The sequence below is a fragment of the Diaphorobacter sp. genome (genome assembly GCF_050251835.1).
In the GTDB taxonomy this organism is placed as follows: domain Bacteria; phylum Pseudomonadota; class Gammaproteobacteria; order Burkholderiales; family Burkholderiaceae_C; genus JBFXIE01.
This window is the reverse complement of sequence record NZ_JBFWLZ010000002.1, coordinates 1-40825: the sequence shown is the minus strand read 5'-3', so window position 1 is coordinate 40825 and position 40825 is coordinate 1. Positions and strand designations below refer to the sequence as shown.

The following is a 40825-nucleotide window of genomic DNA, read 5'->3' as shown; positions in this document are numbered from 1 at the left end:
GCGCTGGATCTGTCGTATCGCCATGTCTGGGGCGCGCTCAAGCGCTGGGAAGAGCAGCTGGGCAGCGAGCTCATCATCTGGGGCAAGGGACAGTCCGCGCAGCTCAGTGAATTTGGCACCAAGCTGCTGTGGGCCGAGCGCCAGGCACAGGCGCGGCTGGCACCGCAGATCGAAGCCCTGCGCGCCGACCTGGAGCGCGCGTTTGCCGTGGCGTTCGACGAACACGCCCATGTGCTCACGCTGTACGCGAGCCACGACGATGCGCTGTCGGTGCTGCGCGCCTTCGCCACCGCGCCCGCGCATGCAGGCCAGGGCGGCGCGCTGCACCTGGACATCCGCTTCACGGGAAGCGTGGATGCGATCCGCGCGCTCAACGAAGGGCGCTGCACCATCGCCGGTTTTCACACGCTGGAAGAACCCGCCCGGGATTCGCTGGCCGCGCAGACCTACCGCCCGCTGCTGCAGCCGGGCCTGCACAAGGTGATTGGCTTTGCGCGGCGCACGCAGGGCCTGATCGTGGCGCGCGGCAATCCGCTGGGTCTCACATCGCTGGCCGACGTGGCGCGCACGGGCGCGCGCTTTGTCAACCGGCCGCTAGGCACGGGCACGCGCGTGCTGCTGACCGACCTGCTCGCACAGGCGGGGCTGGAGAGCGGCGACATCGACGGCTACGACCGTGACGAGCCCTCGCACGCCGCGCTGGCGCAGGCCATCGCGGCCGGCAGTGCCGACGTGGGCATGGGCATTGAGCTGGCGGCGCGCGCGCGCGGGCTGGACTTCGTGCCGCTGGTGCACGAGCGATACCACCTGGCCTGCCTCAAGTCCAGTCTGGAGCAGCCAGCCACGCGGGCGCTGCGCGAGCTGTTGCAGACCCCCGCGTGGCAACGGCGCATGGCCGCCATGCCGGGATATGCGCCCATGCACTGCGGCGAGGTGCTGGCCATGAGCCGTGTGCTGCCGTGGTGGAACTTTGCACGCCGCAGGGCTGCGGCCACGCCCGCGCGTTGAGGGTGGCCTGCAGGCGCGGTGCCGGGCTGCAGCGGCGTTTTGAATCAGACGTTGATCGCCATGGCCGAGCCCGCCTGGCGGCGCAGCTCGAACTTCTGGATCTTGCCGGTGCTGGTCTTGGGCAGTTCGCCAAACACCACGGCGCGCGGCACCTTGAAGCCGGCCAGGTGCTTCTTGCAATGCGCCACGATGTCCTCGGGCATGGTGGTGGCGCCAGCCTTCAGCTCGACAAAGGCGCAGGGCGTCTCGCCCCATTTCTCGTCGGGCTTGGCCACTACGGCGGCGGCAACCACGTCGGGGTGGCGATACAGCACGTCTTCGACCTCGATGGACGAGATGTTCTCGCCGCCCGAGATGATGATGTCCTTGCTGCGATCCTTGATCTTGATGTAGCCGTCGGGGTACTGCACCGCCAGATCGCCGCTGTGGAACCAGCCACCGCGGAAGGCCTCGTCGGTGGCCTTGGGGTTCTTCAGGTAGCCCTTCATGGCGATGTTGCCGCGGAACATGATCTCGCCCATGGTCTCGCCGTCGTGCGGCACGGGCTCCAGGGTGTCGGGGTTGAGCACCATGGCCGCGCGCTGCAGGTGGTAGCGCACACCCTGGCGGGCGTTGAGGCGGGCGCGCTCGCCGATGTCCAGCGCGTCCCAGGCCTCGTGCTTGGCACACACGGTGGCCGGGCCATAGACCTCGGTCAGGCCATAGACGTGGGTCAGGTCAAAGCCCAGCTTTTCCATGCCTTCAATCATCGACGCAGGCGGCGCAGCGCCCGCCACCATGGCCTTCACGCCCGCGGGCACGCCTTCTTTCAGGGCCGCGGGGGCATTGACCAGCAGGCCGTGCACGATGGGCGCGCTGCAGTAATGCGTGACGCCGTGGTTGCGAATGGCGTCAAAAATCGCCTGCGCTTCCACGCGGCGCAGGCACACGTTGACGCCGGCGCGCGCCGCCACCGTCCATGGAAAGCACCAGCCGTTGCAGTGGAACATGGGCAGCGTCCACAGATAGACGGCATGCTTGGGCATGTCCCACTCCAGCACGTTGCTGACGGCGTTGAGCGCAGCGCCGCGGTGGTGATAGACCACGCCCTTGGGGTTGCCTGTGGTGCCCGATGTGTAGTTGAGGGCGATGGCGTCCCACTCGTCGGCGGGCAGTTCCCAGGCAAACTGCGGGTCGCCGGTGGCCAGAAATTCTTCGTAGGTCTGCGCGCCCAGGCGCTGCGCGGCCGGGCCGTACAGGGGGTCTTCCACGTCGATGAGCAAGATGGGGGCCTGCGACTTGCGCAGCGCGAGCGCCTTGGCCATCGCCGGTGCGAACTCGGGGTCCACGATCACGGCCTTGGCCTCGCCGTGATCCAGCATGAAGGCAATGGTCTCTGGATCCAGCCGGGTGTTCAGGGTGTTGAGCACGGCGCCCGCCATGGGCACGCCAAAGTGCGCCTCCACCATCGGCGGGGTGTTGGGCAGCATGACGGCCACGGTGTCGTTCTTGGCTATGCCCGCGCGCTGCAAGGCGCTGGCCAGGCAGCGGCAGCGCTCGTAGGTCTGCCCCCAGGTCTGGCGCAGATCGCCGTGCACGATAGCCAGGCGATCGGGATACACCTGGGCCGTGCGCTCGATGAAGGACAGCGGCGACAGCGGCGCGTGGTTGGCTTCGTTACGGGGCAGATTCTGGTCATACATGCTGGTCACGACGGGCTCCTTGCAGGTGTTGGGTTCGATCGATGCAAAACCTGTTCATTACAACAAAGTCAGCTGACGGGTAGCTGATGGAAAATACCCCTCGTGTCCATCCCCCAGTCGTTCATCCAGGAGTTGCTCGCGCGCGTTGACGTAGTCGATGTGGTCGGCCGCTATGTGCAGCTCAAGAAAAGCGGCGCCAACTTCATGGGGCTGTGCCCCTTTCACGGGGAAAAATCGCCCTCGTTCAGCGTCAGCCCCTCCAAGCAATTCTTTCACTGCTTTGGCTGCGGCAAGAACGGCAACGCCATCGGTTTTCTGATGGACCATGCCGGCATGGGCTTTGTCGAGGCAGTCCAGGACCTGGCCCAGCAAGCCGGCCTGCAGGTGCCGCAGGACGATGTGTCACCGCAAGAGCGCGAGCGCGCCGCCGCACAGCGCCAAAAGCAGGCCACGCTGACCGAGGTGCTGGATAAAGCCGGCGAAGCCTGGCGCGGCCACCTGCGCCATTCGCCGCGTGCCATCCAGTACCTCAAGGGCCGGGGCGTGTCGGGGCAGGTGGCCAAGCGCTACGGCCTGGGCTATGCGCCTGAGGGGTGGCGGGGCCTGGCTAGCGTGTTCCCCGAGTACGACAGCCCGCTGCTGGAAGAAAGCGGCCTGGTGATCGTGAACCAAGAGGATGGCAAGCGTTACGACCGCTTCCGCGACCGCGTGATGTTCCCGATCCGCAACGTCAAGGGCGAGTGCATAGGCTACGGCGGGCGCGTGCTGGGCGATGACAAGCCCAAATACCTCAACTCGCCGGAAACACCGGTCTTTCACAAGGGCCGCGAGCTGTACGGATTGTTCGAGGCCCGCAATGCCATCCGAGAGCAGGGCTACGCCCTGGTCACCGAAGGCTACATGGACGTGGTGGCGCTCGCGCAGCTGGGCTTTCCGAATGCCGTGGCCACGCTGGGCACGGCGTGCACGCCCGAGCACGTGCACAAACTGTTTCGCTTCACCGACCAGGTGGTGTTCAGCTTTGACGGCGACGCCGCCGGCAGGCGCGCGGCGCGCAAGGCGCTCGAAGGCGCCCTGCCCTACGCCAGTGACACCCGCAGCGTGAAGTTTCTGTTTCTGCCCGCCGATCACGACCCCGACAGCTTCATCCGCGCCTACGGGCCTGATGCCTTCGCGCGCCATGTGGGCGACGCCATGCCGCTGTCGCGCTTTGTGCTGGAGGCCGCGCGCGAAGGCTGCGACCTGGGCACCGCCGAGGGCCGCGCCCACATGCTGAGCAACGCCCGCCCGCTGTGGGCCGCGCTGCCCGACGGCGCCCTCAAGCGCCAGTTGCTGGCCGAGCTGGGCGACCTGGGCCAGCTGCCGCCCAAGGAGCTGGCCGAGCTATGGGCCCAAGAGGGCGCACGCCACGGCGCCGTGGCCGGCACCACACCGGCGCACGACGGGTCACCATTTGGCAACGAACCTGCCTGGAGCCAGGAACCACCGGACATGTGGCATGGCGGCCCCGCCAGCGGCGATCCCATGCGCCGCCCCTGGCGCAAGACCGGCGAATGGAAGAACGGACGCTGGCGCCGCGACGATCGCCCCGCGCAACCGCCCCTGCCGCGCACGCCGCTGGCGGGGCGCGCCGACCACGCCGCGCGCCTGCTGCTGTCGCACATGCAGTTTCTGGAAGACCTCTCGCACGAGGACCACACCACCCTGTGCGACCAGCCCGCACCGCACGGCCCGTTGTTTTTGTGGCTGGAAGGCCAGCTGCACGAGCACGGCCCCCGATCCTGGGCCGTGCTGCGCGAGGCGCTGGCCGGCCACGGCTGCCAGGCCCTGGCCGAGCGCGTGATGACGGGCTCGCACGCCCAGACCGAGGGCGACGAGACCGAGCTGCGCGCCGAACTGCGCGGCCTGCTGGACCGCATGCTGATCGACGCCATCAAACAGCAGCAAAGCGCCCTGATCGCGGCAGCCGCCAACGACCCGGCTGCCCTGGAACGCTACCGCCTGTTACAAGAACGGCGCCGCGCCCTGGAAAAAGGGCTTTCCCACGGGGCTTGACAAAGGGTATTGACAAAGGCTCTTGAATTTTGCTGCGCCGGTATAATGTAGGGCTTGTCGGCAAGAGCGACAGCAGCACCTCCGGATCAGGCAACCGTGACAAACGCGCACAACCGCCCTCCCCCACCGCAAGGACTGCACACCAAATGTTCGCCCAGACATCTTGCCCCGGAGGGCCCGCCCCTCAAAGCGCGAAGGCCCGTCCTTCGCTGTGCCTGTCCGCGCCGAAGCCCTTGGCGCTTGTGTTTTCTTTGTGTGTCCGTTTTTGACCCTGAGGTTGTCCATGCCTGTTCAAAAGTCCGCGAAGTCGCCCAAGCCTGCCTCTGGCACCGCTGCGAAGGCCGCCTCCAAAGCCGCAACCCCTGTGAAAACCGCCGCCACGGCGCCGATGAAAGCTGCCCCCGCTGGCGCCGCTGCCACCGAGCCCCAGGCCGCGACGAAAGTCGAAACTGTGACTACGCCGAAAACTGCCGCCGAACTGAAAAAAGCCGCCGATGAACTTCTGAAGAAAAAGCCCGTGCGCGCGCCCAAGGCCGCCGCTGCGGTTGCCCCGGCCGCCGAAGGGGCCGAAGATGCGCCCAAGAAGAAGGCTGGCCGCCCCGCCAAGGCTGCGTCCGCCGCAGCACCCGCATCCGCCGGCGCCGCTGCCAAGGCTCCCGCCAAGCGCGGGCGCAAACCCAAGGCCAAGGAAGAAAGCCTGGAAGACGACGCCGACCTGTCGGACATCGAAGCCGACCTGGAGGGCGACACCGAAGCTGAGGTCGCCGAAACCGCCGAAGCCGCACCGGCTGAGAAAGCCAAACCCCTGCGCATGAAGATCAGCAAGGCCAAAGAACGCGCCTTGATGAAGGAATTCGGCCTGGACGAGACCGTCCTTTCCGAAGAAGACATGGCCAAGCGCCGCTCCCAGCTCAAGAAGCTGATCACGCTGGGCAAGACCCGCGGCTTTCTGACGCAGGTGGAAATCTCCGACCACCTGCCCGACAAGCTGGTGGACGCCGAAACTATGGAAGTCGTGGTCACCATGCTCAATGACATGGGCGTGGCGGTTTACGAGCAGACACCCGACGCGGAAACCCTGTTCCAGAACAACGTGACGCCCACGGCCACCACCGTGGAAGAAGCCGAAGAGGAAGCCGAAGCCGCCCTGTCCACCGTGGACTCGGAATTCGGCCGCACCACCGACCCCGTGCGCATGTACATGCGCGAAATGGGCACGGTGGAGCTGCTCACGCGCGAGGGCGAGATCGAGATCGCCAAGCGCATCGAAGGCGGCCTGATGGACATGATGGAGGCGATCAGCGCCTCGCCCGCCACCATCGCCGAGATCCTCAACATGGGCGAGGAAATCCGCGAAGGCAAGGTCGTCATATCCACCGTGGTGGATGGTTTTTCCAACCCCAACGAGGCCGACGACTATGTGGCCGAGGAAGACTTTGACGAGTTCGACGAAGCCGACGATGACGACGGCAAGGGCGGCTCCAAGGCACTGACCAAGAAACTCGAAGAGCTCAAGAACGAGGCCCTGCGCCGCTTTGACACGCTGCGCGCGCTCTTCGAAAAGATGCACAAGATCTACGACAAGGAAGGCTACGGCGGCCCTGCGTACGCCAAGGTGCAGCAAGAAATCTCTGCCGAGCTGATGACCATCCGCTTCACGGCCAAGACCATCGAAAAGCTGTGCGACACGGTGCGCGCCCAGGTGGACGACGTGCGCAAGAAAGAGCGCGAGCTGCGCCGCATCATCGTGGACAAGTGCGGCATGCCACAGGAGCTGTTCATCAAGGAGTTTCCGGCCAACCTGCTCAACCTGCAATGGGTCGAAAAGCAGGCCGCCGCCGGCAAGCCCTGGTCAGCCGTCATGGCGCGCAACATCCCGCCCGTCCAGGAACTGCAGCAAAAGCTGACCGACCTGCAATCGCGCGTGGTTGTGCCACTGTCCGAGCTTAAAGCGATCAACAAGCGCATGAACGCGGGCGAAGCCAGCTCGCGCGACGCCAAGAAGGAGATGATCGAGGCCAACCTGCGCCTGGTGATCTCGATTGCGAAAAAGTACACCAACCGCGGCCTGCAGTTCCTGGACCTGATCCAGGAAGGCAACATCGGCCTGATGAAGGCGGTGGACAAGTTCGAATACCGCCGCGGCTACAAGTTCTCGACCTACGCGACGTGGTGGATCCGCCAGGCCATCACCAGGAGCATTGCCGACCAGGCGCGCACCATCCGCATCCCGGTGCACATGATCGAGACCATCAACAAGATGAACCGCATCAGCCGCCAGCACCTGCAGGAGTTTGGCTTCGAGCCCGATGCGTCCATCCTGGCTGCCAAGATGGAGATCCCCGAGGACAAGATCCGAAAGATCATGAAGATCGCCAAGGAGCCGATCTCGATGGAAACCCCCATCGGCGACGACGACGACAGCCACCTGGGCGACTTCATCGAGGACAGCAACAACACCGCGCCCATCGACGCCGCCATGCAGGCGGGTCTGCGCGATGTGGTCAAGGACATCCTGGACGGCCTGACACCGCGCGAAGCCAAGGTGCTGCGCATGCGCTTCGGCATCGAAATGTCCACCGACCACACGCTGGAAGAAGTGGGCAAGCAGTTCGACGTGACGCGCGAGCGCATCCGCCAGATCGAGGCCAAGGCCCTTCGCAAGCTCAAGCACCCCAGCCGCAGCGACAAGCTGCGCAGCTTCATCGACTCGCTGTAAACCCGGGCACGCGGCCCACTGCGGTCAACCCGCCCCTGGCATGTTCAAGGGCGGGTTTTTTCATGCGTGTTCCTCAGCATTCCGCAGGGCACGCAGTTTCAGTTTCGGGCCGCGCCGTCGCAGTCGGTGTGCGCCGTGGCCGTCACCATGCCGCCCTGGCCGGGCGAGGCCGAAGCCGTGCCCGCCTCTGGCCCCTGGGTGCCCAGCGATGCGCGGTGATTTAAGCCGTTTTGGCCTCTAGCCCTTACGGCGTAAGCGCCTCCAGCTATTATTTTTAACCTATCCCGGCCGCGCGGTGCTTGCCGCGCAGACACCCAAAAAAGGGCCCTGCATGTCAGTCACCGATCCACCGCCAGTGCTTGCCTCCAACGCCACCCGCCCGCACTTTGCCGTGATGGGCGCGGGCGCGGTGGGTTGCTACTTTGGCGCGCTGCTGGCGCGTGCGGGGCATACGGTCACGCTCATCGGGCGCTCTGACCATGTGCAGGCCATCCGGGCCTACGGCCTGCGGCTGCAGACCGCCACGCACGACAGTCAGGTGCGGCTGCAGGCGAGCACCGAGGCACAAGCCGTAGCGGGCGCCGACGTGGTGCTGCTGTGCGTGAAGTCCACCGACACCGAGACCGCTGCCTTGCAGATACGGCCGCACCTGGCGCCAGGCGCGCTGGTGCTCACCCTGCAAAACGGCGTGGACAACGACGAGCGCACCCGCGCCGTGCTGGGTCCTGCGCATCCCGTTGCGGCAGCCGTGGTGTATGTGGCTACGGCCATGGCGGGGCCGGGCCATGTGCGGCACTTTGGGCGCGGCGAGCTGGTGATCGGCCCTTCGCCGGCCAGCGCGCGCGTGGCGCATGCGCTGTGCGCTGCGGGCATCACCACCGAGGTGTCAGACAACGTGCGCGGCGCGCTCTGGGCCAAGCTGGTCATCAACTGCGCCTACAACGCGCTATCGGCCATCGTGCAGCAGCCTTATGGCTGGCTGGTGCGGCACAGCGGCACCACTGAGGTGATTGACGACCTGGTGGCCGAATGCCTGGCGGTGGCGCATGCAGACGGCGTGCACATCCCCGGCGACATCCACGCTGCCGTGCGCGGCATTGCGCAAACCATGCCGGAGCAGCGCTCGTCCACCGCGCAAGACCTGGCGCGGGGCAAGCCCAGCGAGATTGGCCACCTGAATGGCTATGTGGTGCAGCGCGGCGCGGCCCTGGGCGTGGCCACGCCGGTCAACCGCGCGCTGCTGGTGCTGGTGCAGATGGCCGAGGCCAGCGGCCTGCATGGCCCACGCACTCCCTGAGAGGCTGAGAGTTTTTTGCCCATGCCCGCCTTGCACGCCAAAATGCCCCTGCTCATCGTTGTAAATGCTCGCCATGGCCCGGGCTATGGCTGTGCTTTACGCCTCGACCAGGAACGTTTTGACGCGCCTTTCGGGCACGGGCAAAAAACTCTCAGCCTCTGAGCGGTGCAGCATCCAGACAACCCCAAGGTGCAACATGGCAAACATGAACTGGCTTGAACTGAAAGTGCCTCCCCCCGTGGTGGCCGCGCTTGCCGGCGCGGCGATGTGGCTGGCGGCCCCGGCCGACGGCGCAGGCAGCCCGGCCGGCGACTGGCGCACCGCCATGGCCGTGGCGCTTGCCTTGCCGGGCATGGCGTTGGAGGTGGCGGGCCTTTACGCCTTTCGCCGCGCGCACACTACCGTCAACCCCCTGCGCCCCGCCGGCACCTCTGCACTGGTGACGGGCGGCGTGTACCGCATCACCCGCAACCCGATGTACCTGGGCCTTGCCGTCATGCTGCTGGCGTGGGCCATGTACCTGGGCGCGCCGCTGGCCCTGGCAGGTGTGGCGGCGTTCATGGGTTACATCACACGCTGGCAGATCCTTCCCGAGGAGCGGGCGCTGGCTCGCAAGTTCGGCACTGAATTTGCCGCCTACGCCGGCAAGGTGCGCCGCTGGCTGTAGGCATCCGCTCAATGCGCCCAGGCCGGCGGAACAGCGCCAGGGCGCCGGGGCACTGGCGCATCAGGTACGCCGATCGCCCCGGCCGTCGGCACCGAATTCAGGCCACGGCCTTTGAAGCATGCAGCGCGGCAGCCTGCTCGGCCGTGTAGCCCAGACCCGCAAGCAGTTCGTGCGTGTGCTGGCCCAGCCGCGGCGGGTTCAGGCGCACGCCCGGGCGCTGGCCGTCCAGGCGCAGCGGCAGCAATGTGGTGCGTGCCGTGGCGCCTGCGCGCTCGCCATCAGGCAAGGTGATGTCGGCCAGGCCGCCGGTGGCATTGAGGTGCGGATCGTCAAACAACTGCTCGGGCCGCATGATGGGTGCAAACGGCAGACCGTGGCGCTCGAAAACCGCTGCCAGCGCATCGGCCGTGTGCGCCGCCAGGCGCTGGCGCAGCTCTGGGACAAGCGTGGCGCGTGCGCGCACGCGGTCGTTGTTGGTCGCGTAGCGCGGGTCGGCCTTCAGATCGGCATAGCCCATGGCGTCGCAAAAAGTTTGCCACTGCGCGTCGCTCACCGCGGCCAGAAAAATCTGCCCACCGTCCTTGACGCTGAACACGTCATAGACCGCCCACGACGAGATGCGCTCGGGCATGGGCGCGGCGGCCTGACCGGTCACCGCGTACTGCATCATGTGCTGGCCAACCAGGAACACGTTGTTCTCAAAAAGGGCCGAATCCACCTCTTGCCCTCGCCCTGTCTGCTGGCGCTGCATTAGCGCGGCCATGGCGCCGATGGCGCCGAACATGCCGCCCATGATGTCGTTCACGCTGGCGCCAGCGCGCAGCGGGTCGCCCGGTCGGCCCGTCATGTAGGCCAGGCCGCCCATCATCTGCACCACCTCATCCAAAGCGGTGCGGTGCTCGTAGGGGCCGGGCAAAAAGCCGGTGTGGTTCACGTAGATCAGCCGCTCGTTCAGGCGCGACAGGGCTGCGTAGTCCAGGCCGTACTTCGCCATCACGCCAGGTTTGAAGTTCTGCGCCACCACGTCGGCAGATGAGGCCAGGCGGATCGCCACCTCCAGCCCCTCGGGGCTGCGCAGGTCAATCGCAATGCTTTTCTTGTTGCGGTTGAACATCGGAAAGAAGCCCGCACCCGCGCCCAGCAGGTGGCGCGTGCGGTCGCCCTGCACGGGCTCGACCTTGATCACCTCGGCCCCCAGATCGGCCAGCACCATGCCGCAGGTGGGGCCCATGACCATGTGGGTGAACTCCACCACGCGCAGGCCTTGCAACGGCAGACCGGGGGAAAGGGATGTGTTGGGATTCATGAGGTTTACAAATCAAGAGACTCGAAAAACTGAGGGCAGCAGGGCCGCCCATGTTGCCACGCCGCGCGCGACCAGAAAATATGCGCCGCCCTCGCTGAATGTCACCGCCGGGCACGGGCCGCGCGATGCGCACGATGCGGACCGTTTTTGCACGCCCGCGCATATCAGCCGGACGCCAAGAGCTACCAAACTTGTAGCAGGCGCATTTCCACGCTATATTGCTATCGTTTTTTGCATCCACTGTCGCTCCGCGTCTGCGGTGTGGCGCCCATTACCCTAATGCGCAAGGAGAAGCGTTCATGAGCTCCAAAGAAAACGCCGCCGTCAATCAGCTGTTCGAGAAACTCGAGTGCCGCTATGCGTTGCGCGTGCTGTGGGCCCTGCGCGACGGCCATCCGCAGACCTTCCGCCTGCTGCAAGACAGCGTAGGCGGCATCACGCCCAACACGCTCAACACCCGCATCAAAGAGTTGCGCGAAGCCGGCCTGCTCGATCACGGCAGCGAGGGCTACACCGTCACCCCCGTGGGCCAGGATCTGCTCAAGCGTCTGTCCGACGTGCAGGCTTTTGCCACACGCTGGGCCGCAGCGCGCGCCAAGGCGTAAGGGGTTGGGGCGCAAGTCGCGTCCGTCCAGCCCTATATGGGTTTTAGTCTTTTTAGGCTCTAGCGCTTGCGGAACAAGCGCTGGCAGCTATTGTTTTTGAAGCAAATCAAGGAACCACCATGGCATTCACCACCACCGCATCCGGCCTGCAGTACGAAGACACCGTCGTGGGAACGGGCGCGCAAGCCACCCGCGGCCAGTCTGTGCGCGTGCACTACACGGGCTGGCTCTACAGCGATGGTCAGCAAGGCGCCAAGTTCGATTCCAGCCGCGACCGTGGCGACCCGTTTGAGTTTCCCCTGGGTGCGGGCATGGTCATCAAGGGCTGGGACGAGGGCGTGCAGGGCATGCAGATCGGCGGCCAGCGCACGCTGATCATCCCCGCGGCACTGGGCTATGGCGCGCGCGGCGCAGGCGGCGTGATTCCGCCCAACGCCACGCTCAAGTTTGACGTGGAGTTGCTGGCCGTGGGCGTCTGAGCGCCTGGCAGGCAGGTGCGCCAGCGGCGCACCATGACTTGGCCGTCAAAACAAAAAGGAGCGTCACATGCACGCTCCTTTTTTTATGAATGCTGCCGTTTGCGGTCAAACGGGCATGCCCACCAGGTCATGCCCCTGCGTGCCCACGATGCGCGCTTTGATGAAGTCGCCCACCTTGTAGGTTTTGCTGATCTTCTCGGGTGGCAGCAGGTGAACCAGACCGTCGATCTCGGGCGCATCGGCCCAGCTGCGGCCCACGCCGCCCTTTTTGCCCATGGCCACGGCCTTGTCCACCAGCACCTGCAAGGTCTGGCCCACGCGGCGCTGCAGGCGGGCGGTGGACACCTCTTCGGCCACGGCCATGAAGCGCGCACGGCGCTCCTCGCGCAATTGCTGGGGCAGCATGCCCGGCAGGTCGTTGGCGGCGGCGCCATCGACGTTGCTGTAGGCAAAGCAGCCCGCACGGTCGATCTGCGCCTCGCGCACAAACTGCAGCAGGTGCTCGAACTCTTCCTCGGTCTCGCCCGGAAAGCCCGCGATGAAGGTGCTGCGGATCACGATCTCGGGGCACATCTCGCGCCAGCGCTGAATGCGCTCGAGATTTTTCTCCCCGCTGGCAGGGCGCTTCATGCGCTTCAATACATCGGGGTGGCTGTGCTGCAGCGGCACGTCCAGGTAGGGCAGTACCAGCCCCTGCGCCATCAGCGGAATGATGTCGTCCACGCTGGGGTACGGATAGACGTAATGCAGGCGCACCCAGGCACCGTGGGGTTTGGCCAGCTCGCCCAGGGCCTGCACCAGCTCCTGCAGGCGCGTGCGCACCGGCTTGCCGTCCCAGAAGCCCGTGCGGTACTTCACGTCCACGCCGTAGGCCGATGTGTCCTGGCTGACGACCAGCAGCTCTTTCACGCCGCCCTCGAACAAGGCCCTGGCTTCCTTGAGCACGTCGCCAATCGGACGCGAGACCAGATCCCCGCGCATCGAAGGAATGATGCAGAAGGTACAGCGGTGGTTGCAGCCCTCGCTGATCTTCAAATAGGCGTAGTGGCGCGGCGTGAGCTTGATGCCCGCCTCGCCAAACGCGCCGGGCACCAGGTCCAGAAACGGGTCGTGCGGCCTGGGCAGGTGCTGGTGCACATGCTCCAGCACCTCTTGCGCAGCATGCGGGCCGGTGACGGCCAGCACATTGGGGTGCACGCCCTTGATGAGGTTGCCGCCGCCATCGTCGGCGCGCGCACCCAGACAGCCGGTGACGATCACCTTGCCGTTGTCGGCCAGGGCTTCGCCGATGGTGTCCAGGCTCTCGCGCACGGCATCGTCGATGAAGCCGCAGGTGTTGACGATGACCAGGTCAGCGCCCTGGAAGGTCTTGGAAGTTTCGTAGCCCTCGGCAGACAGCTGCGTGAGGATGAGTTCGGAATCCGTCAGGTTCTTGGGACAACCCAGGCTGACAAAGCCGATTTTGGGATTTTTTGCAGGGGAAAGTGCTTCGCTCATCTGCACATTGTCCCAGTTTGACCGAAACCAGCTTGTGCGTCAGCGTTTCTTGATGCCAAACGCGCCCAGCATCTGCTCGGTCTGCTTTTGCATCTGCTCTTGCATTTGCACGAACATGTTCTGCGATTGCTCGACGTAATTGCCCATCAGGGCCTTCATCATCGGCGACTGCAAATTCATGAACTGCGACCACATCTCGGGGGTGAGGCCCTGGGACTGCTCGGCCAGCTTGGCCTGAATCTCGGTGAACATCTGCACGTTCTTTTCAAGGTAGGCGCCCATGAACCCTTGCATCGCGTGGCCATAGAAGCGAATGATGTTGGCCAGCGCCGCCTCGCTGAACATGGGCGCGCCGCCCGCCTCTTCTTCCAAAATGACCTGCAGCAAAATGCTGCGCGTCAGGTCGTCCCCGTTCTTGGCATCACGCACGGTGACAGTCTCTCCATCCATCACTAGCTGCTTGACTTCGGACAGCGTGACATAGGCAGAGGTGGAGGTGTCGTACAGGCGACGATTGGGGTATTTTTTTATCACCCGTTGCGTGGGCTTGATCTCGGGCTCGGGGGTCTTGTCTGGCACAAAGGCTCCTTGGATACACAGCGCGTCATGGCTGTACTGCAGTGCAACAGATTCTAGGCACAGCCTTTGTTGCATTCTGCAGCAGTAACCCTGAGAGCATCCCGAACCGCCTTGCCGCTCGCCCAAACCGCCCTGGCCGCACTGATTGAGCGCCGCCCGACGCGGGCATCAGTCCGGCCAACAACCACGCGGCATGGTGCAGGCCGCAGAAAAGTTGGAGCCGCCGCTGCGCGCGCCCTGGTCGGCACGCACCTGCACATCAGCATCACGGACACCGAACAGTGCCCGAAGACGTTGCAACAAAGAATGAAACAGCGAATAAGTCATGACGTTGCCCTCCGACAAAAACCATATATACAGTTTATATCGTTTTCATGACAACCGTGAAATACGGACATTCCCCCATTGCCCGGGCCACGCGGGCCGGTCGGCCGGAACCGGTCGCGGTCCAGCGTGCGTAGCGGCCGGCCGCGCCCCTGCGCTCCCGAAGGCGCCGGGCTAAACCCGCAACACGCCAGCTGCGCGCAACAGGCGCGCCGTTTCATACATCGGCAGCCCCATGATGCCGCTGTAGCTGCCCGCAATGTGCTCTACGTAGGCAGCCGCACGCCCCTGAATGGCATACGCGCCTGCCTTGCCCAGCGGTTCGCCAGTGGCCACATAGTCTTCAATCTGCGCAGCCGACATGGGCGCAAAGCGCACGCGCGACACCGATACCGCCGTGAGCCGTCGGGCGCCCACCTGCAGCGCCACAGCGGTCAGAACGCGATGGGTCTGGCCCGCCAGTTCAGCCAGCATGCGTGCGGCATCGGTTGCGTCCTGGGGCTTGCCGTAGATGGTGCGGCCCAGGGCCACAGTGGTGTCCGAGCACAGGATGGGTGCGGGTGTCAGCCCACGTCGCGCATGGCGCGCCACGGCCGCATCCAGCTTGAGCCCTGTCACGCGCTCGACGTAGGCGGCAGGCGCCTCGCCGGGCAGCACGGCCTCGATGGCCTCGGCGTCCTCGGGTTCGTCGCCCTCTGCATTGGGCAGCAATGGCTGAAGGGGCACGCCCAACTGCTCCAGCAGCTGACGGCGGCGCGGGCTTTGAGAGGCCAGGTAGATGAAGCTGGTTTCTTGAGTCACATCGGCCTCCAGCGCCTTCAAATCATGCGTGAGCAGCTATCAAAACAGGAGTCTTCGGGCATTATTCCCGATGGTAGGGATGGCCGGCGTTGACCGACCAGGCCCGGTAGAGCTGCTCGATGAGCAGCACCCGCACCATGGCGTGCGGCAGGGTCAGGTCGGACAGGCGGATGCGCTCGTGCGCGGCCTGACGAAACGCCGGGTCCAGCCCGTCGGGGCCGCCGATGACCAGGGCCACGTCGTCGCCGCCAAGCTGCCAGTCTTTCAGCCGCTGGGCCAGTGCCTTGGTGGTGAGGCTGGTGCCGCGCTCGTCCAATACCACCACGCGGGTGCCGCGCGGGATGGCGGCTTCAATGCGCTCACGCTCGGCAGCGTAGATTGTCTCCAGCGTTTTGGAGCCGCGCGGCTCGGTCTTGACGGCCTTGAGCTCGACCTTCAGCTCTGGCGGAAAACGCTTGGCGTAATCGTCATACGCAGTGGCAGCCCAGTCGGGCACGCGCTGGCCCACGGCCACGATGAGCAGCTTCATGGGTCAGCGATCGCTTATGCCTTCTTGCGCGCGGGGGCCTTCTTAGCGGCAGGTTTGGCTGCCGTCTTGGCAGCGGGTTTTGCCGCGGCTTTGCGCGCCACCGGTTTGTTCACCACCACGGTCTTCACCGCGGTCTTGGCCACCGGCTTCTTCGCAGTTGCCGACTTGGCGGGGCCCGCCCTCTTCGTGGCGGGCTTGGCGGCGGCTTGTGCACCGGCTGCTGGCTTGGCGGCAGTTTTAGCTGTCGTTTTGGCAGCCGCTTTGGCGGTTGTGGTCTTACCTGCGGGTTTGGCGTCGGCAGACTTCACGGCAGACTTTGCAGCGGTCTTGGCCGGAGCTTTGGCGGTAGCCGTCTTGGCCGCAGCCTTCTTGGCTGTAGGCTTGCGCGCGGCGGCTTCGTCGCCGCCCTCCGAAGCCATGATCTTGCGCGGCTTGGCGGCGCCCAGCTTCAGGCGCACTGGCTTGTCGCCCCAGATTTCCTCCAGCCGGTAGTACTGGCGAATGGCGGGCTGCATCACATGCACCACGGCCTGGCCGCAGTCCACGATGATCCATTCGCCGTTTTCCTCGCCTTCGGTGCGGGGCTTGGCAAAACCGGCCTCACGCACCGCGTCGCGCACGCTGGCGGCCAGCGCCTTGGTTTGCCGGTTGGAGCTGCCGGTGGCGACGATGACGCGCTCGAACAGCGGCGACAGATGCTCGGTGTTGAAGACCTGGATGTCTTGCGCCTTGACGTCCTCCAGGCCATCCACGATGGCGCGCTGGAGCTTGGTAACGTCTTTTTTGGCGGCGGTTTCCGATGTGCTGGAAGTGGTCATCAGGTGTCTTCAGTGAATGTTTGAAATCAATATAGCCTGCAAGCCTTGCGGCGGCCAAGAGGGGCGCACCGCAGTGGCTGCAGCGTGGTTCAGGTATAAAAAGTGGCCCTGGCCCTTGCGCAATGAGCGCTGGCAGCTATCAAAATGGTAGTTGCTGGCGCCCACGCCCTTACAGCCAGTCGCGGCGCTGCAGAAAGCGCGTGGTCAGCTCGGCCTCGGGCGAGCCCGGCGCATGCTCGCGCTGGTAGGCCCAGGCCGCCAGCGGCGGCATGGACAGCAAGATGGACTCTGCGCGCCCGCCCGACTGCAGGCCAAAATGCGTGCCTCGGTCCCACACCAGGTTGAACTCGACATAGCGCCCGCGCCGGTACAGCTGAAACTCGCGCTCGCGCTCACCGTAGGGCGTGTCCTGGCGGCGCTGCACGATGGGCAGGTAGGCGCCCAAAAATGCATCACCAACCGACTGCGTCAGGCCCAAGCTGCGCTCAAAGCCCAGCTCGGCGAAGTCATCAAAAAAGATGCCGCCCACGCCGCGCTGCTCGTTGCGGTGCTTGAGGTAGAAGTATTCGTCGCACCAGGTCTTGAAGCGCGGGTACAGCCCCTCGCCAAACGGTGCCAGCGCGTCGCGGCAGGCGCGGTGAAAGTGCACCGCGTCCTCGTCAAAGCCGTAGTAGGGCGTCAGATCCATGCCGCCGCCAAACCAGCACACGGGTGCCTGACCGGGCTGGCCCGCAGCGATCATGCGCACGTTCATGTGCACCGTGGGCACATACGGGTTGCGCGGGTGGAACACCAGCGACACGCCCATGGCCTCGAAGGGCGCGCCCGCCAGTTCAGGCCGGTGCTGCGTGGCCGAGGGCGGCAGGCGCGGGCCGCTGACGTGCGAGAAGCCGCAGCCGGCGCGCTCGAACACGCGCCCGCCTTCCAGGATGCGCGTGATGCCGTCGCCCTGCAGCGGCGATGCGCTTTCGCGCCGCCAGGCATCCGAGCGAAAGCGCGCACCGCCCTGGCTTTGCGGGCCTTCGATGGCCTCCAGCGCGTCGGTGATGCGACCCTGCAAACCCTGCAGATAGCCGCGCACGCGGGCCACGGTGTCGGCGGTGTTGAAGCCGTGCTGCTGCTCGGGCATCAGTTGCCCTTGATGGCGCGGTGGCCAATGTCGCGGCGGTATTGCGCGCCGTCAAAGTGAATGCCGCGCGCCACGTCGTAGGCGCGCTGCTGGGCCTGCCGGGCGCTGTCTGCCAGCGCCGTCACGCACAACACCCGTCCGCCGCTGGTGCGCACCACGCCGTCCACCAATTGCGTACCGGCGTGAAACACCATGGCGTCGTCGGAGTCGGCGGGCAAGCCGTGGATCGCGTCGCCCTTGCGCGGGCTGTCGGGATAGCCTTGCGCGGCCATCACCACGCCCAGCGCAGTGCGGCGGTCCCAGTGCAATTCGACCTGGTCGAGCTTGCCGTCCACCGCCGCGCCCAGCACGTCCACCAGATCGCTCTTGAGGCGCATCATGATCGGCTGGGTTTCGGGGTCGCCCATGCGGCAGTTGAACTCCAGCGTCTTGGGGTGACCGGCGGCGTCGATCATCAGGCCGGCATACAGAAAGCCCGTGTAGGGAATGCCGTCTTTTTCCATGCCGCGGATGGTGGGCAGGATCACCTCGCGCATGGCGCGCGCATGCACGTCGGCGGTGACCACCGGTGCGGGCGAGTACGCCCCCATGCCGCCGGTGTTGGGGCCTTCGTCGCCATCCTTCAAGCGCTTGTGGTCCTGGCTGGTGGCCAGCGCCAGCACGTTCTTGCCGTCGCACAGCACGATGAAGCTGGCCTCCTCGCCTTCGAGGAACTGCTCGATCACCACGCGCGCGCCACCTTCGTTGTGCGACACGCCGTACTTGTTGTCCACCAGCATGAAGTCCACGGCATCGTGGGCCTCCTGCAACGTGGTGGCCACCACCACGCCCTTGCCCGCGGCCAGGCCGTCGGCCTTGATGACGATGGGCGCGCCCAGGCGATCTACATAGGCATGGGCGGCCTGGGCGTCGGTGAAGGCTTCGTACTCGGCCGTGGGAATGCCGTGGCGCTTCATGAAGGCCTTGGAGAAAGCCTTGGAGCTCTCCAGCTGCGCCGCAGCCTTGGTGGGGCCAAAAATGCGCAAGCCGTGCGCGCGAAACTCGTCCACCACGCCCGCGGCCAGCGGCGCCTCGGGGCCCACCACCGTCAGCGCGATCTTTTGCGCCTGCGCCCATTCGCGCAACTGCACCACATCGCTGAGCGGCACGTTCTCAAACTTGGGCGACAGCGCGGTGCCACCATTGCCCGGCGCGACGTACACCTTGGTGGTCTTGGGAGACTGGCTGAGCTTCCAGGCCAGAGCGTGTTCCCGGCCGCCGCCGCCAATGACTAGTATTTTCATAACGTGTGGTTCAAGTTCCTAGAGCTCAGCGTTGTGATAGACCTCTTGCACATCGTCGAGGTCTTCGATCATGTCCAGGAGCTTTTGCATGCGCGCGGCATCATCGCCTTGCAGTGCGATGGTGTTCTCGGCGCGCATGGTGACCTCGGCCACTTCGGGCGTCAGGCCCGCGGCCTCCAGAGCGTCGCGCACGGCTTCAAAGTCGCCGGGCGCGGTCAGCACCTCGATGGCGCCGTCATCGTCGGTGATCACGTCATCGGCGCCGGCCTCCAGGGCCACGTCCATGACCTTGTCCTCGTTGGTGCCGGGGGCGAAGATGATCTGGCCTACGTTCTTGAACTGGAAAGCCACCGAGCCTTCCGTGCCCATGTTGCCGCCGTATTTGCTGAAGGCGTGGCGCACCTCGGCCACGGTGCGCACGCGGTTGTCGGTCATGGTGTCAACGATGATCGCGGCACCGCCGATGCCATAGCCCTCGTAGCGGATTTCCTCGTAGTTCACGCCTTCCAGCGTGCCCGAGGCCTTGTCGATGTTGTATTTGATGCGGTCGGCCGGCATGTTGGCGGCCTTGGCCTTGTCGATGGCCAGGCGCAAACGCGGGTTGGCCGACGGATCCCCGCCACCGGTGCGCGCAGCGACGGTAATTTCTCGAATGATGCGGGTCCAGATCTTTCCGCGCTTTTCATCCTGGCGGCCCTTGCGGTGCTGGATGTTGGCCCATTTACTGTGTCCTGCCACTGCAGAGTCCTTTGATTGATTTAATCTTGCGGCCGGGATTTTACTTTTGACTCACCCCCACACCACCGCCATGTCCGAACCCCTCCTGATTGCACAGCACGATTCCACGCAATGCCACCTGCTGCCGGGCCTGGCCAACCGGCATGGCCTGATCACCGGCGCCACCGGCACCGGCAAGACCGTGACGCTGCAAACGCTGGCCGAGCAGTTCTCGCGCATCGGCGTGCCGGTGTTTTTGTCCGACGTGAAGGGCGACCTGACCGGCATCAGCCAAAAGGGCAGTATCGGCGACAAACTCGCCAAAACGCTGGCCGACCGCGGCTTGGCCGCGCCCGAGTCCACGGCCTGCCCCGCCACGCTGTGGGATGTGTTCGGCCAGCAGGGCCACCCGGTACGCGCCACCATATCGGACATGGGCCCGCTGCTGCTGGGGCGCATGCTGAACCTGAACGACACGCAGATGGGCGTGCTCAACCTGGTGTTCAAGATCGCGGACGACAACGGCCTGCTGCTGCTGGACCTAAAAGACCTGCGCGCCATGCTCCAGTACGTGGGCGACAACGCCAAAGACTTCACAACCGAGTACGGCAACATCTCCACGGCCAGCGTGGGCGCCATCCAGCGCGGGCTGCTGCAGATTGAAACACAGGGCGGCGACCAGTTCTTTGGCGAGCCCATGCTCAACATCCAGGACTTCATGCAGACCGTGGACGGGCGCGGCGTGGTCAACATCCTGGCGGCCGACAAGCTGATGAACTCGCCGCGCCTGTACGCCACCTTTTTGCTGTGGATGCTGTCGGAACTCTTCGAACAACTGCCCGAGATCGGCGACCCCGAAAAGCCCAAGCTGGTGTTCTTTTTTGACGAGGCCCACCTGCTGTTCAACGAAGCGCCCAAGGTGCTGATTGAGCGCATCGAACTCGTGGTGCGTCTGGTGCGCTCCAAGGGCGTGGGCGTGTATTTCGTCACGCAGAACCCGCTGGACATCCCCGACAGCGTGCTGGCCCAGCTGGGCAACCGCGTGCAGCATGCGCTGCGCTCCTTCACCCCGCGCGACCAGAAGGCCGTGAAGGCCACGGCCACCACCATGCGCCCCAAGGCGGGCCTGGACATCGAGGCTGCCATCACCGAACTGGCCGTGGGCGAGGCGCTGGTGAGTTTTCTGGACGCCAAGGGCCGCCCCTGCGAGACAGAGCGCGTGTACGTGCTGCCGCCCGGCAGCCAGATCGGCCCCATCACCGACACGCAGCGCCGCGCGCTGATCGCCGGCTCGCTGGTGGCCGGCAGCTACGAGCAAGCCGTGGATCGTGAATCCGCCTATGAAAAACTGCGCAGCCGCGCCGAGCAGGCTGCCAGCAGCGCGCCCGGCGCACAAGGACAGGCGCAGGGCAACGGCGGCTTGATGGGCGGCCTGAACGACATCCTGTTCGGCAGCACCGGCCCGCGCGGCGGACAGCGAGACGGCCTGGTGCAGACCATGGCCAAGTCGGCGGTGCGCACCGTGGGCACCAATCTGGGCAAGGAGATTTTGCGCGGCGTGCTGGGCGGCATTTTTGGCGGCAGGAAGCGCTAAGTCAGCCTCTGGCGTCACCCGGGGGCGGGCGCCCATGGCCCCGGGCGACGACAGACTGCAGTGCGGCCGCGGCAGGGCTGGTGCGCAGTTGCGTCAATCCACCAGCCCGACAAACACGTTTTGCACGTCGTCGTTGTTTTCGATGCCTGCCAGGAAAGCCTGCACTTCTTCCTGCGCCTCGGGCGACAGGCTGGCCATGCTGACCGGGTTTTTGGCCTTGTAGCCCAGCTTGACCGACAGCACCTTGAAGCCGAAATCGGGCAGCGCCTTGGCGACAGCGTCCAGATCGGCGGGGTCGGTCAGAAACAGGGTCTGGCCCTCTTCTTCGCCCGGCTCGAAGTCCTGGGCGCCGGCCTCGATGGCGGCCAGTTCGGCGTCGGCGCCGGGCTTGTCTGGCTCCGCGTCGATCATGCCCACATGGTCAAAATCCCAGGCCACGGCGCTCATCTGGCCCTTGCGAAAGCACACGCGCATCTCGGGCGCGGTGCGGTTCACGTTGTCGGTCAGGCACTCCACCATCACCGGCACCTGGTGCGGGGCAAAGCCCTCGTAGATCACGCGCTCGTAGTTCACGGCATCGCTGCCCACGCCCGAGCCCTTCTTGATGGCGCGCTCCAGCGTGTCTTTGGGCATGGACGCCTTGCGCGCCGCCTCGACCGCCAGACGCAGGCGCGAATTGCCCGCCGGGTCCGCGCCGGCACGCGCGGCGACGATGATTTCTTTGACCAGCTTTCCAAAAAGCTTGCCTTTGGCATCGGCGACCAGCGCCTTGCCCTTTGCCTTCCATTGCGCGCCCATGGCTGCGTTCCTTTGCTTGGTGCCAACAAAAAATGCGGCAGACGCCGCGGCGGCGAAGTGTATATCTGCCGGCGCAAGCGCACGGCATCAGAGGCCCCACGCTGCAAACCGGCAGCGCTACCCTCGGCGCCGGCTCACCATGCAGCAAAAATGATAGCTGCCAGCGCTTTATCCAAAAGGGCTGCAGCCCCATTTCTGCCCCATTTGCAGCCATTACTCCGGACAGATCGGAGCGTGATGACCGCATACCGTCAAGCGCCGCCTGCGCCCATCCATTCACCAGCGTCTGCCCATCGCCACGCACTTTTGCCAAGCGCACGAAGATCGCCGCAGAGCCTACGGGTGCGCCGGGCCTGGCGGATGCGCGCCACGGCGGTAACGTAAACCCGCCCCGCTACGCGCAATGGATGACCGCAGCGCAGACGGCCTGACGCGGTCGGGCGCCATCGCATCACGGAACCAACACGCCCCCTGGGTGGGCCGGGTGCAAAATGCCGCCCCTTTTCCCATTTTTCTTTCCACCCACACGAGACACCCGCCCATGAGCAATGTCCACGTCATCGACCACCCGCTGGTACAACACAAGCTGACCCTGATGCGCAGGAAGGACGCCAGCACCAACAGCTTTCGGCGGCTGCTGGGCGAGCTGTCCACCCTGATGGCCTACGAGGTCACGCGCGACATGCCGCTGCAGGACATCCAGATAGAAACCCCGCTGGAGACCATGACCGCCAAGGTCATCGACGGCAAGAAACTGGTGCTGGTGTCCATCCTGCGCGCGGGCAACGGTTTTCTGGACGGCATGCTCAACGTGGTGCCCGGCGCCCGGGTGGGCCACATCGGCCTGTACCGCGACCCGGCCACGCTGCAGCCCGTCGAGTACTACTTCAAGATGCCCTCCGAGATGGCCGAGCGCGACATCATCGTGGTGGACCCCATGCTGGCCACCGGCAACTCGGCCGCCGCAGCCGTTGCGCGCCTCAAGCAGCTGCACCCCAAGTCGGTCAAGTTTGTCTGCCTGCTGGCCGCGCCCGAGGGCATCGCCACGCTGCAAAAAGCCCACCCCGACGTGCCCATCTACACCGCCGCCATCGACCGCGAACTGAACGAGCACGGCTACATATTGCCGGGCCTGGGCGACGCGGGCGACCGCATCTTTGGCACCAAGTAGGGGCTGCGCGCGCACCGCGCCTGCGCCTGCAGTGTGTGGGCGTCAGGCAGACAACGACCACCTATTCTTTCTGACAGCGACTTGACCCTCAACTCCTCCCCCCTGATCTCCGCCGGCACGCTGCTGGGCGGCATCGGTCTGTTCCTGCTGGGCATGACCATGCTGACCGACGGCCTCAAGCTGGCCGCAGGGCGCGCGCTGGAGCGCATCCTGGCCGCATGGACGCGCACGCCGCTGCACGGACTGGTGACCGGCGTGACGCTGACGGCGCTGGTGCAGTCATCCACCGCCATGACGGTGGCGGCCATCGGCTTTGTCAACGCCGGGCTGCTCAGCTTCAGCTCGGCGCTATGGGTGGTGTTCGGCTCCAACCTGGGCTCGTCCGTCACCGGCTGGCTGGTGGCCTGGCTGGGCTTTGCGGTCAAGGCCGATGCGTTTGCGCTGCCCTTTGTCGGCATCGGCATGGCGCTCACGATCAGCGGCGCCGGCACGCGCCGCGGCGCGCTAGGGCAGGCAGTGGCGGGTTTTGGCGTGCTGTTTCTGGGCATCGAGCTGCTGCGCGAGGGCTTCACCGGGCTGGGGCCGCAGGCGCTGCCACCGCTGTCCAGCGACCTGCCTGGTCTGGCGCTGGCGGTGCTCATCGGCCTGGGCATGACGGTGGTGCTGCAGGCCTCATCGGCCACGCTGGCCGTGGTGCTCACCGCCGTGGCGGGCGGCTCGCTGGCGGTGGAAGTGGGCGCCGGCGTGGTGATCGGCGCCAACGTGGGCACCACGCTCACCGGCATACTGGCGGCCATCCGCGCCACATCCAATGCGCGGCGGCTGGCGGCGGCGCATGTGCTGTTCAACGTGGTCACGGCGGTGGCGGCACTGGCGCTGCTGTCGCCGCTGCTGGCCCTGATTCACCAGCTTGGCGTTTGGATTGCCGGCAAGGGCGATGCGGTGACGCAGCTGGTGATCTTTCATACTGCCTTCAATGTGCTGGGCGTGCTGCTGATGTGGCCGCTGGCTGGTCCGCTGGAGCGTTTTTTGCTGGGGCGCTTTCGGTCAGCCGACGAGGACGAGGCCCGCGCCCGCTTTCTGGACCACAACGTGGCCGCCGTGCCCGCGCTGGCCCTGCAGGCCCTGCGCCGCGAGATGATGCGCGTGGGCCACCTGGCCATGCAGCTGGCGGCCGACGCCACGCGGCTGGCCCCTTTCAACCTGCCCCGCCCGCAAGCGCCGGCGCATGCAGGCGAGCAGCTGAACCGCCAGCTGCACACACTGGAGCAACTGCAGCAGCAAGTGGGCAGCTTTGTGAGCGACGTGAGCCGCCAGCCCTTGCCGCACGATGTGGCCGACCAGATGCCCGAGCTGCTGCGCATTGCCGGCTACTACGACACGCTGGCGCGCGTCATGCACCAGGTGGGTGTGCAAGGCCTGCAGCGGCTGCAAAGCCTGCAGTCGCTGGTCCAAACCGGGCCTGAAGCCGGTGCAGCCCCAACTGCGCCGCCGTGGCTGCACGCGCTGGCCCAAGCCTACACAGCCGCGCTGCAAGTATTTGAGGTGGCCGACCCGCAAACCTGCTGCGCCACGCCTCACACCCCGCAGTCCGCCGTGGACGACGCCCGCGCCCGCTTCGATGCCGCCTACGAATCCGGCAAAGGCGCGCTGCTGCGCGCCGGCGCCCAAGGTCTGCTGCATGTGTCCACGGTGCAGGAATGGGCAGGCCAGCTGGGCGACCTGCGCCGCGCCGTGGAGCAGGCCCACAAGGCCGCCACCCGCCTGGCCACGCTGGCGCCGCTGCCACCGCTGGGCTCGGGTATTGCACCGGCTGGAGAGGCCAGAGCCCCGCATGGCGGCGGCGCAGACGACGCGTCCGCCTGATCCGACAAGCGCGGACACCCCGCACAAAGCAGCGCCCGAGCACCCCACCACGCCGTCATTTCCGCGAAAGAACGTCACCCCGGACCGCGATCCGGGGCGGGAATCCACCGGGGCTGCGAATCGACGACCGGGCCGACTCACCTGGGTCACCGCCTGCGCGGCGATGACAGGCGGTTTTGGCTCTAGCCCTTGTTTGTCAGGCGCCAGAAGCTACACTATTGATAGCATCAATCCATGCCAGGCGCGATGCTTTCGGCGTAGTCGTAGATCGCGCCCAGAATGGCCTCGGTGCGCTCGTCGTCGGCCTGCGCGCCCAGCGTGTCCAGGCGCTCGAACAGCGCGTCAAACGTCAGGCCGCCGCCCTCGCCCTCCACCAGAACCGCCATGCGGTGCGCTTCCCAGCGTTCTTGCTCGTCGGGCGACAGCGTGTGTGCGAAGTTGCGCGCGCGATAGCGCCAGACCAGCTCGGCCAGGCGCGGGTCGTCAAAGCCGGCGGGCTCGTGCGCCAGCTCTTCGCCCGGCAGCGCGCGCAGGCGGTTCAGGCGGCGGCGGTCTTCGTTGCCCACAAAGCCGCCGTACAGGTCCTGATCCACGTCCAGCAGGCCCTCCGCGGGGCGCTGGAAGACCTGCGCCCAAACGGCCGTCAGGTCGGGCAGCGCGCGCGCGGCTGCGGCATGCTGCGCGGCCTGCGGCAGGTCGATGCCCCAGCGCTGCGCCATGTCGGGCGTCAGGGTGTTGAGGTTGCCCACCACCATGGGCGACTTGTTCAGGTGCACGCCTTTGAGCGGCAGCCGGGTGACACCCTCGGGCAGATCGGCGGCCCTGGTGAACAGGCGCGTGCGGATCTCATCGGCGGACAGCCGGGCCAGCTCGGACGGGTCATGCGCCAGGTCCCAGGCCAGCAGCTCGTTTTTATTGGTGGGATGGCTGGCCAGCGGCCACATCACGGCCAGGCAACCGCGTTCCGCCGGGAACATGCCCGAAACGTGCAGGAAGGGGCGCGCCTCCTGGGCCGTGGTGGGTAGGCGCAGCTCGGCCGCCACGCGGTCTTTTTTGTGCAGGCCCAGCGCAAAATCGAACAGCCGGGGGTTGTTCTGGCGGATGAGGCGTGCCAGCGCGATGGTGGCGCGCACGTCCGACAGCGCGTCGTGCGCGGCCTCGTGCGCCAGGCCGTTGGCTTTGGACAGGTGCTCCAGGCGAAAGCTGGGCTTGCCGTCCACTACCGGCCACTCGATGCCGTCGGGGCGCAGCGCGTAGGTCAGGCGCACCACGTCCAGCAAGTCCCAGCGGCCGCACTGGTTTTGCCATTCGCGCGCGTAGGGGTCGATCAGGTTGCGCCAGAACATGAAGCGCGTGATCTCGTCGTCAAAGCGGATGGTGTTGTAGCCCACGCCGATCGTGCCGGGCAGCGCCAGCTCGGCCTCGATGCGGGCGGCAAAGTCGCGTTCGGGCAGGCCTTTTTCCAGGCACAGCTGGGGCGTGATGCCGGTGATCAGGCACGACTCGGGGTCTGGCAGGTAGTCATTGGCCGGGCGGCAATAGATCATCAGCGGCTCGCCGATTTCGTTGAGTTCGGCATCGGTGCGGATGGCGGCAAACTGCGCGGGGCGATCGCGCCGGGTGTTGGCGCCAAAGGTTTCGTAGTCGTGCCAGAGAAAGGTATGCATGGGAAAGACGTTGCAGCCGGAAACAGTGCCAAGCGCAAGTATGCATGGCGGGCCGGCGCCAAAGCTTCACAATCCAGGCCCATGTCTTTTCTCTTTGCCCCTGACAGCCGCGCCTGGCGCCAGCGCGCCGCCGCGGCCATCGGCCTGGCGGCGCTGGCGGGCTGCGCCTCGGCGCCCCCGGATGCGCCAGCCGCGCCCACCGCGCCTGCAACACCCACCGCACCCATGACCAACGCAGGCGCCGCACCGGCCACACCAGTGACTGCCGCGGCGCCCGATGCACCGCCCGATGCACCGCCAGCAGCCAGCGACACGGCCGCCACCGTTGCCGGCTTTCACGCCTGGGTGAGCGCCTTTGAGCGCGAGGCGCTGGCCGCCGGCATCAGCCCGCAGACGGTGGCAGCCACACTGCGCCAGGCCCGCTGGCAGCCGCGCGTGGTGCAGCTGGATCGCGCGCAGCCCGAATTCACCCGCCCGCCCTGGGCCTACCTGGACAGCGCCGTCTCGCCTCAGCGTATCGCCCAGGGGCGCACGCAGCGCCGCCTGCACGCCAGCCCGCTGGATGCAGCTGCGCAGCGCTACGGCGTGCCCGCCAGCGTGGTCACGGCCATCTGGGGGATGGAGAGCAACTACGGCCGCAACTTCGGCAGCTTCTCCACCGTGGACGCGCTGGCCACGCTGGCCTATGACGGGCGCCGCAGCGCCTGGGCGCGACGCGAGTTGCTGGCTGCGCTGCGCATCGTGGATCAGGGCGACATTGCCGCAGACGCACTCATCGGATCGTGGGCCGGGGCCATGGGGCACACGCAGTTTCTGCCCTCGGTTTTTCTGGCCCATGCGGTGGATGCCGACGGCGACGGCCGGCGCGACATCTGGGGCAGCGTGCCCGACGTAGTCGCGTCCACGGCCAACTTTCTGGCGCATTCGGGCTGGCAAAGCGGCCAGCCCTGGGGCGCCGAGGTGCTGCTGCCGCCCGGCTTTGACTACGCCCGCGCCGAGCTGAGCGTGCGCCAGGCCGCCAGCGACTGGGCGCTTGAGGGCGTGCGCGGCATGGACGGCGAACCGCTGCCGGCACTACAGGACGCATCCATCCTCACCCCTGCCGGCGCGCGCGGCCCAGCCATCATGGTGGGGCCCAACTTCCGCGCGCTGCTGCGTTACAACAACTCGGTGAACTACGCCCTGGCCGTGGGCCTGCTGGCGCGCCAGATTGACGGCGGCACGGGCCTGACCGCCGCCTGGCCGCGCGAGCTGCAGCCCCTGTCGCGCACAGAGGTGCAGGCGCTGCAAGAAGCACTGAACGCGCGCGGCATGGACACCGGCACGCCCGACGGCGTGGCCGGCCCCGCCACCCGCGTGGGGGTGCGCCGCTACCAGCAAAGCCTGGGCCTGCCCGCCGACGGCTACGCCACGCGCGAGCTGCTGCAGCGGCTGCTGGCACGTTGACCGGCCAGCAGTGACGACTGATTGCGCCTTTTGAGCGCAGTCATCAGCGCTGCAACGCCTGGGCTGCGACGGCCTTGATGGCTTCCACCACCTTCTCGACGGCCGCGCTGGCACCTTGCCGGGTGACGATGAACAAGGTCTGCTTGATCTTGCCCTCGTGAGGCACCACGGTCACCCCCTGGCGCTGGCTTGCGGGCATGGCCGAGCTGACAAAGCCGAGGGCACCAGCAGTTGTGGCAACCAGCTTGGGCGCATCAGGGGCGCGCTCGACCACCCTGGCGCGGTGACTGATGTCTTTGCCGCCCAGCAGCGTGCGGCTGATTTCGGTGCGGATCGCACCCATGGTGTCGCTGGAGACCAAAACCACAGGCTGGTCAGTGCCCCCCACGTCGCGCCAGTTGGTGATGGAGCCCGACAGCAGCCCCTGCAATTGCGCACGGCTGAGGCGCCTGACTTTGTTGTGCGGGTGCACGATGAACAACACCTCTGCATAGCCCAGGTGAACCACCTTGAAATTGCGCTCGTCGATCGGCGGACCGCGATGGTTGAGGGTCTTGCCCACCCGGTCGGCCAGATTCTTGAAAGGCGCCGAGATCATCGCGATGTCGGCGTTCATCCCGATGAGCTCCGTCAGCCCGAGGCCAGAGTTGCTGGGGGTGATCTTGAGCTTGTGGCCTGACAGGGCCTCGATCTCCGGCTGGAAAGGAGTCACCAGCACGCCGTTGACGGTCGTTGATCCGCGAATGTCCACCGTGTCCGCCGTGACGACTGACGCGTGCATGGCGGCAAAGGCTGTCAAGACACCCATGATGAAACGCTGAAACCGCAAGGGATTGCTCCGAAGTACGACGAATAAGCCCCGTACCAGAAAACTCCGCAGGCAAGCGTCACAGGGCCGAAACATGCCAGCGATTATGGAAAAACCGTATGACAAAACATGACTGGCCACAGGCCAGCGCTGAGCAATGACGTGAGACATTGCGCAACGCGGCGCGCAGCCACGAAAAATTGCACGACATCGGGCGCCTGCCGTCGCTGGCCGAACATTCCGTCGCACTCCAACAATGCCAGGCGCGCCACGGATAGCATCACAGGGTTTGATCATTGAAGACCCTCCCATGCAAATTGCCACCTGGAACATCAATTCGCTGTCTGTGCGCCTGCCGCAGGTGCTGGCCTGGCTGCAGACCAACCCTGTCGATGCCGTCGGGCTGCAGGAGCTCAAGCTGGTGGACGACAAGTTCCCCCACGACGCCTTTGAGGCCGCGGGCTACCACGCGGTGTGCCTTGGCCAGAAGACCTACAACGGGGTCGCCATCCTCAGCCGCACGCCGCTGCGCGACGTGGTCCGCAACATCCCGGGCCATGGCGACGAGCAGGCCCGCGTGATCGCCGCCACGCTGGACACGCCCGCCGGAGCGCTGCGCCTGATCAACTGCTACTTCGTGAACGGCCAGGCACCCGGCAGCGACAAATTCGCCTACAAGCTGCAGTGGCTGCAGGCCCTGCACGACTGGCTGCGCGCAGAGCTGGCTGCGCACCCGCGGCTGGTGCTGGTGGGCGACTTCAACGTGGCGCCCGAAGACCGCGACTCCTACGACCCCGTGGGCCTGAAAGACACCATCCACCACACGGTGCAAGAGCGCCAGCATTTTCAGGATCTGCTGGCGCTGGGCATGACGGATGCGTTCCGCCTGTTCGAGCAGCCCGAAAAAAGCTATTCGTGGTGGGACTATCGGCAGCTGGGCTTTCAGAAAAACCGCGGCCTGCGCATCGACCACATTCTGGTCAGCGCGGCGCTGCGCGATGCCGTAACCGCCTGCGCCATCGACCGCACGCCCCGCAAAAACCCCCAACCCAGCGACCATGCGCCGGTGGTGGTGACGCTGGCGTAAGGCTTGAATGGGGGTTGTGAATGGGGAGCGGATTCCAATCGACCCCATACAACGAGCGCCATCCCCGCGAAGGCGGGGATACATGCCCCCAAGGCCGCCGGGGCATCGCCGTGGCGGACTCCCGCCTACGCGGGAATGACGGAAGTCAGGCGCTTCTACTTCATTATTGATAGCTGCCCGCGCTTACCAAATAACGGCTATCGCCATTTTTTCCTATCATCCCTCGTCCAGTGCATCAAGGCCCAGCTCCTGAATCTTGCGCGTGATGGTGTTGCGGCCTATGCCCAGGCGCTGCGCCGCGTCCACGCGCCGGCCGTGGGTGGCCTGCAAGGCGGTGCGGATCACGCTGGACTCGAAGCGGCGCAGGAGGATGTCCCAGACGTCGGGCTGGCCGTCGCGCAGCAACTGCCAGGCCTGTGCCTGCAGCGCAGTCTCCCAGTCTGCGATAGGAATGGCGGAGGGCTGCGCGAACAGCGCCGCAGCCGGTAGTGAGGGTACGGGGGCTAATGCTGGTGCTGGTGCTGGTGCTGGTGCTGGTGCGGCAGATTCGTTGCCTGCGGCGCCGGCGTTTTCACCGTAGCCCACCTGGCGTGCCTCACCTGCATGGCGTGTCTCATCGGTGTGATTGGCTGGCGCGGCAGAATCCGGCGCCCGCGCTGCCCCGGGCGCTGCCACCTTGTGCGGCGCGGTCTCCAGCACCTCGGGTGGCAAGTCCTGCACCGAGATGACCTGCGCGGGCGCCATGACGGTGAGCCAATGGCAGATGTTCTCCAGCTGGCGCACATTGCCGGGAAACGCAAAGCGCGTGAGCAACGCCAGCGCCGCATCGGAAATGCGCTTGGGCTCCACCCCCAGCTGCCGCGCGCTGCGCTGCAGAAAGTAGCGCGTGAGCATGGGCACGTCCTCGCTGCGTTCGCGCAAGGCCGGCAGCCGCAGCCGGATCACGTTGAGGCGATGGAACAGGTCTTCGCGAAAGGCGCCGTCCTTCACCCGCTGCTCCAGGTTCTGGTGCGTGGCGGCAATCACGCGCACATGGGCCTTGACGGCCGCGTGGCCGCCCACGCGGTAGAACTGGCCGTCCGACAGCACACGCAGCAGCCGCGTTTGCAAGTCGAAGGGCATGTCGCCGATTTCGTCCAGGAACAGCGTGCCACCCTCGGCCTGCTCGAACCGGCCGCGCCGCTGCGTCTGCGCGCCGGTGAAGGCGCCGCGCTCATGGCCAAAAAGCTCGCTTTCCAGCAGATCCTTGGGAATAGCCGCAGTGTTGATGGCCACGAAGGGGCCACCCGCCACGGGCGAGTGCTTGTGTAGCGCATGCGCCACCAGCTCCTTGCCCGAGCCCGATTCGCCGGTGATCAGCACCGTGACCACACTCTGGCTCAGGCGGCCGATGGCGCGAAACACGTCCTGCATGGCCGGCGCCTGGCCCAGCATCTCGGGCATGGCGGCCTGCTGCTGCTCAGCCACCTCCTCGCGCTGGCTTTCTTCCACGGCGCGGCGGATCAGCTCCACCGCCTTGGGCAGATCGAACGGCTTGGGCAGGTATTCGAAGGCGCCCCCCTGGAATGCAGACACGGCGCTGTCCAGGTCGGAGTACGCCGTCATCACGATGACCGGCAGGCCAGGTTGCAGTGCACGCACTTTCTCCAGCAACTGCAGACCCGATGCGCCGGGCATGCGGATGTCGCTCACCAGCACCTGCGGCCCCGGGTGGCTCGTGTCGCCCGCGGCCACGTCCGCCAGGGCGTCCAGCACCTCGCGCGCCTGGGTGAAGCTGCGCGTGGGCAGGTTCTCGCGCGCCAGCGCTTTTTCCAGGACGAAGCGGATCGAGGGGTCGTCATCCACTATCCAGATCGGCTTCATTGCTATAGCTTCCTTTTGATGTTGGGCCGTAGTGCACAGCCGCAATCAGGGCAGCGGTATGAGGATGCGAAAGTCGGTGCAGCCTGGCTGGCTCTCGCATTCGATCAAGCCGTGGTGGCGCTGCACAAAGGTTTGCGCCAGCGTCAGGCCCAGCCCCGATCCTCCGTCCCGCCCCGTCACCAGCGGATAAAAAATCCGCTCCTTGATGGCTTCGGGTACGCCCGGTCCGTTGTCGATGACATGCAATTCCAGTGCCAGCCTGTAGCGCTGGCGGCCAAAGGTGACCTGCCGCGCCACGCGCGTGCGCAGCGTGATGACCGCGTCGCCCGCGGCAATGCGCTCATGCAGCGCCTGCGCGGCGTTCTGCACGATGTTCAGCACCGCCTGGATGAGCTGCGCGCGGTCGCCGCGAAACTCGGGGATGGAGGTGTCGTAGTCGCGCTGCACTGCCAGGCCCTGGGGGTGCTCGGCCAGCACCAGGGAGCGCACACGTTCGCAAACCTCGTGGATGTTGACGTCGCCCACCAGATGCGGGTGGCGGTGCGGGGCCAGCAGCCGATCCACCAGGCTTTGCAGGCGGTCGGCCTCGTGGATGATGACCTGGGTGTACTCGGCCAGGTCGGGGCTTTCCAGCTCCATCTCCAGCAGCTGCGCGGCGCCGCGTATGCCGCCCAGCGGGTTCTTGATCTCATGCGCCAGGTTGCGGATCAGCTCTTTGTGGGCCTGCGCCTGCTCGCGCAATCGCTCTTCGCGGTCCTGGCGCGCCTGGGCCTCCAGCGGCCACAGCTCCACGATAACGTCGCCGCTGTGCTCTACCACGGCCACGCTGGCGTGCACGGGCAGGGGCTCATGGGGCGGGCGGCGCAATACGGCCTCGAAGCGCAGCGCCGCGAAATCGCGTCCGCGCGCACCGGACAGCGCCGTCTGCAAAATGACCGGGTCGGTGAAGAGGCTGGAAAAATCCACGCCCTCCAGCGTGCGGCGCGACAGGCCCAGGGCGGTTTCCAGCGCGGCGTTGACGAAAACCGTCGCACCGTTCGGGTGCAGAACCGCGATCAGCGTGGAGACTAGATCCAGCGCCTGGTAGTGCGGCGCGGGCGCAGGTTCCTGGGTGTGAGTGCCTTTTTGGCCCACGCTGGTGTGACGGGTTTACTTGTTCAGGCGCGCGAGTTCGCGCTTGATGCTGGCCACGTCTGCCTCGGCCCGGGTGACGCTGGCCTTGAGCTCGGCCGTGCGCTCGATGTAGCCCTGGGGATTGCGCATCTCCAGCGCGCTGCGCTGGGGCGAGCCGTCGTTGTATTCCTTGCGCAGATCGGCCAGGCGGGCCTCGGCCTTGCGCAGCTCGTCTTCAAGGATGGCGCGCGCATCGGCGTCGCGGGCGCGCTGGTCGGCGGCGCCCACGCGCGGCGCATTGGCGGGTGAACTGCTGGCCGCGCTGCCACTGCTGCTGCCACTACTGGTCGCCGGGGCAGCCGCAGGCGGGCGGGAGCCCTGCAGCACCGTGACATTACCGCCTTCGACCAGCTTGCAGCCGCGCTCTTTGGCCTGGGCGGCGTTGTTGGTGTATTCATTGCCGCAGCGGTAGATACGGTCTTGCGCCCAGGCGGGCTGCAGCGCGGCGGCAATGACGGTCAGGGCGAACAAGGTGCGTTTCATCGAATTCCTCATAGGGCATGCGTGGGCGCATGCGCGACGCCGGTGAGTATCTCCCAATCATTGCGTGGCGCCAATTGCAGGCCGGCGGGGTATGTGGGAAAGCATACGCATCAACAAAAAAGGCGGCCGAAGCCGCCTGGGTACATGCCGCGGGGCGCGCGCCCCGTGCCGTCACAGCGAGTAGTACATGTCGAACTCGACGGGGTGCACCGCCATGCGAAAGCGGGTGACTTCGGTCATCTTCAGCTCGATGTAGGCGTCGAGCATGGAGTCGGTGAACACGCCGCCCTTGGTCAGGAAGGCGCGATCCTTGTCCAGCGCTTCCAGCGCCTGATCGAGGCTGTGGCACACGGTGGGCACCAGCTTGTCTTCTTCGGGCGGCAGGTGGTACAGATCCTTGGTGGCGGCTTCGCCCGGGTGGATCTTGTTTTCCACGCCGTCCAGGCCGGCCATCAGCAGCGCCGCGAAGCCCAGGTAGGGATTCATCAGCGGATCGGGGAAGCGCGCTTCAACGCGGCGGCCCTTGGGGTTGGCCACGAACGGGATGCGGATGGACGCGGAGCGGTTCTTGGCCGAGTACGCCAGCTTGACTGGCGCCTCGAAGTGCGGCACCAGGCGCTTGTAGCTGTTCGTGCCGGGGTTGGTGATGGCGTTCAGGGCACGGGCGTGCTTGATGATGCCGCCGATGTAGTACAGCGCAAAGTCCGACAGGCCGGCGTAGCCATCACCGGCAAACAGGTTCTTGCCGTCCTTCCAGATGGACTGGTGCACATGCATGCCCGAGCCGTTGTCGCCGTGGTAGGGCTTGGGCATGAAGGTGGCGGTCTTGCCATAGGCGTTGGCCACGTTGTGGATCACATACTTTTGCAGCATGGTCCAGTCGGCGCGCTGCACCAGCGTGCTGAACCGGGTGCCAATCTCGTTTTGGCCGGCGCCAGCCACCTCGTGGTGAAACACCTCGACCGGGATGCCCAGGGATTCGAGGATCAGGGACATTTCGGCACGCATGTCCTGCGTGCTGTCCACCGGCGGCACCGGGAAGTAGCCGCCCTTGGTGGTGGGGCGGTGGCCGCGGTTGCCGCTATCGAACTTGGTGCCGGTGTTCCAAGGGGCTTCGTATTCCTCGATCTCGTAGAAGGTGTTCTGGGGCTCGGTGCTCCAGCGCACGCCGTCAAAGATGAAGAACTCGGGCTCGGGGCCGAAGTAGGCCGTGTCGCCGATGCCAGAGGCCTTCAGATACGCCTCGGCGCGCTTGGCGATGGAGCGCGGATCGCGGTCATAGGCCTTGCCGTCGGCGGGCTCGACCACGTCGCAGGACAGGATCAGCGTGGTTTCTTCAAAAAACGGGTCGATGTTGGCGGTGTTCGGGTCGGGCATGAGCAGCATGTCCGACGCCTCGATGCCCTTCCAGCCCGCGACGGACGAGCCGTCGAACGCGTGGCCGGAGGCAAACTTGTCTTCGTCGAAGTGGGAAACGGGCACGGTCACGTGCTGCTCTTTGCCGCGGGTGTCGGTGAAGCGGAAGTCCACAAATTTGACTTCGTTGTCCTTCACCATGTTCATCACGTCTGCAACGGTCTTGGCCATCAGGGTTCTCCAGGGGTAGAAGTGCTCATCAACAATGATGCGCAAACAAAAGCAGTTTGCATGCCAGCATGGTGCGCACAGAGTCTTGCACTCAGGCCGCTGCAGCAGGCTGCCGCAGCGTACCCCAATCGCTGCACCAATCGCGTGCGGGATTCCATGTGGCAGCCTCTCTTACAAATGACGCACCATTTCAGGGCCCATGCTTGCACCTGTTTGGTGCAGCGCCTGGTGCAATTCCTGCCACGCGGCCGGCACCAGGGCCGCTGCGCCCTTGACGCCCAGCTCCACATGTCTGCCGTGCACAGGGTGATCCACGCTGGGCAGGCTGAAAACCTTGATGCCAGGGTGCCGGGCCTCGATGCGCTCCATGAGAGGCGTGAGCGCTGCCTCCATGGCGCCATAGAGCACCACCGAGTGCTCCATCCGAGGCTGGCGATTGAACCACTGGGCGCAGTAGTGCTCCAGCACCCACTCCATCATCGGCCAGGCCATGACCGGAAAGCCAGGCACGAAGTGCACCATGCCGCCCCCCGGGCCATCGCATGAAAAACCAGGAATTTTGTTGTACGGGTTGGGGATGATGCGCGCGCCTTCGGGGAAAACGCCCATGTTGAGCCGGTGCAGGTTGTCGGGGCGGTCAGGGTCGAAAGCCTCGCCCTGCTCGCGCGCCACTTCCTGCATGCGCTCGGTGATCAGCGCCTTGGCCCGGGGATGCAGCACCAGCGGGCGCTGCAGCGCGGCGGCGGCACATTGGCGCGTGTGGTCGTCGGGCGTGGCGCCGATACCGCCGCAGCTGAAGACGATGTCTGACGAGGCAAACGCGCGCTGCAGCGCGCCGGTGATGCGCGGGCGGTCGTCGCCCACGTAGTCGGCATAGGTCAGCGCCAGGCCGCGGGCGGACAACAATTCGATGACTTTGGGCAGATGCTTGTCCGCGCGCTTGCCCGAGAGGATTTCGTCGCCAACGATGATGAGGCCAAAAGTGGGGGTCATGAGGGATGCGGTTCTGAGGAGGGCGGCGCGAGCGCCGAAGGGCCGGATTCTGGCGGAACCTCGCCGCGCTGCGCACGTAGTTGCTGAAGTGCTGCCAGACAAAAGTGGGTGAACCACAGCGAGGCGAAGGCAAATACCAGTGTGTAGATCCAGATGGCCAGCGGCACCAGTACGAAAAACGCGGCCGCGAACACCAACCCCGACGCCCAGACGATGCTGGGCGCGGCGCCCAGAAAACCGGTCAGCACGCCGATGGTCAACAAGCTGAGCTGATGTCGCTGGAAAATCTCCTGCCGCTCGGCCTTGCTGGCGTGTTCGGCCAATGCGTCAAACGCCATGACGCGGTAGGTTAGCCAGCCCCAGATCAGCGGCGGCAGCACCAGCACCAGCGGCGGTATCAGCCATAGCGGCATCGAGAGCACTAGGGCGATCAGGGCTGCTGCTGTCGCCCCCAGAGACCACAGCACGCTGGCCACCAAAGAGCCGCCGCGCTTGCGCTGCAACAGGGCAAAGCGCCGCTGCGCCACCAACGTCACCATCGCTGGTGCCATCAACATAGCCACCGCCAGCACGCAGCCGATGACGATCAACGGCGTGGCCAGCATCAACACCAATAGCGGCGCCAGCGCCACCGGCAAGTTGTCGGCCCCGAAGAGGTGCAGCCAGCTCCACAAGGGTTCCAGCCAGCTGGCGCCTTCCAGCACGGCCTGCATCCACGCGACGGCGTCGGCCCAAAACAGATAACCGCCGCCAACGCCCACCAGGGTGATCAAGACCAGCGGCAGCAGCGACAGCGTGATGACGCGCGGAATCAGGCAATAAGCCGCCGCACGCCAGAAGGAATCAATCAGAGGCCCCATGCACGCGAGCATAGCGGCATTGCCTGAAAACCTGCAGGCTCAGGCGCGTCCTGCCAGGCGCTGCAGTCCGCGCCACTGCTGGGCCCAGAAACCCCTGCCGTAGTCGCGCACACGGCCGTCGGGGCCGGGCTGTATCTGGTCGCGCACGCCGGTGGGCTCGTAGCGGTGGTCAAAGTTGGCGGTGCCAAAGCACATATCCCACCAGGGCAGCAGCACGCCAAAATTGTGGCCTCGCAGAACGCCCGCACGCGGTTGCATCGCGAGCGCCGAGGACGCATCGCCCAGGCCTATGGCGTGGTGCATACGGTGAAAACGCGGGCTGACCCACAGGCGTTCACCCACCCTGCCAAACCAAAGGCGCAGGTTGGCGTGGTGCAGGTTCTCGCTGAGCTGGGTGAGCGCCACAATGGCTACAAACTGCCCCGGCGCCACTCCAATGCACTGCGCCACGACGACAAGGATGGCGTCGCGCAGCAGGTCGTCCAGCAAGTGATTGCGGCTGTCGCTCCACATCGTCATCTGCCGCTGTGAATGATGCAGCGAATGCAGGCGCCACCACCACTCAAAGCGGTGCTGCCCCCGGTGGATCCAGTAGTCCACCAGGTCGAACACCAACAGGTACAGCAGCAGGCTGACCAGAGGCAGGTCTGTCACCCCGGGCCAGATGGCATCGAGCTGGATGGTCTGCCACCCATGCGTGCGCAGAGTCCCGAACAGCGCATTCCATAGTGGCTCGGTGGCGAAGAACAGTGCCAGGCGGAACAAGCCCAGCCGATGTATGAGGGTGTAGATGATGTCCACCCGTACGGCGGCCAAATCGCGCAGCGGCTCTACCGGCCGCCAACGCTCCAGAGGGGCGATCACCGCCAGCATCACCGTCAGCTGCAACAGGCCGACCAGCAGCCAACCCGTGGCGGCGTAGCCGTCCTCGAGCACATTGGCCAACCCGAGGGTGAATAGCGCTGGCTGCACCAGCACCTCAAACAGCCATTGCTGGGCACTATCGAATAACTGGGTCAGACCTGGCATGAATTCACCATCGCATTGCGTTCGGCAGCCGCCAGCATAGCTGCGGGCTATGTCACTTTTGTCCGAGTGTCGTTCCGTATTGGGGGTGCTCACGCAAGGTGCGAAAACACAGGCCGCGCTCTTTCAATCCCTTGATCAAGGGCTCCAGGACGGCTGGCGCCCAGGGGTCTTTGCGCGACCAGATGCCCAGGTGCGCCAGCAGGATGTCTCCGTCGCGTATGGTGCGCAGGGCCTGATCGAGCAAGGCCTTGTTGCTGTAACCCTCGCTGGGCAGCTCGTCGCCCAGAAAGCCAGCGGGCGTCCACCCCACATGGGTGTAGCCACATGATTTGCCTACCTGCAGCAGACGCGCCGATGTCTTGCCACCGGGCGCGCGAAACAGCGCCAGCGGCTCCTTGCCGGTCATATCGCGCAGGCGGTTGGCCGCCGCCTGGATCTGCGAACAATATTGCGCGCCGGTCATGGTGAACTCCTGGCCCGCATCGGGGCCAGCCGACGGTTTGACCCTGAACACGGGTTGCTGCGCCGAGCCACCATCGGCACGCCAGTACACGTGGTGCAGCGTGTGTGAGGCAAATTCATGGCCCTCTGCGGCACGCGCGCGCCACCAGGGTGCCCAGGCGTCATCCAGGCTGCTGCCACCGGTTTGCGTACGCTCGTCGGCGGCAAAAAAGGTGACCTTTATCTGCTGGCTACGCAGCACATCGACCACCAGCGGAGCAATGCCCATGTGGCCGGTGTCAAAAGTCAGATAAACAGATCCCTTGCAACCAGTTTGGGCGTTGGCGCTTGCAGATAAAGCGCCTACAGCTACAAATACGATAGCAAATCCTACTTTTCGCAGATTGCCTGTACCCGAATGTCCGTGTTCAGCGTTTGGCATGCTTGAGCGTCCAGACCCCATGCGGCGACTTGCCAACGTTGATGGATCGCACAACCTTGCGCTCGGCAGTGTCAATCACCAACAGTTTGCGCGCCCAGCGCGCGCTGACATAAATCCAGCGCCCGTCAGCCGACACATCCATGCAATCAGGACCACCGGGGGCCGGATAGACATCCACCACCCGCTGTGTCTGCATGTCGATCTTGCTGATAGTGTTGGCCACCCGGTTGCTCACAAACAAGTGGCGGCCGTCGCCCGCGGCCCGAAAGGCATGGGCGCCATTGCCAGTCTTGATGCGCTGCACGCTGCGGGGCTGCTCGCCGGAGATATCAAAGACCTCAACACTGTCGCTGCCCGTCAGCCCGACGAAAACATGTCTGCCATCGGGGCTGCCATACACATCTGCCGGCATCGCGCCCGTAATGGCGCGCCACTTGATTTTTTGGGTGGCTATGTCAATAGCCACCAGTTCATTGCTGTCTTGCATCGTGGAGTACACCGTGCGGCTGCCGCTGTCGATCCACAAATGGCTGGGCGTTTTGCTGGTGGACACACGTTGCACCAGGGTCGGCTCCTTGCCGTTCCAGCGGTAAAAATCCACATGATTGAGCCGATTGGCCGCCGTCACCAGCCACTTCATATCTGGCGAAAAGCGCAGGTGGTAAGGATCCAAGATGCCACGCACGGTACGTTGCACCTGTGCAGTCACGGGGTCTACGAAGGTCAGACTGTCGCCCAGGGCGTTGGCTACGATCAGCGATTTTTCATCTGGCGTGAGATAGAGGTGGTGCGGTTCCTTGCCCGTGGCGATACGTGAGGCCTCAGTCCAGGACACAGGGTCGATGACGCTAATGTCCGCCTGCAACGAGTTGAGAACGAACACCGGCGGCTCTGCCGCAGTGGCATGAACCCCCACCATGAACGAAGCTGCTACACAGATGCCAGCAAAGCGTTTTGATATCTGATTGATCACCCTGCCCCCTTGCACAAAAAGCCCGAATGCGGGCGTCAAATGATGACCCCTATGCGGATCACCAACCAGATAGCCAACTGCGCCTCACGTTGACTCGTCCGTTCACTTTGGTGATTGCGTAGATTGAACCACCAAACCCGAGGCAACTTGCACTATGTGAGCAGTGCGATGTCTTCTTGGCTCAACCAGCGCCATTCACCGGGACGCATGTCGGCAGGCAATTCCAACCCACCGATACGTGACCGATGCAGCGCATCCACACGGTTACCGACGGCGGCAATCATGCGCTTGACTTGGTGGTATTTCCCCTGGGTCAGGGCGAGATCCATGGTGTGCTCGTCGAGTTGAACACAAGCGGCGGCACGAACGGGCCGGGGGTCGTCGTCCAGTACCACGCCTGCAAGTAACCGTTCGATCTGATCGCCGCTTATGGGGTGCTTGGAAGTCACTCTGTACACCTTCGGAACGTGTTTTTTGGGGGAACTCATGCGATGGATGAATTGTCCGTCGTCACTGAGCAGCAGCAACCCTGTCGTGTCCTGATCCAGGCGCCCGACGGCCTGCACGCCATCCACGGCACTTTTGCTGGGCCTTTGACGCAGCGGTGCAGGCAACAGGGTATAGACGCTCGGATAGGCAGATGGCTTTTGGGAACACTCGGTTCCAGCGGGCTTGTAGAGCATTACGTAAGCCTTGTCCTGGTAGGACCAGTCCACCCCCTGCACCCGCATCACCAGCCCTTCCACTTCAAAGTCCTGAAGAGCATTCAGACATACCACTGGCTCTGCCGCGCCAGCGCCGTAGACTGCCACCCAACCCTGCTGAATCAATCCGGCACAAATACGGCGCGTACCAAAACCTTGCGAATAAAGAATGTCCTGAAGCTGCATGGCATCGATTTTGTCTTTTTTGTCTACTCGATAACGCAAAACGCCCTCCCACGGTTTAAGTGGGAGGGCGGTTTGGGGCTGAAGGAGCCTGACGATGACCTACTTTCACACGGGAACCCGCACTATCATCGGCGCGAAGTTGTTTCACTGTCCTGTTCG

General features: G+C 65.5%; 37 protein-coding genes. 13 read left to right on the top strand and 24 right to left on the bottom strand.

What is annotated here, in order from left to right:
* On the top strand, positions 1-1008 hold a 1008-nt coding region (locus tag AB7E35_RS01085), incomplete at its 5' end, for a substrate-binding domain-containing protein (protein WP_428166906.1).
* 44 nt (positions 1009-1052) lie between these two features.
* On the opposite strand, the gene AB7E35_RS01080 is transcribed toward AB7E35_RS01085, so the two are convergent.
* A complete protein-coding gene (locus AB7E35_RS01080) occupies positions 1053-2699 on the bottom strand; it encodes an acyl-CoA synthetase (protein WP_428162094.1) in 1647 nt (548 codons plus the stop codon).
* A gap of 93 nt (positions 2700-2792) precedes the next feature.
* Here AB7E35_RS01080 and dnaG point away from each other — a divergent pair, with 93 nt between their 5' ends.
* The 5 genes from dnaG to AB7E35_RS01055 all read left to right on the top strand — a co-directional run bounded on the left by dnaG (position 2793) and on the right by AB7E35_RS01055 (position 9428).
* Positions 2793-4745, top strand: coding sequence for a DNA primase (gene dnaG, locus AB7E35_RS01075; protein ID WP_428166905.1), 1953 nt, complete (start codon positions 2793-2795; stop codon positions 4743-4745).
* Positions 4746-5028: 283 nt separating this feature from the next.
* Positions 5029-7464 carry an RNA polymerase sigma factor RpoD gene (gene rpoD, locus AB7E35_RS01070; RefSeq protein ID WP_428162096.1) on the top strand — a complete coding sequence of 812 codons (2436 nt, stop codon included), beginning with the start codon at positions 5029-5031 and terminating at the stop codon, positions 7462-7464.
* A 66-nt stretch (positions 7465-7530) separates the two neighbouring features.
* Entirely contained in the window at positions 7531-7683 is a 153-nt protein-coding gene (locus tag AB7E35_RS01065; protein ID WP_428162097.1) for a hypothetical protein, read from the top strand.
* A gap of 112 nt (positions 7684-7795) precedes the next feature.
* Entirely contained in the window at positions 7796-8761 is a 966-nt protein-coding gene (locus tag AB7E35_RS01060; RefSeq protein ID WP_428162098.1) for a ketopantoate reductase family protein, read from the top strand.
* A gap of 196 nt (positions 8762-8957) precedes the next feature.
* Positions 8958-9428, top strand: a complete 471-nt coding sequence (locus AB7E35_RS01055; RefSeq protein ID WP_428166904.1) for a methyltransferase family protein — start codon at positions 8958-8960, stop codon at positions 9426-9428.
* Between the two features lie 97 nt (positions 9429-9525).
* Here the strand turns inward: AB7E35_RS01055 and AB7E35_RS01050 are convergent, their stop codons facing one another.
* Complete coding sequence (locus tag AB7E35_RS01050; protein ID WP_428162100.1) at positions 9526-10734, bottom strand: CaiB/BaiF CoA transferase family protein; 1209 nt, start codon at positions 10732-10734, stop codon at positions 9526-9528.
* 299 nt (positions 10735-11033) lie between these two features.
* On the opposite strand from AB7E35_RS01050, the gene AB7E35_RS01045 reads away from it, so the two are divergent.
* A complete protein-coding gene (locus tag AB7E35_RS01045; protein WP_428162101.1) occupies positions 11034-11339 on the top strand; it encodes a winged helix-turn-helix transcriptional regulator in 306 nt (101 codons plus the stop codon).
* A 119-nt stretch (positions 11340-11458) separates the two neighbouring features.
* On the top strand, positions 11459-11818 hold the full coding sequence (locus AB7E35_RS01040) for an FKBP-type peptidyl-prolyl cis-trans isomerase (protein WP_428162102.1): 360 nt from the start codon (positions 11459-11461) through the stop codon (positions 11816-11818).
* A 105-nt stretch (positions 11819-11923) separates the two neighbouring features.
* Here the strand turns inward: AB7E35_RS01040 and rimO are convergent, their stop codons facing one another.
* From rimO to AB7E35_RS00995, 9 genes are all read right to left on the bottom strand, one after another.
* Positions 11924-13315: a 30S ribosomal protein S12 methylthiotransferase RimO gene (rimO, locus tag AB7E35_RS01035; protein ID WP_428162103.1), complete on the bottom strand. Its 1392-nt coding sequence runs from the start codon at positions 13313-13315 to the stop codon at positions 11924-11926.
* Positions 13316-13354: 39 nt separating this feature from the next.
* On the bottom strand, positions 13355-13894 hold the full coding sequence (gene phaR / locus AB7E35_RS01030) for a polyhydroxyalkanoate synthesis repressor PhaR (RefSeq protein ID WP_428166903.1): 540 nt from the start codon (positions 13892-13894) through the stop codon (positions 13355-13357).
* A 168-nt stretch (positions 13895-14062) separates the two neighbouring features.
* Positions 14063-14221, bottom strand: coding sequence for a hypothetical protein (locus AB7E35_RS01025; RefSeq protein WP_428162105.1), 159 nt, complete (start codon positions 14219-14221; stop codon positions 14063-14065).
* 171 nt (positions 14222-14392) lie between these two features.
* Entirely contained in the window at positions 14393-15019 is a 627-nt protein-coding gene (locus tag AB7E35_RS01020; protein ID WP_428162106.1) for a Maf family protein, read from the bottom strand.
* 61 nt (positions 15020-15080) lie between these two features.
* Positions 15081-15548: a 23S rRNA (pseudouridine(1915)-N(3))-methyltransferase RlmH gene (rlmH, locus tag AB7E35_RS01015; protein ID WP_428162107.1), complete on the bottom strand. Its 468-nt coding sequence runs from the start codon at positions 15546-15548 to the stop codon at positions 15081-15083.
* Between the two features lie 14 nt (positions 15549-15562).
* Positions 15563-16366 (bottom strand): ribosome silencing factor, encoded by an 804-nt coding sequence (gene rsfS / locus AB7E35_RS01010; RefSeq protein ID WP_428162108.1) that lies wholly within the window; start codon positions 16364-16366, stop codon positions 15563-15565.
* A gap of 169 nt (positions 16367-16535) precedes the next feature.
* Positions 16536-17495 (bottom strand): oxygen-dependent coproporphyrinogen oxidase, encoded by a 960-nt coding sequence (hemF, locus tag AB7E35_RS01005; protein WP_428162109.1) that lies wholly within the window; start codon positions 17493-17495, stop codon positions 16536-16538.
* A complete protein-coding gene (purD, locus tag AB7E35_RS01000) occupies positions 17495-18778 on the bottom strand; it encodes a phosphoribosylamine--glycine ligase (RefSeq protein ID WP_428162110.1) in 1284 nt (427 codons plus the stop codon). The genes hemF and purD overlap by 1 nt, the downstream gene beginning before the upstream one ends.
* An 18-nt stretch (positions 18779-18796) precedes the next feature.
* The gene (locus AB7E35_RS00995; RefSeq protein ID WP_428162111.1) at positions 18797-19516 is read right to left on the bottom strand and encodes a YebC/PmpR family DNA-binding transcriptional regulator; all 720 of its coding nucleotides are present in this window, start codon (positions 19514-19516) and stop codon (positions 18797-18799) included.
* 70 nt (positions 19517-19586) lie between these two features.
* On the opposite strand from AB7E35_RS00995, the gene AB7E35_RS00990 reads away from it, so the two are divergent.
* Positions 19587-21089 (top strand): helicase HerA-like domain-containing protein, encoded by a 1503-nt coding sequence (locus AB7E35_RS00990; RefSeq protein WP_428162112.1) that lies wholly within the window; start codon positions 19587-19589, stop codon positions 21087-21089.
* Positions 21090-21182: 93 nt separating this feature from the next.
* Here AB7E35_RS00990 and AB7E35_RS00985 read toward each other — a convergent pair whose 3' ends face one another.
* Complete coding sequence (locus AB7E35_RS00985; RefSeq protein ID WP_428162113.1) at positions 21183-21887, bottom strand: YebC/PmpR family DNA-binding transcriptional regulator; 705 nt, start codon at positions 21885-21887, stop codon at positions 21183-21185.
* Between the two features lie 541 nt (positions 21888-22428).
* Here AB7E35_RS00985 and upp point away from each other — a divergent pair.
* Together upp and AB7E35_RS00975 are read left to right on the top strand one after the other, a co-directional pair.
* Complete coding sequence (upp, locus tag AB7E35_RS00980; RefSeq protein WP_428162114.1) at positions 22429-23058, top strand: uracil phosphoribosyltransferase; 630 nt, start codon at positions 22429-22431, stop codon at positions 23056-23058.
* Positions 23059-23139: 81 nt separating this feature from the next.
* On the top strand, positions 23140-24924 hold the full coding sequence (locus AB7E35_RS00975; protein ID WP_428162115.1) for a Na/Pi cotransporter family protein: 1785 nt from the start codon (positions 23140-23142) through the stop codon (positions 24922-24924).
* 227 nt (positions 24925-25151) lie between these two features.
* Here AB7E35_RS00975 and sbcB read toward each other — a convergent pair whose 3' ends face one another.
* Entirely contained in the window at positions 25152-26591 is a 1440-nt protein-coding gene (gene sbcB, locus AB7E35_RS00970; RefSeq protein ID WP_428162116.1) for an exodeoxyribonuclease I, read from the bottom strand.
* Positions 26592-26672: 81 nt separating this feature from the next.
* Here sbcB and AB7E35_RS00965 point away from each other — a divergent pair, with 81 nt between their 5' ends.
* On the top strand, positions 26673-28037 hold the full coding sequence (locus AB7E35_RS00965) for a lytic murein transglycosylase (RefSeq protein ID WP_428162117.1): 1365 nt from the start codon (positions 26673-26675) through the stop codon (positions 28035-28037).
* 43 nt (positions 28038-28080) lie between these two features.
* Here AB7E35_RS00965 and AB7E35_RS00960 read toward each other — a convergent pair whose 3' ends face one another.
* A complete protein-coding gene (locus AB7E35_RS00960) occupies positions 28081-28845 on the bottom strand; it encodes a substrate-binding domain-containing protein (protein ID WP_428162118.1) in 765 nt (254 codons plus the stop codon).
* A 310-nt stretch (positions 28846-29155) separates the two neighbouring features.
* Between AB7E35_RS00960 and xth the strand changes: the two genes are divergently transcribed.
* Entirely contained in the window at positions 29156-29932 is a 777-nt protein-coding gene (gene xth, locus AB7E35_RS00955; RefSeq protein WP_428162119.1) for an exodeoxyribonuclease III, read from the top strand.
* A 216-nt stretch (positions 29933-30148) separates the two neighbouring features.
* Here the strand turns inward: xth and ntrC are convergent, their stop codons facing one another.
* From ntrC to AB7E35_RS00905, 10 genes are all read right to left on the bottom strand, one after another.
* Entirely contained in the window at positions 30149-31795 is a 1647-nt protein-coding gene (gene ntrC, locus AB7E35_RS00950) for a nitrogen regulation protein NR(I) (RefSeq protein ID WP_428166902.1), read from the bottom strand.
* 45 nt (positions 31796-31840) lie between these two features.
* On the bottom strand, positions 31841-32872 hold the full coding sequence (glnL, locus tag AB7E35_RS00945; RefSeq protein ID WP_428166949.1) for a nitrogen regulation protein NR(II): 1032 nt from the start codon (positions 32870-32872) through the stop codon (positions 31841-31843).
* A 72-nt stretch (positions 32873-32944) separates the two neighbouring features.
* On the bottom strand, positions 32945-33451 hold the full coding sequence (locus AB7E35_RS00940) for a hypothetical protein (protein WP_428162121.1): 507 nt from the start codon (positions 33449-33451) through the stop codon (positions 32945-32947).
* A gap of 171 nt (positions 33452-33622) precedes the next feature.
* Positions 33623-35038: a type I glutamate--ammonia ligase gene (glnA, locus tag AB7E35_RS00935; protein ID WP_428162122.1), complete on the bottom strand. Its 1416-nt coding sequence runs from the start codon at positions 35036-35038 to the stop codon at positions 33623-33625.
* A 171-nt stretch (positions 35039-35209) separates the two neighbouring features.
* Complete coding sequence (locus AB7E35_RS00930; protein ID WP_428162123.1) at positions 35210-36031, bottom strand: competence/damage-inducible protein A; 822 nt, start codon at positions 36029-36031, stop codon at positions 35210-35212.
* Positions 36028-36903: an EI24 domain-containing protein gene (locus AB7E35_RS00925; RefSeq protein ID WP_428162124.1), complete on the bottom strand. Its 876-nt coding sequence runs from the start codon at positions 36901-36903 to the stop codon at positions 36028-36030. The genes AB7E35_RS00930 and AB7E35_RS00925 overlap by 4 nt, the downstream gene beginning before the upstream one ends.
* Before the next feature lie 27 nt (positions 36904-36930).
* Positions 36931-37920 carry a sterol desaturase family protein gene (locus AB7E35_RS00920; protein ID WP_428162125.1) on the bottom strand — a complete coding sequence of 330 codons (990 nt, stop codon included), beginning with the start codon at positions 37918-37920 and terminating at the stop codon, positions 36931-36933.
* A 52-nt stretch (positions 37921-37972) separates the two neighbouring features.
* Positions 37973-38803, bottom strand: coding sequence for a polysaccharide deacetylase family protein (locus tag AB7E35_RS00915; protein ID WP_428162126.1), 831 nt, complete (start codon positions 38801-38803; stop codon positions 37973-37975).
* Entirely contained in the window at positions 38790-39722 is a 933-nt protein-coding gene (locus AB7E35_RS00910; protein ID WP_428162134.1) for a YncE family protein, read from the bottom strand. Before AB7E35_RS00910 ends, AB7E35_RS00915 begins: the two co-directional genes overlap by 14 nt.
* A 206-nt stretch (positions 39723-39928) precedes the next feature.
* Positions 39929-40666, bottom strand: coding sequence for a 16S rRNA pseudouridine(516) synthase (locus AB7E35_RS00905; RefSeq protein WP_428162127.1), 738 nt, complete (start codon positions 40664-40666; stop codon positions 39929-39931).
* Between the last annotated feature and the right edge of the window lie 159 nt (positions 40667-40825).

Coding starts and splice junctions, on each gene's coding strand:
- rpoD (WP_428162096.1), top strand. CDS start 5,029: ATGCCTGTTCAAAAGTCCGCGAAGTCGCCCAAGCCTGCCTCTGGCACC.
- AB7E35_RS01060 (WP_428162098.1), top strand. CDS start 7,796: ATGTCAGTCACCGATCCACCGCCAGTGCTTGCCTCCAACGCCACCCGC.
- AB7E35_RS01055 (WP_428166904.1), top strand. CDS start 8,958: ATGGCAAACATGAACTGGCTTGAACTGAAAGTGCCTCCCCCCGTGGTG.
- AB7E35_RS01050 (WP_428162100.1), bottom strand. CDS start 10,734: ATGAATCCCAACACATCCCTTTCCCCCGGTCTGCCGTTGCAAGGCCTG.
- AB7E35_RS01045 (WP_428162101.1), top strand. CDS start 11,034: ATGAGCTCCAAAGAAAACGCCGCCGTCAATCAGCTGTTCGAGAAACTC.
- AB7E35_RS01040 (WP_428162102.1), top strand. CDS start 11,459: ATGGCATTCACCACCACCGCATCCGGCCTGCAGTACGAAGACACCGTC.
- rimO (WP_428162103.1), bottom strand. CDS start 13,315: ATGAGCGAAGCACTTTCCCCTGCAAAAAATCCCAAAATCGGCTTTGTC.
- AB7E35_RS01025 (WP_428162105.1), bottom strand. CDS start 14,221: ATGACTTATTCGCTGTTTCATTCTTTGTTGCAACGTCTTCGGGCACTG.
- rlmH (WP_428162107.1), bottom strand. CDS start 15,548: ATGAAGCTGCTCATCGTGGCCGTGGGCCAGCGCGTGCCCGACTGGGCT.
- rsfS (WP_428162108.1), bottom strand. CDS start 16,366: ATGACCACTTCCAGCACATCGGAAACCGCCGCCAAAAAAGACGTTACC.
- hemF (WP_428162109.1), bottom strand. CDS start 17,495: ATGCCCGAGCAGCAGCACGGCTTCAACACCGCCGACACCGTGGCCCGC.
- purD (WP_428162110.1), bottom strand. CDS start 18,778: ATGAAAATACTAGTCATTGGCGGCGGCGGCCGGGAACACGCTCTGGCC.
- AB7E35_RS00990 (WP_428162112.1), top strand. CDS start 19,587: ATGTCCGAACCCCTCCTGATTGCACAGCACGATTCCACGCAATGCCAC.
- AB7E35_RS00985 (WP_428162113.1), bottom strand. CDS start 21,887: ATGGGCGCGCAATGGAAGGCAAAGGGCAAGGCGCTGGTCGCCGATGCC.
- upp (WP_428162114.1), top strand. CDS start 22,429: ATGAGCAATGTCCACGTCATCGACCACCCGCTGGTACAACACAAGCTG.
- sbcB (WP_428162116.1), bottom strand. CDS start 26,591: ATGCATACCTTTCTCTGGCACGACTACGAAACCTTTGGCGCCAACACC.
- AB7E35_RS00965 (WP_428162117.1), top strand. CDS start 26,673: ATGTCTTTTCTCTTTGCCCCTGACAGCCGCGCCTGGCGCCAGCGCGCC.
- AB7E35_RS00960 (WP_428162118.1), bottom strand. CDS start 28,845: ATGGGTGTCTTGACAGCCTTTGCCGCCATGCACGCGTCAGTCGTCACG.
- xth (WP_428162119.1), top strand. CDS start 29,156: ATGCAAATTGCCACCTGGAACATCAATTCGCTGTCTGTGCGCCTGCCG.
- ntrC (WP_428166902.1), bottom strand. CDS start 31,795: ATGAAGCCGATCTGGATAGTGGATGACGACCCCTCGATCCGCTTCGTC.
- AB7E35_RS00940 (WP_428162121.1), bottom strand. CDS start 33,451: ATGAAACGCACCTTGTTCGCCCTGACCGTCATTGCCGCCGCGCTGCAG.
- glnA (WP_428162122.1), bottom strand. CDS start 35,038: ATGGCCAAGACCGTTGCAGACGTGATGAACATGGTGAAGGACAACGAA.
- AB7E35_RS00930 (WP_428162123.1), bottom strand. CDS start 36,031: ATGACCCCCACTTTTGGCCTCATCATCGTTGGCGACGAAATCCTCTCG.
- AB7E35_RS00925 (WP_428162124.1), bottom strand. CDS start 36,903: ATGCTCGCGTGCATGGGGCCTCTGATTGATTCCTTCTGGCGTGCGGCG.
- AB7E35_RS00920 (WP_428162125.1), bottom strand. CDS start 37,920: ATGCCAGGTCTGACCCAGTTATTCGATAGTGCCCAGCAATGGCTGTTT.
- AB7E35_RS00915 (WP_428162126.1), bottom strand. CDS start 38,803: ATGCCAAACGCTGAACACGGACATTCGGGTACAGGCAATCTGCGAAAA.
- AB7E35_RS00910 (WP_428162134.1), bottom strand. CDS start 39,722: ATGGTGGGGGTTCATGCCACTGCGGCAGAGCCGCCGGTGTTCGTTCTC.
- AB7E35_RS00905 (WP_428162127.1), bottom strand. CDS start 40,666: ATGCAGCTTCAGGACATTCTTTATTCGCAAGGTTTTGGTACGCGCCGT.